Genomic DNA, 56430 nt, shown 5'->3' with positions numbered 1-56430 from the left:
GGCGAACAGGTTCTCCAGCTGGGCTCGGCGCTCGTCGTATGGGCGGGCGAGGAGCTCCTGGCCGTCCTGCTGCAGGAGGTCGAAGGCGACGAAGTAGGCCGGCCATCGGGCCGCCAGGGCCCGGGCTCCGCGGGCGCGGGCGGCCGCTCGGCGCTGCAACGCCTCGAAGGACAGTCGGCCCGCCTCGGTGTCCCAGACGACCAGTTCGCCGTCAAGGACCAGGCCGTGCGGCAACTGCGTCTCGGCGGCCGCCACCAGGTCCGGCCACCGGTCCTGGACCAGGGCCCCGCGGCGCGTCTGAATCAACACCGGGCCGCCCGGGCCGGCCGGGGTGAAGAGGATCGCCCGGTGACCGTCCAGCTTCTGCTCGTACGCCACCCCGGCGCGTGGTGCGGCTGAGCGGGGCAGGGCTTCCGCGGCCTGCGCCAGCATTGGCTCGACCGGTGGTCTGAGCGTCACAGCTTCTCTCCCTTGTGGCTTGCCCGACCCTGGTGAGGGCTGCCCGGGGTCGCCTGGGACGTTAGGCGCCGTCTCAGTCGGCCGAAGGGGTACATGTACCGGTGTGACTCGACTCCAGTGGCCGCGCACGCGGCTCGCGCCGCCGGCATCGTCACCGGCTACGACCAGGTGGGCGGCTGCACCCTTCGGCAGGCGTATTACCGTCTCGTGGTCGAGGGGCTGATCCCGCACACCGCGCCGACTTACCGGCGCCTGTCCGCCCGCCTGGCCCAGGCCCGCCGGGAGGAGCGGTTCCCCGACCTCATCGACCCGCTCCGCGAGGTTCACGGCCAGCTTGGCCGAACGCCGGGGGCGTTCATCCGGGACGCCCCAGACTGGTTCGCTCTGGACCGCACCGCCGGCCAGGAGATAGCCCTTTACGTCGCTTGTGAGAAGGACACCTTGCGGGCCCAGCTCACGGACTGGTTGGAGCGTTCGGGCATTCCCGTGCTCGTCGTCCGCGGCTTCGGCAGCCAGAGTTACGTCCAGGTCGTGCGCGAGCGTACGGCCCGGGACCAGCGGCCGGCCGTGCTGCTCTACGTCGGGGACTTCGACGCCTCGGGGGCCGACATCGTGCGGGACTGGGTTGCCCGCACGGCCTGCTGGAGCCGTGTGGAGCGCGTCCTGCTCACGCACGATCAGGTCCGCGCGTACGACCTGCCCGCCGCTGCGGGAGGCCTGGGACCCGCGCTGGGCCGGGTTCGCCCACCGGTACGGACTCGACCCCTCCCAGCCGGTGCAGTGGGAGGTTGAGGCGCTCGACCCCGCCGAGCTCCAGCGCCTGGTCCTCGCCGCCGCCGCTCCCCACGTCGATCAGGCCGTGCTCAACGACATCATCAAGGAGGAGCAGCGCCAGCGGGACCGTCTCAGGGAGTTCACCGGGCAGTGGCCGTTCGGGCGGCCGCGCAGCGGCTGACCCACGGATGCCGAGGGCGGTCACTCGGCACCCCCAGCATGAAGCAGGATGGATCGGGATCCAGAGGCCGGGGGCTTTCCTGAAGGATGGCGTCCATGAGGAACACCAGAGCGTTCAAGGAAGCCGTCGCCGACACGCTGGCCGAGCTGGCCCGTCGGGGTGTGACCGTTCGCCCGGGTACGGTCGCCGACACCATCGAGCAGAACATCCGCGCCGTCGCGACCCAGCTCGGGATCCAGGAGCGCTCCGCCTGGCGGTACTTCGACCCGGCCGGCCTCGCGGCCGGCATCGCCCAGCAACGGCAGGCGGCCGAGACCAGCAGCACGCCCGGCCAGGTGGGGCGCGCGCCGATGCCGCCCATCGACAACCCGGAGCTGGCGCTCATCCTCGGGGGTGTCCCTGACGCCCTGGAGGAGAGCGGCGGCGACCTCTACAGTGTCATCGTCAACGTCGCCGTCAACGCCTGGATGGCCGGCCACATCCACGGCGAGGACGGGTGCACCGGCTGCCAGGACAAGCGGCCCACCGGCACCGACTGGCAGGCCCGGATGGACACCATCACCGCCATGCAGCCCGACATCACGAAGTGGTTCAACCGGGAGGTCTGGACGGCCGCCCTCAACGACACCGGCTACGGCGTCACCCGCCGCTGACCCTCGCCGTGCTCATCCAGCAGCCGTAGAGCAGGCCCCGCTTCGAAGGCTCGGCGGTAGCGCCGCTCCGGTCTCAGCCCCGAGCCCGGTTCGGGCGGTGCGGACGATGGGGCCGGCGCCGGCCCGGTGAGGGGTCGGGGGCGGCCTCCGGTGAGGAGAACCCGCCCGGTACCGCGGTGCGCGGCGCCGACTGCTCCACGGAAGCGGCCGCCGGAGCGGGGACGACAGGCTTGGCCGCCGTGGCCAGGATGGTGATGTGCGGGATGCTCCGGGCACAGGTCTGGCAGACCTCGGCCAGGGTCCAGACCTGGCCGACGGCCGGGTTGTGGACGAGGACCAGCAGGCTGCTGCCGGAGCAGCGGACGCGGGCTTCGTGGAGGGCGCAGTGGGCGCTGCCGCAGCTGCAGGCCGCGTTGGGGCGGGCGCCGGCGAGGCGTCCGTGGGCCTTGATGTGCTCGGCGGCGAAGCGGCGCATGCTCGCGGCGTCCTTCGAGCGGGGCGGCATCCGACACGCTTCGGTGCTGCAGGTGACGGACACGGTGTGATCGGGGTGGCCGGTGAGGCGGACCGTCCAGGTCCGTCCCGGCACGCGTGCTCCAGGCATCAGGGTCAAGTCGGGATCCCGTCGTTGGGCTGGTCCGTGCCGGCGTTGTACCGGGCTGGTGCAGGAGGGGCGCCGTGCCGAGGGGACGTCCCCATGGGTGGCGCGGGGCGCTCTGGTTCAGAGCGCGCGCAGGACGGCGACCACCTTGCCCAGGATAACGGCGTCGTCACCGGGGATCGGCTGATGGGCTGCATTGTGGGGCATGAGCCAGACCCGGCCGTTCTCGCGGCGCAGGCGCTTGACGGTGGCTTCGCCATCCAGCATGGCGGCGACGATGTCGCCGTGGTCCGCACTGTCGGCCTTCCTCACGGTGACGATGTCGCCGTCGCAGATGGCAGCGTCGATCATGCTGTCGCCGACCACCGTCAACGCGAACAGCTGGCCCTCGCCGACCAGGTGCCGCGGCATCGACAGGACGTCCTCGACGAGCTCCTCGGCGAGGATCGGCGTGCCGGCAGCGATGCGGCCGACGAGCGGGACCTGGACGGCCTCCGGCTCCATCAATCCGGCCGGGGCGTCGGGGAGGCCGGCGTGCTGATCGCTGCGGACGCGATAGGCGCGGGGACGGTGCGGGTCCCGGTAGAGGAAGCCCTTGCGCTCCAGAGCCATCAGCTGGTGCGCGACAGAGGACGTACTGCGCAGGGGGACGCCCTCGCCGATCTCCCTCATCGAGGGCGGGTAGCCCTTGCGGGCGACGGTCTGCTCGATGAACGCGATGATGGCGGCCTGGCGGGTGGTGAGTCCGTCCGGGCCCGCGCGGGTGACACCGGGCGGACGACCGGGGCGGGCTTCGGATTCGATGACGTGCATGTGGTGCTCCCCCCTGAAGGGATCTTGCGTGCAGGGACAGTAACCCGCATACCACCCGCGACGGAACATCTTTTCGATAACGGGGCGTGCCGGTGTCGCAGCGGGTGGTGAGGGAGCCGGGCGACAACGGCCGTCCCTGGTCTCGCGCAGCTTGCAGCAGGGACGCGGACCGCTCATGATCCGCATGTGCCGTTCCACGTCAGGCTGCACTTCGGGCCGCCCTCCTCCCCCGCCGTCACCGGCACCTGGGACAGCGAAGCGACCGCCGAGAGGAAGTTCCGGGGGTTCATCGGCCGCTACGGCAGCCAAGCCGAGGTCCGCATCGAGCTGGTCGAGGACGGGCCCCAGGGCGAGCACACCGTGCGCTCCTGGACACGGGAGCGCGGCGAGGTGGAAGGGGCCTGACGACCCCGGTGAGGGCTTCCCTGTCCCGCCGGCGGAGGGTCGGCGTCTCGGGGGCGGGCCGGCGTTGCCGGTGGGGGTGAGGGGGCGCAGGGTGGATAGACGCCCTGGTGTCTCTCGTGAAGGGTGGTGCGGGCGATGGCCAGACCGGTGTGGACGGGGGTCTTGGGGTTCGGGCTGGTCAGCCTGCCGGTGGGCCTCTACACGGCCACGGACAGCCATACGATCCGCTTCCACCAGCTCCAGCGTGGGACCGCGGACCGGATCCGCAACCGTCGCGTGAACGAGCGCACCGGCGACGAGGTGGACCTGGCGGACATCGTGAAGGGCTACGACACCGGAGCCGAGTACGTGATCGTCGAGCCGCAGGAGCTCGACGAGATCGCTCCCGGCCGGTCCCGGTCGATCGACGTCTCCGGCTTCGTCGACCTGGACACCGTGGACCCCGTTTTCTTCGACAAGACGTACTTCCTCGGGCCCCGGGGAGCCCAGTACGGGAAGGTCTACGCCCTCCTGGAGCGCGCCCTGGCCGAGTCGAACAAGGCCGGCATCGCCACCTTCGTGATGCGCGGGCGGGAGTACCTGGTCGCCCTGAAGGCGGAGGAGGCGGAGGGCCTGCTGACGCTCCACACGCTGCACTGGGCCGATGAGCTGCGCGATCCGCACGCCGAGGTGCCTGACCTGCCGGGGAAGGTCCGGGCGACGGCGGCGGAGGTGAAGATGGCCATGCAGCTGATCGACGCCCTGGCCATGGAGTGGGAGCCGGAGGCCTTCCACGACTCCTTCCGCGAGAAGGTGGAGGCCCTGGTGAAGGCGAAGGCTTCCGGCGAGACGGTGGAGAAGGCCGAACCGGCGGCGGAGCCGACCGGTGCCGTCGACCTCATGGAGGCCCTGCGCGCCAGCGTCGAGCGGGCCAGAAGCCCCAAGGACACCGGCGACAAGGCCGCCTCGCCCGGTTCCCGGGCGGCGGGCGGGAAGAAGGCGCCGGCCGCGAAGAAGCGGGCGCGCTCCGGGCCGGCGGCCAAGGGCCGGGGACTGATGGCGCTGACGAAGGGGGAGCTGTACGAGAAGGCGGCCGCGGCTGGCATTCCGGGCCGCTCGTCCATGAACCACGACCAGCTCGCGCAGGCGCTCTCCCACCCGGGCCGCAGGAAGTGACCGACGGGATTCGATTCGAGGCTCGTCCTGAGGTAGCCGACGGCTCCGTCACCGGCTCTACACGCGCGTCACCCGCGCCAGCACACTTCTTTCCCGGCATCGCCTCGTTGTCCTGGGCATTCGACCCTCGGAGGCGCACCCATGCCCAGGACACTCCCCGCCGTGCGGCTCGCGGCGGTGTTGGTGGCGGCCACCATCACGGCGGCCACTGCCGGGGGCGGCCCCGCGTACGCGGTGGAGCGCTGCAAGGTGTCGTCCAAGACCATCGACAACCCCGCATACACCGGCCCCTTGCCCGACAACTGGGACTTCACCGTGAAGGCGTGCGTCACCACGTCCGGAGCGAATATCCGGCACTGGGCAACGATCTCCTGGGATCTGCCCGAATCCTCCAGCCGCGCGGGTTCCCTCTTCAACGCCACCGGCACGAACGCCGAGGTGACCGCGATGATCGAGGGCGGCGGTATGGCCGTGACGAGGCGCACCGACCTGGCCCAGCGCCTGAACAAGGCGAGGGACGGGTCCTTCACTCCTGCGTCCTACTCCTCGCACTGGCCGAGCCGCGAGCGCCTCTTCACCGACGTGATCTTGTTCCTTGACTGGAAGGGCGACGGGAAGGGACCCCAGAAGCTGCACTTCGCGCCCTCCCCCTCCCTCCCCGGATCGGCCCGCTGAGGCCTGCTGGCCCGGCGGTCATGCCCAGGACCTGGCAGACGACTCCCGGCTGACCTCCTCCCAGCGGGCTGGCCGGGTCTGCCACGCCGTGTCGGCGACTGCAGCAGCGGGGGCAGATGCGTTCCCGTGGCCAGCCGACGTGTCCTGGGGTCAGGCCACCGTCACGCGCAGGACGTACGGCTCGCCTGCGCTGATGGCCTGCGCCTGCTCACGCAGGTCCGCGTCCGTGAAGCCGAGCAGCGCCTCGTCGGCGGCGCGGCGCAACAGCGTAAGGATCTCGGCGACGCACCGGCCGCGATGCGTTTCGGCGAGTTCGGCGAAGGCCTGCTGGTAGGGGGCGCCGTAGGTGCTCGCGCTGTCGGCCAGCAGGTGGTCAAGGTGCTCCCGCTCGATGCTGATCTCTCCCACGGCCCGCTCCTTCGGTCTCCTCCGGGGGCCCGTCCGGTCCGGACCCTCGTCATCGACGCTACGAGGCTGGTCTGACATCGACCCCCGCCCCCGCCCCGGCACCGGGTGCGTCCCGCCTGATGAGGTCCTGGAGCAGCTCGCGGATGGGTGGTGGCATCAGCCCCTCGACACCGAGGAGGTGCCACTGCATACCTGGAGTGAGCCGGTCGCGCCGCCGAACCTCCCGGAGCTGGGAAAGCAGCAACAAGGCGTCGAGGGCGCGCTTGGCAAGTGGCCAGTCACGGTCCTTCAGCGTGGTGAGCACGGCCAGGCCGGCCGTCGCGTAGCGGCAGTTCATCCACTCCACGGCCGCCTCGCCCAGATGCCCGGTGGCGAGTTCCTCCTCGACGCGGCCGCACAGGTCCAGGGCCCACTGCCGTATGCCCTCGGCAGCTTCCCAGGTCTGCGCCAGTTCCTGGAGCGAAGCCGTGGCGGCCAGGTCGCGCAGATGATCGCGGGCATCACTCACGGGGCCGAGCGCCAGCTGGTTGTCGTTGGTGAGGAGCGCGTCGGCGAACTCGGGAACGTCTTCGCGGGTGGTCTCGACGAGGGACGCGATCGGGTTGGCCGTGGCAGTGGGGTTCATCGCGCGGAGCAGGTCACCGATTTCCTGCAGGGACATCGCCCCCGTGATGGCGACGGAGCCCGCGGCCAGCGCGGCGTCCTGCGGTGTGATGGTGCGCGGGCCGGGGTTCGCGTCGATGGCAGCGAGCTGGGCCGGGGGCCAAATGTGTCCGGCGGTGCGGACGAGGCGGGCGATGCCTTCGTCGATCCGCCGGGCCCGGGCGGGGACCAAGGTGGCGGTCAGGCCGGTCTCCGCGATGTGGTCCGAGAGGGCGTCGAGCCGATCCTCAATGTCGGCGTCTGGTTCGTCGTCGCCGGGGACGGTGAGGGTGTCCACGGGAGCGGTGAAGGCGGCCCGTACGGTCTGCTCCGGTACCGGGAGACCCTCGCCGAACAGGAGCAGGGCCACGTCGTGGGGCCGCTTGCCCCGGCCGCCGTGACGGGCGAGGCCGAGGACGAGGTCGAAGCTCTCCGGCGCCGGCCGGGAGGTGCTGCCCTTTCCGCGGCCCAGGCCTCCGCCAGAGATGTTGCCCGGCAGCAGCCGACGGCTCCTCCAGACCTCCAGCATCTTCGCGGTCACAGTGAAGCCGTGCCGGAACGCGTGGCCGATCAGCAGCTGATCCGCCGGGCTCGGGGTGTCAGTGGACATGCCCGGGAAGGTACCGGCGCCGCGCACCGCCGCGACCGGGCTGTCACCTCATCCGGTGACTGCCCGTGGAACGGCAGCCGGATGCCAACGCCATGACGTAGTGGTGGCGCCTCTCGTTAGAGCCCCCCTACCTCCGCCAGGTATCCGCGCGGTCCTTCCGCTCAAATGGCGTCACGGGGACCGCACGGCACCTCTTCGCAGTTGATCTTTAGCAGCTTTAGCAGGGTTCGCATGCTTCAGGGGATACCGGCCTCACGCCTGTCGGCGGGAGGCTCAACAAGGACTCGTCCGGCAGGGGTTGCGGGGCTAACACCCCGCTCCCGCACTGTGCCGCCCAGGACGCGACGTCAGCGGCGCGGCATCTTCACGCTCCGCCCGTCATCACGCAGAGAAGGACACCGACATGCTCACCGACGTGCTCACCGGCTGGACCGCGGAGACCCTGGGCGGCCTCACCCTGCTGGCGGGGGCCGCAACATGGGGCTGGCTCCGCCGGCGCCGGACCCCGGCCACCCCCGGACCGGCCCCGGCCACCGGGATCGTGCGGCAGGTCCGCACCTACACGCTGCTCGGGGCCCGGGCCGCCGACGGCCAGCCGGTCCACTGGCCCAGCAGCCGCCCCGCCGGCGTCCGGATCACCTGGACCGGCCCGATGGGGAAGCGGGACCAATTCGAACTGACCGACGCGGTACTGCCGGACGGCACCTACGCGGCGGAGCGCGTATCGGTGTACCCGAATCGCGGGGTCCTGTGACCGGAGCGCACCCGATCGGCAGCCGGACCGACCGCCCCCAGGTGATGGTCGGAGCGCCGGGCCCTTGTGTAGGGATTCCTACGGGTGTAGGTTTTCCTACATCGAAGTATCTTATGGAGGATTCATGACCACGCGCATCACCTTCGACGTGCCCGGCGCCTCGGGCGAGTCCCACACCGTTGCGGTGCCCGACGATGTCGCGATCGCCCTGTATGGCGGCCTCACGAACAGCCCCGTCGTCATCGACCCTGCGGACGAGGACTTCGACGAGCTCCTCGCCTCCACTAGCCTGCTGAGTCGGCTCATCACCCACCTGACGCTGTCCCGCGAGCGTCACATCGCGGCGGCCGACGCCACCAGCCCGCACGCCAACCGCCGGGCCATCGGCATCGCCGCCGCGATGCAGCCCTCGCAGCTCGGTGTCGTCCTGGAGCGCAACGGCCGCCCCCGCAACCGCAAGGCCTGACCAGCAGGATTCCCGCCCAGCCCCCTCGAAGTCCTCACAGCCCGGAAGGAAATCCCGTGGAACTCCACGTCATCGAGCGGACCGCCAACGCCTTTCAGCAGGGCCTGACCGGCCGCCAGATCCAGGCGGTCGCCGAGCGCGCCTTCGGGCCCGGCGCCGAGGTACGTTCCGCGACGGAGCTGGGCGGCGGCATGTACAACACCACCTACCGTATCGACCTGGCCGGCCGCGCGGAGCCGGTCGTCCTGCGGGTGGCGCCCGAACCGGCCCGCCAGTTCCACTCCGAGCGGGAGCTGATGCGCGCGGAGTACGCGTCGGTGCCGTGGCTCGCTCCGATCGCCGACCTGATGCCGCACGTCCTGGCGGCCGACTTCACCCAGTCCGTCATCGGCCGGGACTGGATGATCCAGTCCTTCCTGCCCGGCACCCCGGCACCGGAGCTCCTCGGCTCGTACCCGAAGGAGACCCACCCGGCATTCTTCCGGCAGATGGGGGAGATCACCGCATCGGTGCACGCGGTCGCAGGACCCTGGTTCGGCCCGGTGGGCGGCCCCGGCCACGCGCGGTGGAGCGAGGCCGTCGTCGCGTCGCTGCACCTGATCGCCGAGGACGTCGAGAGCTGCGGCCTCGACGCGGCCGACCTACGCAAGGCCGCCGACGCCGCCCAGGCCGGCGCGCAGGTCCTGGACGAGGTGACGGTGCCGCGGCTGCTGACCGGTGACCTGTGGACGGTGAACACGATGCTCGCAGCCGCCCCCGTTCCGACGATCTGCGGTGTCCTGGACATGGACCGCACCTGGTGGGGGGACCCGGAGGCGGACTGGACGATGCGGATGGCCCGCGCGAAGCAGGACGCCCGCACCGCGTTCTTCGACTCCTACGGCCACGCGGAGGAGACCGAGAGCAGCAGGTGGCGGCGGCATGTGTACGAGGTGCGCCACCTCGGCGCGCTGCGCCTGGAGCGTCACCGGCTCGGGAACCAGGCCGGCGTCCAGGACTCCTACCAGGCGGTGGCCGAGGAGCTCGCCGCGTTGTCCTGACCACGGGCACAGCGAAGGGGGCGCCACCCACGGACCTGGGTGGCGTCCCCCTTCGCTGTGTTCAGGCGGGATGGGGTTCGACCTCGATGCGGATGTCGTCGAGGAGTTGGGCGGCGCGGGCCGCCGTGGTGCGGGCGTCGGGGCTGACGACGATGAGGCTGCCGAGCCGACCGGCGTTGGTGTGGGCGGGGCCGACCGGGTCGCCGGGGCGGGCGCGGAGCCGGACGAGGGGTGTGTCGGGGCCGGGTCGGGGCAGGCCGGTGACGGCGGTGAGGCGGCCGGCGGCCGGGCTGGTGAGGAAGCGGACGGTGGCGTGGTGGCGGCAGGTGGGTGTGAGTCGGGCGGGACGGCCCAGGGCGATGTCGAGGAGGGCGGTCCAGGGGTTGATGCCGAGGGCGTGGTGGAGGAGTTCGCCGATGTGGCTGGCGCCGATGCGGGCCGCGGTCTCGATGACGTACGGGCGGCCGGTGGGGGTGACGATCACCTCGGTGTGGGAGGCCCCGTTGCGGATCCCGACGGCGCGCACCGCCTTCGCCGTCTCCTGGTGGATGGCCTGTTCCACCGCGGGCGGGAGCTGGGCCGGCAGGGTGTGGGCGAGTTCGACCCGGTGGGTGCCGCGGCTGGTGGTCTTCGCGGTGATGGCTAGGAAGGTGGTGCGTCCGTGCTGCGTGAACGACTCCACGCTGTACTCCCGCCCGGGGATGTACTGCTGGAGCAGCACCGTCCGGCCCGCCGGACCCGCGTACAGGCCGGGCGCGGTGTGGGCGTGCTGCCAGGCGGTGTCCGCGTCCTGGAGGCGGGCCAGGACGGTGACGCCCTGGGAGCCGGCGGCGTCGGCCGGCTTGACGACGACGGGAAGCCGCATGCCGGGCCGCAGGAAGCGGGTCCGCAGGGCGGCCGGGGTGGCGAGGGTGTGGGTGCGGGGCGCGGTGACGCCTGCGGCAGTGAAGGCGGCGGCCATGGCGGCCTTGTCGCGGGCCGCGAGCGCGGCGGTGGGGTCGTTGCCGGGCAGGTCCAGCAGGGCGCAGGTGTGGGCGGCCAGCGGGGTGAGGTACTCGTTCGTGGTGAGGACGGCGGCGGCGTTGATGCGGCGGGCGTAGGCGACGGTGTCGGCAAGGGCCTGCTGCGGGTTGGCCAGGTCGGTGGTGAGTGTGCCGGCCAGCAGTTTGTGGAGCGCCGGGCTGTAGACGGGGAGGTCTTCGGGGCTGGTGACGGCGTGGACGGGGTGGCCGGAGGCGGCCTCGGTGCGGGCCAGGTGCCCGGACTCGGGGCCGGCCGCCTCCAGGAGCAGGACGGGACGCTTCACGTGAGGTAGTCCTCGCAGGCGCCGTCTCGGCGAGTGTCGAGGGTGAAGCAGTGGAAGCCGCCGCCGAACAGGCGTCGGTGGCGGTGCCGTACGGGGACGACGGTGAAGTGCTCGGCTTCGAGGGTCTTGATCAGGCCGGTGCAGTCCTGGTTGACCAGGACGGTGTCCTCGTCGACGGACAGGACGTTGAGGTCGATGTAGGGGCTGGTCAGGACGAGGTCGGCGTCCCCGTACGCGGGGAAGGCGCCGGTGTCCGGCTGGGGCGGGACGATGAACTTCCAGCGCTGCAGCGGTTCGGGGAGCAGCTCGCGGATGCCGTCGTGCCGGGCGAGGAACACCCCGGGGCGTAGGGCGAGGAGCATGGAGTCGATGTGGTTGTCGGCCATGCGGTAGACGCGGTGGATGCGGTAGCGGCCGGCGAGGTGGCGCTCCAGCCAGTCGAGGCCGCGGGCGTGGTTGGCCTGGGCGATGTTGACGACCAGGTCGCGGCCGAGGCGCAGGACCTGGGCGCCGTCGAGCATCATCTCGTAGCCGACGTCGTACGGGCCCGGCTGCGGGTCGTGGATCGGTTCGGTGGGGCCGCCGAGGGTGGTGGTGGTGTCGCGGGCGTAGGAGAGGTCGAAGCTGGCGTCGGTGAGGGTGGGCCGCGGCATCGTGGTCCAGCGGGCGCCGGCCTGCCAGTAGCCGGTGAACACGCCCGCGAGGAGCCGGGTCTCCAGGTAGCGGGCGCGGATGGCGGGCGGGGTCTCGATGATCTCGTCGCCGAGGATCAGGGTGTTGTCGCGGATGTTCAGGGCGGGGACCGGCGGGGCGCTCCAGCCCAGGCCGGCGATCGGGGCCGGGTCGGCGGGCAGGGGGATCGGCCGGTGGACGGTGATGCCAAGGCCAGCCAGGACCTGGGCGAGGTCCTCGACGTCCTCGGCAAGCTCGGCGGCGTAGCGGCGGTTGATCGCCCACTGCTCCGGTGCCGCTCCGCTCCCTGCAGTGGCTCGGTCGACGAGTCGGGGGTAGGCCCAGTCGGAGCGGAAGCCGGTGAGGTTCTCGTGGTGGAACAGCTCGAAGCTGACGTCGCGGTCGTGGCCGGTGTAGTTGACAGCGGACCCGACGATGATCTCGCGCAGTCGGGTGAAGTCGTCGTGGCTGTTCAGCGGCATGGGTGAGGTTCCTTCGTCTCGCGGGTCAGGCGGCGGTGAGCGTGCGGTGCGTGTGGGCGCGGCCGTGGCGGGCGTGCAGGACGGTCCCGCCGTCCGGGGTGGGGGCCAGGGTGCGGGCCTCGCTCCAGGCGCTGAAGCGCCACTCCCCCGGCCCGGCGGGCAGCAGCGCGAAGGTCCGCTCGGCGGTGGTGAGCGTGAGGTGGCCGTCGGTGTGGTCGAGGCGGGCGGGCACGAGGTCGCCCTCCAGCGGCGCATCGTGCCCGAAGTCGGTGAACCCGGCAGGCAGGTGCAGGGCTTGGGGAAGTCCCTCGGGGAGGTCCCGCTCCAGCGGGGTGAGGTGGTTGATCAGGGCGTCGGCGTCGTCCAGCTGCTCCTGCCAGGCAGGCGGGAACAGCGTGGCGAGCTCGCTGGTGAACAGGACGTCGATGACGGCGTGGACGCGGGTGGTGGTGCCGAGGTTGCGGACGGCGTGCTCGCGGGAGAAGTCCCCGTACCAGAACTCGCCGGGCTGCCAGGTGTGCTCGGTGCCGTCCAGGTAGAGGACGGCGTCGGGGTTGGTGGTCAGGGGGATGTGGAGGCGGGCGCAGCCGCGGGTGAGGCTGTATTTGGGGTCGCAGTGCCGCTCGCCGACCGCGTTCGGTCCCAGCGCCATGAGGCGGGCCGCGTTCAGCGGGGCCGGGATGCCAGCGAGGACCTGGGCGAGGTAGGGCATGCGGTCCAGCCACCCGGTGGGGGCGTAGGTGTCGGGGCCCGGGCCGCCGGGGTCGGTGCGGGCGGGGTCGCCGTTCGGGGCGATCAGCGGCAGGACCCGCCAGTCGATGTCGGTGACGGCGCCGAGCAGGCCGCCCGGGGCGCGGCCCTGCTGGAGGTCCCAGGTGTGGCTTGTGACCCGGTTGAGGTCGGCGGCCAGCCGTTCGGCGTCCAGGGTCTGGTTCAGGCGGGCGGCCGCGGGCGGCAGGGGTGTGCCGGGCATGGGCGGGCTCCGTTCAGGAGGAGAAGGAGGTGACGAGACCGACGTGCTGGGCAGGGTCGAAGGCGTCCTTGGGGCGGGTGGCGAAGCGGGCGTCGAGGCGGGCGAACGGCTCCTCGTGGCCGGTGGCGGGGTCGTAGGCGAGGCAGAAGACGAACTGCGCGCCGGCCGGGCCCGGGGCGACGGGCATCGAGACGATCACCCCGGTGCGGGTGGCGGGGTTCCAGACCAGGTCGAGGTCGGCCAGGGCCTGGTGGAAGGCGCCGGAGTCGGGGACGTGCCAGGTCGGGGGGACGTGGTACTCGACGACCGCGCGGGCCGGGCAGGCGGAGGTGTCGACGATCCGGTGCGCGATGACCTGGTAGATGTGCAGGCTCCCGGAGACCTGGGCGTTGACCTCGGTGAAGTAGATGCGGCCGTCGGGGGTGGTGATGGCGTCGGCGGAGAGGTGGCCGCGGTATCCGAGCGCCCGGTAGGCCTCGGCGAGGCGCGTGCCGCCGTCGACCAGCCGGGCGTGCAGCAGCGGGTCCAGGCCCTGGATCGGGACGGTCTGGTGGGACAGGCGGCGGCCGACGTAGTGCAGGCGGCCCTGCTCGGTCGGGCAGGTCCCGGAGTCGTCCGCGTAGTGCTCGGAGTAGATCGCCTCGGCGTTCGGGGCGAACGCGGCGACGACCACGGGGTGGCGGCCGTCGGCCGACGCCCAGTCCCAGCGCTCCTGCCAGTACGCCGCGACTCCGGCCCGGCCGGGGGCGAGGTGGTGCAGGTGCCGGGCACCGACGTGGTCGGTGGCCAGCCGGCTGTCGGGGGCGAGAAGGATCTGGTTGCCGACGCCGGCGCCGTTGTGGGCCTGCTGCACCACCACCGCCTCCGCCTGGTCGAGAAGCCGACTGGTGGCGGCGACCGCCTCCGTACGGGAGCGGCAGACCTCCCCGGGAACGGTGGGCACGCCGGCCGCCGCGGCGATGGCCCGGAAGTTGGCCTTGTTGTTGCCGATCTCGGCGCCGCCCTGCGCAAAGTACGCCGCGCCCGGCATCCGGTCGGCCAGGCCCAGAGCGGTGGCGAAGCGGGCGACGGAGGCCGAGGGCCACAGGGCGTGGATCTCCCCGACGGCCTGCGGGCCGCCGGCGGGGCGCAGGGCGGCACGGACCTGGTCGAGGAAGACGGGGTCGGAGAGGGATTCGGGGTCCAGGAGCATCCCGCCGTGGCGGCCGGGCGGGGTGGTCAGGACGGTGACCTCGCCGGGGCCGGTGCCGGTGAGGGTGAGGGCATAGTCGAGGAACGCGGGGTCGGGTTCGGCGCACAGGATCAGGACGTCGCCGGGGCGGGCGAACCAGGCCAGGCGCTGGGTCCAGGCCCGCATGTCCGTACGGGCGCGGATCGCGGGGTCGATGTGGTTGCCGATCAGGATGCGCAAGGGGGTCTCCGAGCAGTGAGGAGCGGGGGGCGGGGCAGGGGCGGCCTGGGTCAGGGCTGGAGGGAGGCGGGGAGGGAGGCGAAGGTCCGCATCGTGGCGGAGGGCTGTCGGCGGGCCCGTCCGGTCAGGCGCAGCGGGGTGCGGTGGGTGCGCAGGGCGTCGAGCACGGCGCGTACGCAGGCTTGGGCAGCGCGGGTGCCGATGCAGGAGTGGGTGCCCCAGCCGTAGCCGAGGTGCCGGTTGTCGCGGCGGTCCAGGAGCAGCTGGTCGGGGTGGGGGAAGCGGGCGGGGTCGCGGTTGGCGGCGGCGAAGAGCAGCACCACCGGGTCCCCGGCCGGGATCGTGATGCCGGCGATCGTGGTCGTGCGGGTGGCGGTGCGGCTGGTGCCCTGGACGGGCCCGTCGTACCGGACCAGCTCCTCGGCCGCCTTCGGCACCAGCCGCGGGTTCACGCGCAGCTGTTCCTGTGCCTCGGGGTGGGCGGTCAGGGTGTGCAGGGCGTTGCCGAGGGCGGCGGTCATCGTGCTGTAGCCGCCCTGGAACATCACCCGCGCCGTGTTGCGGATGAACAGCTCCTCGGCCTCGTCGACTCCGGGCGGGGTGTGGGCGCGGACGTGTGCCAGCAGGCCGCTCGCGCGGCCGGTCTCGGTGAACCAGGAGTCGACGAGGGTGGTGAGCTCCTCGCGTGCCTGGCGGCCGGGCTCGACCAGGGCGGGGTCGAGTCCGCCGTCCATGCTGCGCATGATCGCGTCTGAGGCGGCGGCGAACTCGGCGAGGGGCGGCTCGTCCACGCCGAGAAGGTCGCAGACCACCGACAGGGAGAGCGGGGCGGCCAGCTCGGCCATCACCTCGAACGACGGCCGGTCTGCTGCCTCGCGCAGCAGCACGGAGGCCCGATCGCGGGCGCGAGCCTCCAGGGCGGGCAGGTCCTGGGCGCGCAGGGCGTTCATGAAGAGGGAGCGGACGCCGGCCTGGTCGGGCGGGTCCAGGGACTGCACGCTCAGGCTCGCCGCGGGCACCGTCTGGCCGGTGCGGCGCCGGTCGCGGGCAAAGGTGTGGTGGTCGCGCAGGACGGTCGTGCAGTCGGCGTAGCGGGTGACCAGCCAGGAGGACATCCCGTCGTGCCAGGAGACAGGGGCCTGCTCGCGCAGGGCGGCCAGAACCGGGTAGGGGTTGTTGACGGTGGCGGGGTCGAGGGGTTCGTAGGTCAGCACCGGCAGCACGGCGTCTCCAGGTGGTCGCGGGCGGGCGGCACAGGGGCCCGGGCCCGGCGCCAACGGCCGGACCCGGGCCCCCGCCACGGGGGACACAGCAGGCGATCAGTGGTCGTAGGACATGACGGGGTCACCCCCCTTCGTCCTCGGGATCCGCGGCCCGGTCGGGCTCGCCTCACCAGATTCCGCCCGCACCTGACCCGCCGTCATTGCCACCCGAGCGCCGCGACATTGAGAGGCACCCTCAATACGGGGCAGGCAGTGACCGAGTGCTGTCGCCCTGTCACAGGGGTGGGCTACCGTTGCTGGTTCCGATATCCCGCTCCCGCCGGGGGTGCCCATGGCCGCCGCCATCACCCGCACACGCCGCGCCACCATCGTCAAAGAGGCAGCCGACATCCGGATTCGCTGCCAGCGCGAACGCCTCGACACCGAACAGACCGCAGCCGAGATCCGCCGCGCCCTGCCCGAGGTGCAGCAGCTGGAGGCATGGAGGCTCGCCCTGGGCTGGTCCCGTTCCGTGACCATCACCCAGGTCAAGGCCCAGTACGTCGCGGACGGGCTGTTACCGCGCAGCCTGTCCGACCCGATGCTGTGCCGGTGGGAACACGACCCCGGCGAGCGCCCCGACCGCGAGTACACCGTCATGCTGTGCCGCGCGTACGGCGCCACCCCCGGCCAGCTGGGCTTGGACTTCGCCGAACAAGTCTTTCCGGAACGCGAGTTGTCCAGTGTGATCCGGTACGGTCGGCCCGAGACCGACACGTGCAGCGCTGGCGCACGGGAAATGGTGGTGCACATGACCACAGCCGCCGGCCTTCCGGCCGTCCGCGAATCCCTCCAGCTCGCCCTCCTCGCCGACCCCCACGGCAGCATGGAGGTCGCCGAGCTCGCGGACGCCGCCGTCGAGCACTACGCCCTGACCTACCCCAAGCACCCGGCCTACCTGCTGTTCGAGGAAGTACGGGCCGCCCGCGGTCTGCTCACGGACTGCCTGATCACTGGCCACGTCCCCGAGCTGGTCGCTGGCGGCCTGCACCGCAACGTCGGCTGGCTGTCCGCCCTCATGGGCAACCTGGCCTTCCACCTGGACGACCACACTGGTGCCCGTGCTCACCTCGCCACCGCAACCGCTTACGGCACCCGCACCGACGACGCCCGGCTGACTGCCTGGGCCCTGGGCGCGCAGAGCATGGTTGCCCGCGCCGAGACCCGCTACGAGAACGCCCTCTCCTACGCCGAGCGCGCCGTCGCCCACGCCCCCGCCGGCCTGCCGAAGGCCCAGGCGCACGCCTGGGCGCAGCTGACCTCCCTCGCGGGCCTCGGCCGGGAGCAGGAAGCCGACACGGCGCTCGCCGCGGCCACGCGTGAACTCGAAGCCGACCCCGTGGGGTTTGCTCCGGGCCGGTTCGGGTTCGACGTCGCCGAGTACACCCTGCACCAGGCCGAGTCAGCCATCGCCCTCGGCCATCACAACCGCGCGCGCACTGCTGCCGAAACGTCCATCGCCTCCACCACCGTGGCCACCCCCGGCTGGGCCGCGGCCACGCTGGTGCTCGCCCAGGCGGAGGCGCCCACCCAGCCCACGGACGCCGCCCAGCGGGCCCTGGACGTCCTGGCCCGGGTCCCCGCTGCCCGGCTCCGCTCGACCTCCCGCGCCCGCCTCGCCCGCCTCGGCCAGGTCCTGACCGGGGTTTCAGCCACGGCAGTCGGCGACCTGCACGACCGTGTCCGTGTACTCGTTCCCCTGATCGACAACCACGGCAACGCCAGCACCTGACACCAGCCGCGCCCGCCACTTCCGCGCACGGCGTTTCGCGATCTGATCAGGACCCAGAACGGCCAAAGGCCCGGATTCCCCCGCGGAGGGATCCGGGCCTCTCGTGTGGAGCGACCGGCTACCGGCCGTCAGCGCCGGATGACCGGCTTCGGCAACAGCGTGCTCAGAAGCTGCGCCGTCTCGGCCTCCATATCCACTCCCCCGCCGAGGCCCTCGTTGATCCGGGCCAGGCGCGCGGCGGCTTCGCGGAGGGCGGCCACGTCTCCGGCGGCGTGGTGGGCCAGGAACACCTGCCGGTGCAGGAGTTCGTTCTCCTCGGCCGCGAGGAGACCTTGGTGCGCGGCCCAGAGGGCGCCGGAGTAGTCGGCGGCTTCCCGGCGGCGGGTGGACAGCTCGTAGGCGACGTCGGCGATGGCCGAGACCATCTCCTGGATGGCCGGCTCGGCCCAGGCGTAGCGCTGGGGGTCGATCGCGGCGAAGGGACGGCCGCGGACGAGCGCGAGGGCCCGGCGCAGGGCGAGCTCACCGTCCTCGTCGTGGCGGGCCAGGCCGGTGCGGGCGAAGTTCTGGAAGGCCTTCCAGTCGCACGCGACGGTCTGGGCGAGTCGGTAGCGGCTGTCGCCGGTGTCCTGGACCCGCGGGAAGTACGCCTCGCCGTCGGCGTCCTTGCCGAGCCAGGAGCGGGTGCGTGAGATGACGGCGTTGCGCATCTGCTTGTTGACCAGGCGGCCCGGCCAAAGGGCGTCGTCGATCGCGTGGTGGTCGGCGCCGGGGTTGAGAGCGAGGTAGGAGACGAGCTCAACGGCCGCACTCTGCCGGTTGGAGTCGATCCGGCCCGCCGCGCCCTCGATGACCACCCGGCCGAGCAAGAGCACCATCGGCGCGCCGCCCTCGGGACCGTCGGCATCGTCCGCGGCGCGAGTCGGGGCGGGCACTGGTGTGGGGGCCGGGACCGAGGACGGGAGAGGGGCCGGGTTGTCCGCCTCGGGACGGGTCTCGGTCGGGTCGCCTCCTTGCTTCGTCAGCAGGAGTACGGGTTCAGGCGCCGGTTCCGGCCCAGCAGGTGCCGGGGCCGGGGCTGGGGCGGGAACGGCGGGCGGGTCGAAGAGGTCAGCGAGGGTCGGGCCGCTGGCGCCGTGCTCGGTTTGGCCCTCGGGTCCCTCAGCCGGGAGGCCTGCGGGGTGCGCGGGCCCCTCGTCCGTCTCGCCGGCCTCAGTGTCGGTGTCGGCCTGATGCTCGGTCTCCAGCTCTTCGAGCTCGATGTCGGCGTATTCGTCCGGCATTCCATCCTCGTCGGCACCAGCCTCCGGCTGGGGTGCTTCCTCCGCGCCGGTCTCGTCCGTCGGATCTTCCTGGTCCCTGTCCTCCTGGTCCTCCTGCACGTCCGGGTGCTCGTCGGTGTCGAGGAGCCCGTCCAGCCACTCGTCGCGGGCGGGTACGTCGGTCTCGGAGGCAGAGAGGGTGAGCAGTTCGATCGCGTCGGCGAAGTGCGAGTCGGTCAGGCCCTGGAGCTTGACGGGCAGACCGGAGCCGGGCAGGACGATGGTCTCGTCCGGTCCCGCGCAGGTCAGTGTCCAGCCCTCCTCCGGGTCCAGGTCCGCGTTCTCGCTGGCGGTGACGACCGCGCCGGCGACCCGCGGCTGGGCCGTGATCAGGTCGAGCAGTGCCTCGGTCTGGTCTCCGTCGGGGAGTTCGGCGGCGAGGAGGATGTGGGGTGTCCAGGACCCGCCGGCGTCTTCCTGGAGGCGGGCTGCGCGGAGGGTGGGTGCGCCGAGAGCGGCCAGGGCGCGGCGCTGGTCGGCGGTGTGGCTGGTGAGTTCGGCGACCGCGTTGGTGAGGGTGTCGGTGCGGGCGACGCGTTCGGGTGCTGCCTCGTCGAGGCCGGCGGCCGTGTCTGCCAGGGCGGTGATCTCCAGGTGGCCGGGCAGGGGGGTGCTGGCGAGCTCGACGGCGATGGCTTGCAGGACGTGGCGGGCGTGGTCGGCATCGCCGTCCAGGTGGAGGACGCCGACGTGCTCCAGGTCGACGAGAACGAGGCGGCCTGCACCATCCCAGCCCAGGGAGACCAGGGCCGGGTAGGGTGCGTCGGCGCCCTGGAGGGCTTCGCGGTCGGCGAGGTCGGGGCTGGAGGCCGTGCACGTCCACAGGTCCGTGCGGCCCACGGTGCCGGAGAAGGGCTTCATCGGCGGAGTGTCCTGGTCGAGGTGCAGTTCGACCTTCTGCTCGTGCAGGACGACCGCGGTGACCACCGGCAGTTCGCGTTCGGCCGCGGCCAGGTTGAGGGCGAGGGTGCGCAGGGCGGCGTCGAGGAGGTCGAAGCCGGTGGGGTGCTGGGCGGAGCGCAGGCCTTGTTCGGTGGCGGCCGCGCTGCCGGTGGGCATGGGGATGCGGCGTCCGGGCCGGCGGCGGCGCTGCTGGAGGATGCGGCGGGTGGCGAGCGTGCCGATGAGGGCGGCGGCCAAGGCCCCGGCGCCCATCCAGACGGCAGCAGGCGCCAGGGCCTCGTCAGAGTCCTGCGCCTGCTGGGTGGTGTCCGCCTGCTGTCCGTCCTGCGCGGGCGCGGGAGCGGCAGTGGTGGGCGTAGAGCCGGGGGTTGAGGCCGCGGGGGCGGGGGTGGCGGGCTTCTCGGGGGCGGGTGCCGCAGGTGTGGGGGTGTCCTTCGCCGTGTCCGGCGTCGGAGGCGTCTTGGCGTCCGGGGCGGGCCGGCTGTCAGGGGCGGGGGCCGGGGTGGCTGCGGCGGGGAGTGTGAGCTCCTGGCCGGGGACGATCAGGTCCGGGTTGTCGAAGGTTCCGCCGCCGGGCAGGGGCTTGCCCTTGTTGGCTTCGAAGATCTTCGGCCAGTCCTCGGGATCACCGTGCTGGCCGGCGATGCCCCACAGGTTCTCGTCGGTCGTGACGACGTGCTTCTCCTCGGCCGCCGCGGGCTTCGCATCTGCGGGAGCGGCCTGTGCGGGAGCGGCCTGTGCGGGAGCGGCCTGTGCGGGAGCGGCCTGTGCGGGAGCGGCCTGTGCGGGCTGCGCGGGCGTGGCCGCATCGGGCGCTGCCTGGGCGGGGGCCGCCGGGGCGGCCGGCTTGGCGATGTTGGCGTCGGCGGGGAGCCGGATCACGGTGCCCTTGGGGAGGAACTGGTCGCCGGCCGCGAGCTGCGGGACGCTCGGGTTGAGGGCGGCGATGTCCTTCCAGCGCGGCCCGCTGCCCAGGTACTGCTCCGCCAGGTCCCAGGGAAGTTCGGAATCCCCGGTCACGGTGTGGGTGGGCCAGGCGTCCTGCTGCGCCGCGGCCGCCGTTTCGGCGGTCGTCACCGCGCTGCTGGTGCCTGCGGCCTGTACGGCGGTCGCCGCGACGGCCGGGCCGGTGGTCGCGGCCGAGGCGGCGGTGGGGGCGATCAGGACGAGGCCGCCGATGAGGAGGCCGGCGAAGGACTGCAGCCCCCCGAGGCCCCTGATCCGCTTTGCCTTCCGGCCGCGGAACAGGGCGACGATTTCGACGAGGGCGGAGAGGGTGAACAGCGCCCAGCCGATCCAGCCGATGGTTGTGAGCACCGTGAAAAACAGCCGTCCGTCGTCCTGCTGGGTCAGCAGGTCCCAGCCGCCGGCGAAGTCGGTGGGCTGGTACCCGACGGCCAGCAGGACAAGGGGGATCCCGGCGATTAGTGCGGCCAGGACGGCGAGGCCGAGCAGGGCACGGAGCAGACGTACGGGGGTGCTCATGGGGCGGTCAGCCTCCGGCTTGGGTGTGCAGTCGGGCGTGTGCCTTGCCGGACACGCTGATCGTCGACCTACCCACGAACTGCGCGAACAACGTGGTGTAGGTGTCGTGGACGGTGACTTCGAGGCGCTGACCGCCGTCGGTGACGGTCACGGAGCCCGAGACGTTCTGGGCGGCGAGGTAGTCCTGGGCGGCTGCGACGGCGGCGTCCGGGTCCACCGTGATCTCGGTGCCCTGGACTGCGGCGGGGACGTTGAGCTGCTGGCCGGCCGCGCGGGCCGCTTCCTGCGCGAGGCCGGTGGCCTTGTTCGTCGCGTTGAGGGCACCTCCGCCGTCGACCAGCAGCCCCATGATCATGATGATGCCGATGGCGCTCAGCGCGTAGAACGGCGACAGCGACCCGCGGTCCCCGTTGTGGCGCATCCGGTCCCGCACAGCGGCGAGGCGGCGGGTGAGGGCGGTGATCACTGGCGGCCCCTGTAGGAATCAATCGGACTGGTCCACGAAGCCCGGAGCGTGCGGGATCCCGGGAGGCCGGGCAGTCCGATTTCGCCGAGCGGAGCCGTACAGGCCACGGTGACGCGGACGGTGGCGTCCTGGCCGAGGTCGAGGCCGTAGCCGGAGGTGTCGACCGAGACGCTGGAAGAGGCGCAGTGGATGCCCTCGCCGCCCAGGCTGCGAGTCGCGGCCGCCGCTCCTGAGGCCTGCGCGGCGCCGGCTTCCCGTTCCAGAGAGGCAGCGCGGGCGGCCGCCCGGGCGGCGCCTTCCACGGCGCCGGAGGCATCGGTGACCCGCCCGAAAGCGATCATGAGCAGCATGAGGGCGATGATGGCCGGGGCGAGAATGGCGGTCTCGACGCTGTAGCTGCCCCGGTCCTCGCGCCAGTTGATGCGCCGTACCCACTTCATGGCGCCTCCACCCAGCGCTCGACCGGAGCCTCGGCACTCTGGACGACATCCAGCTCGAAGCCGGGGACCAGGGTGGCGACGGTGCCGCGCACGGTGATGCGGATCTGCTCGGGGCCGCTGCCGTCGGCGGACACGGACGCGCCGCGGACGCTGCCGTACTTGGCGAGGAGTTCCTGGGCCTGGGCGACGCCGTCGCCGGGGCCGGCGCCGAGCTGGCGGCCGGCCTCCACCCCCTGGGTGGCGGCGGAGCGGGCGACGGATCGGGCGTGGTAGTACATGCCGGTCTGGATCGCGGCGAAGACCAGGAACAGCACCACGACGGCGAGCACGGCCAGCTCTACGCTGCCCGAGCCCCGGTCGTCTTCCTCCCGCAGACGTGCGCGTAGGCGCCGCCACCGGTTGCCGGCCTGGTCTTTCACGCCGCTTCCTTCCTCCTGGTGGGTGGTTCAGCCGCTGATGAGCGGGATCTTGGCGTCGGTGAAGGTCTTGATCGCGGCGACGACCGCGATGGCGATGGCGATGACGACGCCGGCGATGACGGCGAGCTCGGCCGAGGTCTGGCCGGCGTCCTTCGGGGCGTTCTTCAGGCGCTCGACACGGGCGGCGAGGAAGGTGGTGAGGAAGCGGATGTGCATGGTTTCTCCCTTGGGGTTCAGCCGTTGAACATGGAGACAACGGGCGGCAGGACGACGAAGACGAGCATCAGCAGGACCGCGAAGGTCACCGGCAGCACCATGCTGGTGCTCGCTTCGTTGGCTTGGGCCTTGGCGTCGGAGAGGATCGCGACGCGCAGCTGGCGGGCTTGGGCCTGGAGGGTCGTGTAGACGGCGGCGCCGTCGCCCGCGAGGGCGAGGGTGTCGGCCGGGCGGGTCAGCTCGGGGATGTCGAGTTCCTCGCCGAGCTGCTTGAGGGCGTCCCAGACGGTGACGCCGGCGAGGTCGGCCTCGTAGAACGCCTGGCGCATCCGCTCGAAAATCCAGCCATCGCCGACATCGGCGGTGTCGGTCAGGGCCTGGGCGGCGCCGGAGTTGGCGATGCGGGCCAGGGCGACGCGGTCGAGGTAGGAGGCGGCGGCGTGCCGGACCACCAGGCGCGCGGCCGCGGCTTCCTTCTTGACCTCCTGGCCGGGCCACAGCCAGAACAGCGCGCCGAGTCCGAGGCCTGCGGCGGCCGGCATCACGAAGGGCAGGCCCACCCCGAGCATGGCCAGGAGCGCCCCGGCCAGCTGCGGCAGGACCAGGCCGTAGAGCGCGAAGAGGAACCTCTTGCCCAGGTGTTCGGCCGGGCTGATGCGGAGCAGGTTGAGGTCGCGGACGGGCAGGGTAATCCGCTCGCCAAACGCGCTGAGAAGCCGCGTGCCGACCTTCTCGGGCAGGGACCCGGTGCTGGTGGCGGTGATGCGGGGCTGGCGGGCGATGTGATCGGCGTCGAGCCGGTCCATGACCGAGACGACGTCGGGCCGGGCAGGCAGCAGGGCGCGGATGGCCACGCCGACGAGTGCTCCGGCGGCCGCGGCGGGCAGGACCGCTTCCATGGGGATCATCGGGCGGCTCCCGTCAGGGCCGGCTCGGCCTGGTCCAGGGGGTTGAGGAGGCGGGGGTCCGGCTTCGTCGCGGCGGCCCGGCGCAGCCAGGACAGCGTCCAGGCGAAGAGCCCACCCAGAATCGCGAGGGCGAGCTGCCCGGCCGGGGACTGGTACCAGGCGGACCAGGCCTCGTTGAGCATGCAGCCGACGAAGACGATGCAGATCACGATCGACACGATCCGCGAGGATTTGCGGATCTTGGCGCGGTCGGACTCGATGTCGCGGGCGTCGGCGGCCTGCTGGTGGATCGTCACCGCGAGTGCCTCCAGGGCGGTGGACAGGCCGGGTCCCATGTTCGCCGCGTGCGATTGGAAGAGCAGGGCGACGTGGTCCACGACGCCGTCGCCGAGCTCGTCCGCGAACAGGGCGAAGGCCTGCTTGGAGTCCATGCCGGAACGCAGCCGCTCGTCGAGCGCGCGGACGTTCGCGGCGATGGGGGCGGGGGCGTTGCGGGCGCTGGCGCGGATCGTCTGGACGAGGCTGATGCCCGCGGTGTGGATGCCGGCCAGGCCGTTGAGCCACTGACCGATCGCCTCCAGCCGCTCGATGCGCTGCTCGGCCGCCGTGCCCGGGTTGAGGAGGAACGGGAAGCCGAGGACCGCGGCTCCGGCGAGGACGCCGTGGACGGGCCACCCGGTGTACGCCCACACGGCGAGCACGGTGATACCGGCGGTGATGACCAGGGCGCGCCAGCGGCGCTGCCAGGCCTCGGGCAGGCCTGCCTTCGCCGCCCGGATCCGGCTGGCACGGCGGGAAGCGGGCTTCGCCTGGTCCACGACACGGCCGCGCCACTCGCGCACGGCCAGGATGCCGGCGAGGATCGTGACGAGGGCGCACAGCGCCGCGACAAGGGCGAGTTGGGCGGAGTTCACTTGGCCTCCCGAACGTCTACCGAGCCACGTACAGCACCACGGCGATCAAGGCGCCGACTGGTCTCCAACCTGTGTGCGTTCATCGGCTCACCGTCTGCAGAGCCGGGCCCCAGGCACCCTCGGGGTCCTTGGCCAGCCAATGCCGATGGAAAGAACCGGTGCGCTCCAGGACGTCTATGAAGCTCGGCATGTTGCGGTACACCGCGCGCGGTTCGTCCCCGTGGGGGGCGAAGAGGTCGCTGGTGGTGGGGCGGCCGCCCTCACCGACGACGTCGTGGACTTCGTAGATGTGGGAGACGAAGCGGTGCTTGCGGCCGCCGATCGCGGTCTCGTCGAGGTAGGTGAGGTAGACGACCACGTCGATCGCGGAAGCGATGAGGTGGTTGGCGGCTTCGGTCTGCATGCCGGCCTCGGTGCACAGCTGCACCAGGCGGGAGATGATCGCGTGCGGACGGCGCACGTGCAGGGTGCACATGGAGCCGGAGCCGCCCGCGGACATCGCCTGGAGCATGGGCAGGACTTCGGTGGAGCGGACCTCACCGACGATGACCCGGTGCACGTTGTAGCGCAGGGCGGTGGGGAACATGTCGCCGATGGTGACCTCGCCGGAGTTGGCGCCGCCGCGGACCTCGCCGTTGGACTGGCGGGCCTCGAAGGCGAACGTCAGCGGCCCCGGCTTGTCGGGCGGGCCTGGCTCGTCGAGGTAGAGCTCGCGGTCGGACTCCAGGGTCGCGATCCGCTCCCCCGGCGGGATCTCCCGGCCCAGGGCGCGGAGCAGCGAGGTCTTGCCCGCGCCCATGTCGCCGACGACCAGGATGTTCAGCTTCGCCTGGACGCAGGACTGCAGGAAGGATCGCAGGAGCGGGTTGATCGAGCCCCAGCGGACGAGTTCGTCGATGCCGTGCTGGCGGATGCGGTGCTTTCGGATGACTACTGACGGGCGGGTGGTGAGCAGGCTCGCGGTGACGCGGGAGCCGTCGGGCATGCGGAAACCGACGTTGGGGGTGGCCTGCGTCAGGGCGCGCTCGCCGTGCCCGGACAGGCCGGCCATCCGGTTCACCCAGGTGATCAGCTCCGCGTGGGAGTCGGCGACCCGCTCGATGGTGCGGCGGGGACGGTCGTAGTACTCGATGTGTGCGCGGACGCCGTCGACCATGACGTCCTCGACGCCTTGCTCGTCCAGGAGGCCCTGGAGGCGGCCGCCGCGGAACATGGCGTCGAATACCGCGCTCCCGATGGCGCGTTCCTCGTCCGCTGAGAGGGCGGGGGCTCCGTGCGAGTACTTGGTGGCCCAGCTCGCGACGGCTTTCGTCACCATGGAGCGGGCCTGGGCCCGGCGGTCGTCCTCCTCCAGCAGGCGGCCGGGGTCGTGCGCGGACAGCTCGGCGGACACCTCCGCCTGGAGCGCTTCGATCACCTCCCAGCCGACCGGAAGCTGGCCGGGAAGCCCAGCAAGTTTCGGTACGGCGCCCGGGCTGGCGGCCGTCGGCCGGGTGGGAGCCGGCAGCGCGGGCTCCGGTGCGGGGGCGGCGGCGGGCTGGGGGATGCGGGTGGTGCCGATGCGGCCGGTCAGCAGTCCGGCGATGTCGGCGGGGCCGCGCGCGGCCCCGCCGTCGGGGCGCTGTTGTGCGTCAGACACGGGGGTCCACCTTTCCCTGTCCCAGGCGCTGGAGCACCCCGGCGACCTTCGGAGCGGGTGCCTCCAAGGCGGGTGTCGGCGCGACTGCTGGTGCCGGCAACGCGGCCGGTGCTGGCGCCGGTGCGGTGGGCGCGTACTTCTGGTGCAGGGCTCGGCGTGAGGCGGCCGCCTGGAGGTGGCCGAGCGCGTTGCGGGCCGAGCTCAGGAGCGCGGACTTCTTCAGCCCGCGCGGAGCCCGGCCGGTTCCCGCCAGGTAGGCGGCGGTGTCCGGCTCCCACGGCAGTGCCGCCATCACGGGCAGGCGCAGGGCCTCGGAGACCTCGTGGGCGCGGCGGGGGCCGTCCTCGATGAGGAGGACGCCGAGGGCGTCCGGGCCGGTGCCGCGGTCGGTGAGTTCGTTGCGCAGCGGTTCGGTCATGTGGCGGGCCAGGGCGAGTGACTGGTCGGTGGCGCGTACGACGAGGAGGACCAGGTCGGCGCCGTGGAGGAGGGGTGCGGGGGTGAGGGTGTGGTGGAGGCGGCCGGACTCCAGGGCCAGGCGGCCGGCGTCGATGACGACGTCGTAGCCGCCGTCGTCGGAGAGCACTCGCATGACCTGGGCCAGGGCGGGCCAGGTCCGGGCGAGGGCAGGGGCCTGGGCGGGGTCGGTCAGGCCCGGCAGGACCTGGCGGTTGCCGGACTCGTCGAGGCTGACGAGGTGGCTGGCGAAGGCCTGCGCGAGGGCGTCCTCGCCGGCGCGTTCGGCGACGGCGAGGTGGTAGAGGCCGGTGCCAGCGGTGATCTGGGCCTGGAAGAGGCCTGCTCTTATGGTGCCGCCGGCCGGGTCGCACTCGGCCAGCAGCGACGGGCGGGTGGAGGACAGGGTCATCGCGAGGGCGCTGGTGGTGACCCCGCATGACTTGGCGCTGACCAGCGCGGTGACGGTCACGATCCGGTCCGGACGTCGCGGACCAGGGCGATCCGGCCGGAGGAGGCGCGGGTGGCCAGCAGCGGCCCGTCTGTGGAGGAGACCGCGAGGTTGACGACGACTGCTCCGGAGGCGTCGGGCCGGCTGACGGAGACCACGACGGCCTTGACCGAGGTGGGCGGGGCTTCGGCGCCGTCCTTGCCGGTGGGCTGCTCGCCCTGGCCGGGGACCGTGACCGCGAGGACCTTGTCCCCCGGGACGAGGGAGCCGGCGGGGGCCTGGCCGCGCTTGACCTGGACTCCGACCTGCTGCTTGTCGTCGCCCAGGCCGGTGCCGGGCTGCAGTTGCCCGGCGACGAGCAGGCTGCCCTTGCGCAGGTCTACCGCCGGGCGCTTGCCCACGACGCTGGCCCGGTCGGTGGCCGGCATCGGGGTGAGGGCCGAGTCGGCGGAGACCTCCGCGACGACAATGTCCGCGTCGGTGAGGGGCTGTCCGGCCGGGACGTCGTTGGCGATGGCCAGGACCTTCGTGCGGTCACCTACGGCGGACACGGCGGCGGCTGCGCCGAGGGCGGCCGCGACGGCGAGGACCGTGCTGAGGGCGGCCGCGGCGTACCGGCGCTGCTTCTTCACGGGTGCAGTGGTGGTGATGGGGAGTTCGGTGCGCGGGCCGGCCGGGCGCGGGATCGGCGGGGCGGCGGGGGTTTCCATTCGGATGATGCCTCTCGGGAAGTGCAGTCCGTGCGCGTGCTTAGTTGAGGACCTGGACCTCGGCGACGTTGATGTCCACGGCGCTCGTGCGGATCTCGGTCAGCTGCCCGCCCTGGGCGCCGCCGGTGACCTGCCAGTCGATGGACCAGGTGGACGTCGCGGTGACGTGGTAGGTGCCGGAGCCGGTGGTGGAGGACGGCTTGTCGTAGCGGTGGCCGCAGTCCGGAGACGACTGCTTTCCGTACTCCGGCTTGTAGGGCGTGCCGGCCGTGGTGCAGGTGACGGTCTTCCCGTCGCCCATGTTCCACACGATCTTCGACACCCTGGCCGTCGCCGTCACCGATACCGGTCCCACGGACGCCGAGGCCACGTTCGGGCCGTACGTCTCGGGGCCCGTCTCGGTCCACATGTAGACGGGCATCCCGACAACGCCCTTGCCACCCGGCTTCGGCGTGATGCCGATCGCCGGCGGACGCAGCCGCATCTTGTCCACGGCCTGCCGCGCAACTACCGCGGGGTCAATCACCGGGCCCCCGCCGCCAGGCGGGGCGTCGGTGAAGATGTTCTTGACGTCGTGCATGCCGGTCTCGTTGTCGAGGCAGTCCTCGATGTACATAGACACGCCGGGCTTCCGGCCGCCGGGCCCCCACAGCGCGTTGTCGTCCTCGGGCTGGGGGTCGGCCAGGGTGTAGGTGCAGGTGTAGCGGCTGTCGCCTCCGCCGGTATCTCCGCCCCCGCCGCCTCCCCCTCCCCCTCCGCCTCCAGTTCCTCCGCCAGTGCTTCCGCCGGGACCACCAGGGACCACGACGATCGGACAGACGAAGCCGGTCTCGCACTTCCCCTTCTCGTCTGCTTCGGCCGTGGCGGGGAGAACCAGTGACACCGCGAGGGGGAGCGCAAGAACGACGTGCCGGCGGGTCAGCACGGCTGGTCCGCGTGGAGTTCGTACTTGAGGACCATCCAGGAGCCGTTCCAGCGCTCCATCATGCTCGTGATGACGTACTTGGGAACGGGGCTGGACGCAACGGGTGCCGGCTGGCCAGTCTTCTTGTCCGTGATCTTCCACTTGGAGACGTCCAGGCATGCCGAAACCGAGACGCTGGGGCTCTTCTTCTCCAGATCCGCCCCAGTCACGATGGGGTTCAAGAGGACCGGCTCCCCCGTCATGACCCGGCCGTTGGTCTTGAGGTTGGCGGTCTCCTCAATGGCCTTGTTGAGGGCGTCGGCAGTGGCGTACTTCTTAAGGTCGGTGCCCGCGATCTCGGTCACCGCGTAGGCCTTGGGCAGTTCCGTCCAGTACGCCTTGTACGCGGTGAGGGCCTCGGCCTTCGCGGCCTCTTCCGGGTCGAGCGTCGCCGACTTGGTCGGACCAGCCGTGGCCGCGGGGGACGGGGACTTGTCCTTCTCGTTGTCCGAACCGCCCGATGAGGTACACGCCGCGGTGAGGGCGACGCAGACAGTCAAAAGAAATGCAGGAACTGCCCGGCTGCTGTTCCAGCCAAGCTGAGCGAGTCGTGCCATCGGTACCGCTGCCTCCCCGTAGAAAGCCATCGCGCCCGGTGCAGGCCTTTGAGGCCTGATTTCGCGCGGCGTGAACCACAACCGTCACAAGCGACCGGACTGTTCCCATACGTTACGCAGCGGCGGCCAATACCGAAAGCCATTAGTGCAGTTCACGGCCACGCGGACGGCGCAAACCGGACTTTTCTACACCCGCGCGGTAGGTTCTCTGAATTCAGTCCGAGGAGCGAGACGCCGGCAACTGGAGCCCTGCGACCCACGCCGTCCTCAAAACTCAGAATGTCGATTCATCTGCACTTCGGATTCGGAGAGCGAATTGGCTCAATACGTAATCAGAATGGCTTGAAACAAGCGCAACTGTCCAGCTTGGAGCGGACCAACTACAGGCACCGCTCCCGGAGCCAACTACTCAAGGGGGGGCGCATCTTCTGCAGCCACCAGCCGAGCTGGGCTGGCTCGCCGAAAAGCGGCCCGCTGAAGGTACTCGGCGTCGAGACCTTCCCGTTGGCCGAGCTGGTGGCGCCTTCGAGCTGGGCCAGAGTGGCTACACCGCAGGATCATCATCGAGGTCTGACTCCGCGGGCCTCGCTGCTCTGGCTTGCCCGTGGTCCAGCCGCCCAGGCCCGGTACCTCACCCCCAGTTGCCCAGAACACCTCGATACCGCCCGGCCAGTCCCAGATGGCTCGCCGGGCGGTATCCGGAGTTCCGCCCCTGGCCGTTCCCGTATGGGCAGGCCGGGCGCGGACTCGAAGAGCCGAGGCAAGCATGCCCGTCGCAGCCACCGGCCTCCTCCAGCACGCCGAACAGCACCAATCGCCCGCTGACCCGGCCCTGTACCTCTTCCAATCTCCATTCGGCCGCCGGTACGGTCCCCACAGCCCAGGTGGCGCGCCACTGGTGCGGCACCTGGTCGGCCTCGGGCCCCACCAGCAGATCCGGCAGGCCTGCTATCACCTGGGTGCTGCAACTGTGCCAGCCCGACGGCGTGAGCAGCGCGCCCAGCTCCGGTTTCACCCACGATCCAGGCACTGCCCGCCTAGCGCGGCGCTCCGGCGACGTGCTGCTGCTGTCGGGTTTGACCAATTCCGCAGGTATACCGAGGTATTCGTGCCACCTGTGGGTTGGATCGCAGCCGGTCACCTGCTTGAACATTCATGCGGAACTGACGCTTGCGCCCTGGCTCGACCTCAGCCCATCACAGGAACCCTGGAGCAGTCGTCAGCCCACCGACAAAGCCTGGCCAACTCCTTCGCAGTGGACGGCGCGAGCCACCAGGGTCAGAGGCAACTGCCCAGTGGAGGGCCCCCTGGGCCCGGAGCGGTGCGTGGGCGACCGTCAGGGAGCCCGCGCAGGGCAGGCGGCAGTGGCTGGTCCAGCGCAGCCGAAAGGCGCTGGCGGGGGGTCCGGGGGCGAGGAGCCCCCGGTGAGGGGTGCAGGGGCAAAGCCCCTGCCAGGGGGTCCGGGGGCTGGCCCCCGCGCCACGGCCGGTCCAGCGCGGCCTTTGCGCTGGCGGGGGGTCCGGGGGGCTGGTCCCCCGGCTATCGGGCCGAAGGTCCGATGCCAACCGGAAAGCTTCCACCATCCCTCGCTGCATAGGTCCCGAGGTGACGAGTCGTAGTTGCCTTACGAGCAAGCCAGGGCGGTGCCGGTCAGCCTCCAGCTTGGGTTCCCTCCCGATACATATAGAGGGCGCAGCCACCGCATCTCTCTGACCTGCGAAAATGCGCCGACTGATGGAACCCTGGGATGCCGATATCGGCATCCCAGGGTTCCATATCGGCATCCCAGGATGCCGATACATGTCGCCTGGCGTCATGTCGTGGAGCGACATCGAACGAACTGGAGGGTTCCTTCGGTTCCGCTCGGCGTCAGGAAGACATGCCGCATCAGGCCCGCAGAGCGGCCCATAGATCCCTTGGTTCGCTGCCTGACCCAGGACGACATGTCGCCAGCCGTCAGGGAGCGAATCGCTGGGTTCGCTCAGTTACCGTTGCCGACATGTCGTCTGCCGTAAGATCGGCGCGTTCATACAGCACAGGTCAGGGGTCGGTAGTGCCTAGAGAAGTGCGCGGGGCCCGCGATGTGTTCAACCCGGCCACCGGTCAGGTGTACGAGTTGCTAGAGCCGGTAGACCCACCACCGCCTCGTCGCATCTCGTACAACATGGGCGGCCGACATGGGCAGTTCTCCATCCCGCGGGTCATGGAGATGCTGAGCAAGGAGTCCGGTCTCACCGGCGATGCCATCCGTGTGTTCCTCTTCTGCGGTATCAAGGCCTTCGAGAAGGGCGGAGCCACTGCGAACGAGGCTGCGGACCACCTGGGACTGACCCCACAAGCCACGCGGCGAATCGCGAAGATGCTGGCAGAGCACAAGTGCCTGCTGGTAGCCGAGCGGGTTGGGCGGACCATCAAGTACCGCGCGAGCCCACACATCATCTCCAGCCTCTCTGGGGAGGAACAGGCGCAGGAGGCCGCCGCCTACCACCTGCCGACCGTGCCGGGGCGACCCGCTACCAAAAAGGAAAAGACCAATGCCTCGCCATCTGTACCCGGAGCTCGAAGCGCTCGCGCAGCGCATAAGCGAACTGCCGCACCTGAAGCAGAACGTGCTGATGAGGTACGCAATCCTGGGGGGCCTGGAGACTTCCGTCGAGAAGACTGCGGCTGAGCTGGCGGAGATGGCCGGTGTGCCCGCGCCGCACTTCTCGAAGGCGCGCCGGGAGCTCGAAGCCGACGGGTGGCTGGAGTTCACTCACAAGGAGGGACAGGTGAAGTTCTTCCGGCTCGGCGAAAGGGCAACCGGCCGGGAGGTTGTGGTTCCCCTCCACAGAATCACGGGATAGTTCCGCCAGTCGCCTGCCAAGGGGGCGGGAAGCTTAGGCCTCCCGCCCCAGCTTGTATTCAGGCTGCTGCGGCGAGGGGGCCACGGAGCCAAGCGTCCACTGGCTCGGCCGGGCCGAGGACCGGTGTGAAGACCGGCTCGAAGGGGCCGTGGGCGCGGAGCTGGTCGAGGGTGGTGACACCTGCCCGCAGTGGGGTGGATGCGAGCGCGGGGTCACTGGCGGCAAGGCTGCGCAGATCGGCGATCCGACGGGCGAGACGCTCCTGGGAGGCGCCGGTCAGCACCAGCAGGAGCCGAGGGAACGCCGGGTACCGGTAGCGCCACACCTGCATCGTGGCCTGACGCCTGGCGCGGGTGCCCTTGGCGGCCTGGGCCTGGGGCGAGTACTCGTGGTAGGCGGCGTAAGCGTGCAGTTTCTGGGCGAGGCGGGCGATGGTCATCTGGGTGCGGTCGACCTCGACGAAGAAGGTCAGCAAGGTCCGCTGCTTGCCATGGGTGTGGACATAGTTGAGGACGGCGTCCGGGACGAGGCACAGCTCCTCCCCGGGCCGGGCCTCGTCACGGTAGTAGTGGGCGATCTCCGGTGACCAGTCCAGGGGGCCGCACTCGTGCCCTAGGCGGCGGGCGTGCTCGACGAACGCGGCTCCGGTTTCGACGACCGCGAGGGTGTGCTCCTGGAGCGGGCCGAGCGCGGCCTCCTGGCTCATCCGGTACGCGCGGGGCTGGAGCAGGCCCACGGCTTCGACGGACTGGGCCCCCTTCTCCGTCAGCCACCACAGCAGCTGGGTCTGGCCGGCGCTGCGCCGTCCTACGGCCTCGGCGAAGCCGGCCTGTCGCAGGGTGTGGAGCTGGCGGCGCAGGAACTCGGACCGGGTGTGGTGCGGGGTGATGAGCCTGTGGAGCTGCATGGTGGAGACCAGGCGGTGCTGGTAGAGGACCTGGGCGGCCTGCTGGGCGACCTGGCCCAGCCCGGTGGGGGCGGAGTGCGGGTAGGGCATGGAGTGCTCCCCTTCTTCTAGGCGATGACGCTGGTGGGGTCGCCGGCGCTCGGGCCGCCGGGGCGCCGGCCGGTGTGGTGGGCGAGGACGACGGCGTCGAGCTCTTCCAGGTCGGCGAGGATGTCGCCGAGGGGGCGGCGGTTGAGGTTGCTGTCGATCGCCTGGTCGAGGGCGGGGACGCCGGCCGGGTTGTCGTAGTGCGCGAAGACCTCGTCCACGGGCAGGCCGCGGACCCGGAAGGGAGTGGTCCGGGCGCCGTTGAGGTTCACGGACATCAGGTAGTGGTACTTCGGCAGCTCGGTGATCGTCTCGGGGGACACGTGGCCGTTCCACCGCTTGGCGACGAAGGCCGCCTCGTCGTAGTCCGCGGCGCAGGTCGACAGCCATGACTGGTTTTGCAGGAGGGCCTGGCGGGTGATGGCGGAGAGCCGGAGCACCATCTGGGTCATGCCGATGAAGCGGACCTCGTACTTGCGGAGCTGTTCGGCGATGGCGGCGAGGAAGCCCTTGCTGCTGTTGTCGAGCGCGGTGAGCTCGTCACCCCATGCCCAGAAGGTCTTGCGCTGCTCGCGCGGGGTGTCCTGCCGGGAGAGGCCAGCGCGGTGCAGGTCGTGGATGAGCAGGCAGCTGACGAGGGCGTCGCTCTCGCTGCCGGACGGGCAGAGGAAGACGATTTTGCCGGTGTCCATCGCGTGGCGGACGTCATACGCGGAGCGTGGGCTGCCGAAGAAGCCCTGGAGGCTCTGGCTGGTGTCGAGGCGGTCGATGGCGTAGGTGACGGTGGGCACCGCGTCGGGGCCGAGCTTGGGGAAGGTGCTCTCCCAGTACGCGCGGACGCGGGCCGGGAGGTTGGGCAGGAGCTGCTCGCGCCAGTCCTCGTCGGTGAGCCACGTTCGCAGCTGGAAGAGGGTGCACTGCGCCTCGGGGTGGCCTGCCTGGACGGCTTTCAGGTTGAGCAGGGCCAGCGCCTGGGAGGCCCGGGCCAGGATCGTACGGGCGCGCGGTGCGTTGTCGCCCCAGTCCTGGGCCGCGGCGATGCCCTCGGTGACGGAGCGGACGATGTCCTGGACGTCGGTGAGGGTGCGGCTCTCCATCGACAGGGGGTTCCAGGAGACGACGGGCTGGTCAGGGTCGGCCTTGGCGAGGTTGATTTCCCAGAGCCGGTCGAGAATGTCCGGGTGTGCGAGGTAGGGCTTGGCGCGGGCCCAGCCCTCTCCGTGCGGGTCGAGGAACCAGCAGCCGTAGCCCGAGTGCGCCATCGCGATGCACTGCACGAGGGCTTCCTCGGTCTTGCCGTGGCCCGCCTTGCCGAGCTGCAGGCCAAACAGAAGGTCCTGCACCCGGGCGGCGGCGATCCGCTCGCGTCCGTCGGGGTAGACCACGGCGCCGAGCGGGATGAGGTCGCGCTGCCCGGTGTAGACGGGCAGGTCGGCCGGGGCCGGCGGGACCAGGCCGCCGGAGCGCACCACGCTGGAGGCGGTGCACTTCACCGTCGGCGGCTTGAGCCAGCCGGCCAGCTCGGGCACGGTCAGCCACTGCCGGCGGATCGGGGCGAACTCGCCGGTCGCGAAGCGGCGCTCGAAGCGGCCAATGGACCAGCGGCGGGGCCGGTGGGCTTTGAGGTAGTTCTCCCCCGAGGTCATCGACAGGGCGGCGATCAGCTGGTGCATCCGGGCCAGGGCCAGCTGCGGGTGCGCGGCCTCGGTACGCAGAAGGATCTGCACCGCGAACACCGCCCCGGCGGAGGGTTCGAGCTTCCCGACGCCGTCGCGCAGGTCGGTCTGCCGCGGGATCCGCTCCGCACGGTTGGAGGACCCGGCGCCGCCGGACCAGGCAGAGGTCATCGAACCCCAGAGGCCGCCTCCGCCGAGGCCGCCGGTGAGGCGCTCGCCGTACGCGGACGGGCCCCGTCGGGCGGCCCGGGCCATCAGGCGCCGACGCCGGCGGGCCAGGCGCTGCTCGGAGACCGGGACCAGGTCGAAGACCGCCTCGGCCTTCTCCCCGTCCTCGGTGCGCACCGAGGCCATGGCCGCCGCCAGCTGCTGGAGCGGGTCGGGGCTCAGGCCGAGGGAGGCGAGTGCCTTGTAGTCGGGCAGACCCAGGGCGAGTTCAGCGCGCTGCACGTACCGGCGCGCGGCCGCCGGGACGGCGGCCGCCTGCGCGGGCTTGGCGAGGGAGATGACAGCGGTCACGGAGTTCCTCCCGGGCCGGTGAAGCGGACAGGGCGGATGTCGGCCTGGCCGTGCTGCGTGCGGACCTCGACCTCGGCGAAGCCGGGCATGTTCAGGACCGCGGCCGCGGCCGCCGGGCCCTCGATGTAGCAGCGCATCTTCCCTGCCTCCGCGGTGTACCGCAGGCGCACCGCTGAACCGCGGGCCGGGACCCGGTCGGCCGCGTGGTGGACCCGGCCGAGCTGGCGGGCCCAGCGCCCGACCTCCCCTTCACTCGGGTCGAAGGTGGCGGTCGGGATGACCTCGACCCGGACACGGTCGGCGAGCGCCTCCCGGACGAGCGCCGCGCGGCGGATCGTCCACCACACCCACACCGCCGCCCCGAGCACGCCGAGGGCGACCAGGTACGGCGCGGCCGCGCTCAGGACGGCCTGAAGCTGGGCGAGGAGCTCGTCGACCGGGAAGTCCGGGAGGTTCATGTCGGCCAACCGGGGGTCGACTGGGACGGGGCGGTGTGGCGCACGGTTCCTCCAGGTTGTGCGAAGAAGCCCTTCACCTGGACCAAGTAAGAATTCGAGACCGATCCAGACACCACGCCCGAATGCTTTGCCATCCCTTGACCGTTGAGGGCTGTCAGCGCGTGCCCGCCCCGCAGATGCGCGCAGCGGGCACAGCTGGATTCAGCCGACGATGCGCCGGACGACAAGAACGGGGCCGCCGAGTTCTCCTTCCTTCGACACCATCACCGGCTTGCCGGTCCGGGGGGCGTGTACCGCGTAGCCGTATCCGATGGACATGGCTACGTGTTCGGGAGCGGAGGCCGTTCCGCGGACGAAGATGAGATCGCCTGGAGCGATGGCGGTCGCGGGGACCCCTCTCCCGTCGTGTATCTGGGTGTAGGTGGTGCGGGTGATCTCCTTGCCGGCCACCCCGTACGCGCGCTGGGTCAGGGAGGAGCAGTCGCACCTCTCGGAGGCGTTGGGGCCGTGGGGGTTGGTGCAGCTGCCGCCCCACTGGTACATGGTGCCGAGCTGGCCGAGCGCCCACCGGATCGCGGTCTGCACCTGCTGCGGCGCGCTGGCCGGAATCTGGTAGCCCTCGGGCAGAGAGCCGGGCGGGATGTTCCCGAAGTCGACGTTGCCGCCGCCCTGTCCGGCGCACCGTCCCGGGCCGAAGCCGCCGAGGCCTGGCTGTCCCGGCATCGGACCGGCGGGGGCGGCGCCGAGGGTGGGGGCGATGGCCTGCTGGAGGGCGGTTGCGAGCGGCTCGTGCTTGGCGTACGCGTCGGGGAAGCCGGAGCGCTGGACTTTCTGCGCGGCCACGGTGACGGGCATCTGCTCCCAGTCCTTTATCTTCACCAGCCCGTCGTAGAACTTCCCGGAGGAGTAGACGGGGTCCATGATCTGCTCGCGCGTTCCCCAGCCCTGTGAGGGCCGCTGCTGGAACAGGCCGAGGGAGTCGCGGTCGCCGTGGTCGAGGTTGATCAGGGTGGACTCCTGGAGGGCGGTGGCGAGGGCGACGACCTGGCCGCGGGCCGGCACCCGCTTCTGGATGCCGGTCGCGACGATGACCTTGGCGTTGGGGATCTGCTTCTTGGGCTCGGACAGGCCTGGAACGTTCACGTCGCCGCTTCCGGCGAGCATCTCCTTGACCTTGCGGGCTATCTCGGCTGTGTCCGGGTCGAGGCCGGGCTGGCCACCGGCGGGGCAGCTGGCCGCTGCGGCCTCGGCCTCGCTCTGGCCGAGGCCAGCAACGTGGGCGCCGACGGCGGCGAGCAGGACGAGCGCCAGGCCAACAACGGCCGCGAGGCCGGCCAGCCACCCCTTGAACTTCTTCTTCATGACCGGCGCTGCCGGCGGCGGCGCAGGTTCAGCTCCCGCTCCTCGTTACGGCTCAGGGTCGCGTCGCTGGGCCGCCGCGGGGTCGCGGTCGGGATGCGGCGCGGGCCGGGCTGGCGGGGGGTGCCGCGGTCGAGGCGCTGCCGGAGCTGCTGCTGGCGCGGCGAGCTCGCTGGCTGGGTCGGGACCTGGTGACGCGGCTGGTGGCGCCTGGTGGTCTGCGCGTTGGGCTGGTTCGGCGTGGTGGGCGCCTGACTGTTGCCGCTGGTCGGTTGGGTTGCCGGTCCTCCCGGAGTTTGATTGGGGACGGTGACCGCCTGGCTGCTGGTGGCGAGGTTGTGCGCGGGGCCTCCGGGGAGCTGGTTGGCCGGGGAACCGGGCGGCTGCGCGGGCGGGTTCTGCGGCGGGACGGGGGGTGTCTGGCCCGGGGTGCCGGCGTTGCCCGGCTGGGGCTGGGGCTGGGGCTGGGGCTGGGGCTGGGGCTGGGGCTGGGGCTGGGGCTGGGGCTGGCCCGCCGGCCGGGCCGGACGGCGGCCGCCGCTGTTGCCGCCGGACTGAATGCGGTTCATCAGCGCGACGGTGCTTACGCTGGAGCTCGTGGCGTAGCCGAGGGCGGCGATCGGGTTGCCCGAGGCCACGGCCACACCGACCATCGCGGTGCGGACCGCGCCGCGGGTGACCTTGCGTGCGATCGACTGGTTCTTCGCCACCGGGGTGGAAGACGGGGCGAGAGCGCTGCCGTTGGTCCCGCCGATGCGGCCGGACGACATCTTGTCGCGCCACTTGGCCGCTGCCTGCTTCGACTTGACCGTGAGGGCCTTGCGCTTCTTGATCGCGCCGATGCACACGATGTCCACGGCCAGGAAGCGCAGGGTGAGTTCGTTGCCCCAGTCCTGCTGCACGGGGTCGAGGACGGCCTGGACGATGAGGATGAGGACGGCGAGGCCGATGATGGAGGCGAGGAGCTGCCCGAGGGAGTGCAGGACGGAGGCCGCCCAGTCCCACAGGTAGCCGCGCCCGGCGCCGGGCAGCAGGCCGGCCACGAGGGCCGGTTCGGCGCGTACGGCGTCCCAGGCGATGCGGCACTGCGCGACGAGGAAGCTGCCGGTGAGGCCGACGATCAGGACGCTGACGATCAGCGCGGCGACGAGGAGGAAGATGGCGCCGCCGACCTTGTCCATCGAGGCCCGCTTCGCGGCCTGGACGTCGCCCTTGACGCAGTCTTTCTCGAACTTCTCCATCGGCGGGTTGCCGAAGTGGTCGATCGCCCACCGCTGCGCGATCGGCAGAGTCCATTCGGTGGTCTGCGCTCCGGTGGGGTCGATCCAGGCCCGGTAGGAGTTGAGCTTCTTCAGCTTCTCCATCTGCTGGTTCACCGCGCGTTCGTAGGCGAGCTGCGTGATTTTGGTGTCGGAGTACTTCTTCGCGCACTCGCCTTCGAAGACCCGGCCGTACTGCAGGAGCATGGCGGGCTTGACGATGAAGGCGTCGGTGAGTGCGTTGGTCAGCGGGCGGGAGAGTGCCCGGCTGCTGGCGGAGTCCTCGTCGTCGGGGGCCTTCTCCTTCGGGCCCGGGTTGGCGTCGAGGATGATGTCGGCGACTTCGAGGGCCAGGCCACGGGCGGCGGCGATCGCGCCGTCCTGCTCGCCGAGGAGGAGCTGCGGGGGCGAGGAGAGCAGGGTGGCCGTGAGCGCCGCGATCAGGAGGGACAGGGCCGCGTCGCCCCACCCCTTCGCCCGGTCCCCGAAGAAGATGCGGACGACCGCGATCAGCGCGCACACCGACAGGAACAGGGACGGCAGCCCCATCTGCAGGATGACCTGGGTGTGCAGGGAGTTGGCGACGGACAGGACCGGCGCCAGGAGCAGCTTGGCGAGGCCGAAGCCGAGGGCCCAGACGATGAGCCAGCAGCAGAACGCGATGACCCACTTGGTGATCATGAAGCAGAGTTCGGTGATCAGGTTCTGGATCCCGAGGTCCCAGTCCGTCAGCCCCCCGGTGTCGCTCTTGACCGTGTAGGCGGAGATGGGGAGGTTCCGTTCGTCGGTCACGTTGAACACGGCCAGGACGCCGCCCTCGTTGGGCAGGAGCTTGCGCAGGCGCTCCTCCTCCGCTTTGAGGTACGCCTCCTGCAAGTTGTCGGAGAGCCTCTTGTTGAGGTCGGCGATGATCTTCTCGATTTCGGCGAGCTCCTCGGGGGTGGGCGTACGGGCCCCGGGCGGATTCGGGGTGAGCGGATTGCTCGGCGGGGGGCTGGTGGGTGTCGGGGTCGGGCTCGGCTCGGCGAGGGCCGGCAGCGAGGTGAGCATGGTGAAGGCGGTCGCGGCGAGCGCCGCCACGAGCAGGGCGAAGCGCAGGCGGGCGGCGCCGAGCAGGCGCAGCCGCTTGAACGGAGCTCGCGGGGTCCTCATGCCGCCGCCTGCTCGCTCGTCGGCGTGGTGTGGATGACCCGCTCGATCGCCCGGTCGCGGGGGATGAGGACGCGCATGAGGCCGATGCGGCCGGCGAGGTCGCGGTAGAGGCACTCCCCCGCGCGGGCCCGGCGCTGGTCCTCGGGCAGGCCGAGCGGGGAGAGCCCGCCGGTGACCAGGTCCAGCAGCTCGGTGTCGGTGGCGTCCACGCCGAGGAATTCCAGGGAGCGGGCTGCCAGGGTCCGGCTGGTCTGGCGGAAGACGAAGCGGTGTGGGATGAGGCCGCGGACGATGACGCCCTTCTCGCTGTCGGACGGGCCGATGTCGTTGGCGTCGTGGCTGCCGACGTACGCCGCCGCATTGCGCTTGCGGCCGTCACGCAAGAGCTCCAGGAGCAGCTCCAGGCCCTCGTCGCTGGAGGTGAGCCACCAGCACTCGTCGAAGACGGTGACCGCGAACTCCTCCCGGGAGCGCATCGCGGTCTCCCGGGAGACGGCGGCGATCAGGTACATCAGGGCCCGGCCCAACACCTTCTCGAACTCCAGCCGCTGGATGCGGTGCTCGGAGGCGAGCTCGGACTTCTTGGGCAGCTGCAGCGCGCTGACGAGGAAGACGACGCTGTCGGCGCGCTGGGTGTCGACGACCGGCAGCGTCTCGTCGAACACCACCCGGGCGAGGTCCTTGCGGGCGACCGAGGCGAGCTTGCGGGCCAGGCCGTGGGCCGCTGGGTCGCCGGCGCCGCGTGTGGTGAGCTCGTCCGTGAGGGCGCGCATGGACGGCTCGGGCCGGGACAGGACGGCCTGGACGGCTTCGGAGAGGGCGACGCCTTCGAGGTCCATCGGGCGGACGCCGAGCAGGAGGGTGAGGAAGGACTCGGTGAAGCGGGCCGCGACCTGAGGGCTGTTCTTCACGTACAGGCGCAGGGGGTCGAGGGATACCTCGGCGGTGTGGTCGATGCGGATGAGCTGGGTGGTGCCGGCGCAGGCCTTGGCGAAGCGGGCCCATTCCTGGTCGGTGGTGCGGTCGACGATGACGGCGCGGCCGCGGGAGCCCGGCCGGCCGAGCTGGTGGCCGCGCGCCAGGACGTTGTAGACCGCGGCCTTCATGCCGACGGACTTTCCGGCGCCGAGCTCGCCGAGCCAGGCCATGGAGGCGGATGCGTTCTCGCGGGGGCCGCGGGCGGGGTCGATGAGGACGGGGCGGGCCCCGCCGGAGGCGACCTGTAGGCCGTAGAGGCCGCCGCGTTCGTCGCCGAGTTGGGATCCGCACCAGGGCATGGCCATCGCGAAGTCCCGCGCAAGGAGGATCCTCGCGTAGCCGGCCATGACGCGGGGGGTGCGGCAGCCGGGCAGCATGGCCTGCCACAGGTTGGTCTGCTCGCCGACGGGGCGAGAGAAGGTGTAGTCGGTGGAGCCGAAGTCGCTCTCGAGGGCCGCGGCGCGGTCCATGGCGTCATTGGGGCTGTTGCCCCACACAGCGAGGGTGACCATGGCGCGGATCTCCACCTCGCGCCGGTTCGCGGTCAGCCGCTCGTGGTACTCCTCGTTGTCCTGCTGGTTGCGGGCCACGGCCGCAGGCGGGCCGGCCGGGTCGCCCTCGTACTCGGCGGCCTGCGCCTTGAGGTGACGGGCGCGCTTGCGGACCTTCGGCTCGGCCTTCGAGCCGGGGACGATAACCAGGCGAGCGGTCCAGTCGACGGGGTAGGCCAGGTCGTCGAGCTGCTGCAGGTAGGCCGCTCCCGGGAGGGCGAAGGCCTCAGGCATCTCGGAGAGGGCCAGGAGGGCCTGGTAGGAGTCGCCCCACTCGGAGGAGACCTGCAGGAACCGCCGGTTGAACGGGTTGGCCGGAAGCGCGGGCCCGCTGCTGAAGTCGATACCGCCCTCGCCGACGAGGATCTCCCCCAAGGCAGCGACGCTGCGGCCACGGCCGCGCACCGGGGTATCGGTGCCGTCCGGAAGGAACGGCTCGGCGAGCCCGCGGCGCGCGCTGTGTCCGTAGATCCACAGGATCTCCGCCTCGGACGCAGGCCGCATCGAGACCCCGGTGGGCCACTGGGCCTGGATCCGCTGGGCCTGCTCCAGGCGCCGGCGCACCTCCGAGTCGGTGACGACTGCGGGCATCAGCCCGAGCTGCAGGGAGATTTCCGCCTTCGCTGCCCGAAACGCGGAGAGCACCGCGTCCTTCTTCGACAGCGGGGGCAGCGGGAGAGCGAGCCAGTCGGTGCGCCCGGTCAGCTCCATGTCCTCCAGCTGGTCCAGGACCGCGTGCCCGAGGCTCTCGTAGCGCGGCGCGCGCTCCAGGTCGATGTCGTCGACCATGGCGCGCACCACGGCGGTCGGGTCGATCTGCGGGCAAAGGCTCATGAGCATCGGCTCGCCGGTCATCGCCTTGAACAGGCCCTCCAAGGCCTTGAGGCGGCGGCGCTTCACGACGGCGGGAGCGTGGGAGTAGTTGGTCGCGGCGACGCGCCAGACGGCCCAGACGGTGCCGTGGGTGGTGAAGATCAAGTTGCTCTGGACGTGCCGGATCGGCAGGCGCATCGTCATCTCTCCAATCAGGTGCGAGTCGTGGGGGCGCGGCGGGCCAGCAGGGCCTGCACCGCCGAGGCCACCGGCGCGGCAGGTGCGGCGGCCGTGGAAGGCCCGGCAGGTGTCGGCGGCTGGGCGGCGGGCGCCGACGGCCGGCGGCGGGCGGGTCTGGGGCGGGGCTCGGGCGCGGTGGCGGCATCGCTCGCGAGGGCGCCGGCGGACGGTTCATCGGCGGGGAGGTGGATTCGGGTATCGCCGCGGGTGGGCCGGGCTGGCCGATAGGCGCGGCCGCGGAGCTGGCCGCGCCGGGGCGCGGCTAGCATCAGGGCGATGCTCAGCAGGGCGGCCGCCGGGTTGCGGCCGTCGATGTGGAGGTGACGCAGTACGAACGCCACCGCCGCGGGCAGGACCAGGAGGACGGCGACGTCGAGCCAGCCGTTGCCGCCCCAGAGGGGGCGGGTCAGGATCAGGGCGGCGACGGTGGCGACGATCCCGGCGAGCTGGGTGAGGGTGTAGGGGCCGCCGGGCAGCCGGATCCCGCGGCCGCCGTTGACGTCGCGGATCACCCCGTGGACCAGCGGCGCGCGCCGGGCCTTGGTGTAGCAGCGGCCGATGAGCTCGAAGTCCAGGTCTCCCCCGCCGTTGGCGGTGGCCTCGTTCACTGGTCGGTCCGGGCGGCGTTCGGGCCGGACTGGTACTGGACGATGTCCTCGGTGGTCTTGTTCTTGAGGGCGCCCATGTTCGCGGACAGGCCCCAGACGATCGCCGCGAAGATGACGGCCATGATCGTCGGGCCGGGTGCCTTCGTCTTCCAGCCGACGACCACGACGAAGATCCCGCACAGGGCCGGGATGGCCACGTCGAAGATCAGGGCCTTGATGTCGGTGCCGATGCCGGTTCCGGTCTGGATCCAGCCCGCGGCCAGCGTGACGGTCTCGTGCATGACGGGTGCTCCTTCTTCTATGCGGTGGGGGTGGGTGCCGGACCGGGGGCGCCGGAGGCGGCCGGGGCCGGAGTCGGTGAGGTGAGGGCCGGGGCGCCGTCGAGGCTGGCGATCTCCCAGCGGCCGGCACGGGCCTTGAGGGTGAGTGCGTAGGTGAGCGGGAGGCGCACCCCGTCCTGACCGGTCGCCCGGAGGGTGACCAGGAGCCGCAGGGCGGTGCCGTCGCCGGGGACGGAGACGACCGGTTCGCCGCCGGTCTCGCCCTCGACCGCAAGCTGGTCCACCGCGACGCCCGAGTACGGGGCCGGGGACGGCGCGGCCAGGCGGGTGCCGGGGGCGAGGTAGCGGTCGAGCTCGGCACCGCCCTTGGTGAGGTAGGCGGTCAGGAAGCTGGTGACGGCCTGGGTGCGCGGGTCGGTCGGCAGGGCCGGACGCATCGCGCCGTAGACCAGCTCCGGCGTCTTGGCCCGCTCGGGGGCGGCGACCTCCGCCGGCAGCGCGAGCGCGGTGTACGCGGTCGCTCCCCCGGCGCCGGGCGCGGTGGCCACGGGCACCTGGAAGTAGCGCACCGCATCGCCCGCGGCGGCCGGGCTCGGCGAGGCGCCCGGCTGCGTAGACGGTGTGGCCGTGGGCTGTGCGCCGGTGACGCGGGCCGCGACCGTGACCGACCAGACCGCGTTGTCGGTCTGGCGGAGCCGTACGACTGTCAGCTGCTCGCCCTGGTGCTGGCCGGAGACGCCGTCGAGCTGCATGCTGGCGGCCGGCGGGAAGTAGGCGGCGAGCTTGGGCTCGTCGCCGCGGCCGGCGGACAGGTAGGCGGCGACGAAGAGGGTCGCGAACCCGGATGCGCCCTGCCCGCCGGCCGCGGCCGGTGCGGACGGCGCGGTCTTCGGCGCCGGGGCTGCGGACGTCGCGGGGACCGACAGGTAGGCGAGCGCGCCCAGGAGCGGGCCGAGTGCGATCAGGCCCCAGACGAGCCAGCGCATCAGGACAGCCGAGTTGGCCTGCGCTCCGGTCGACCAGCCGGCGACCGAGCCGGCTGCTAGCTCGGGCCCGGTCTCCCCGGCAGTCGGCGGCTGCGGGTCGGCCGGCGCGGCCTGCTTCCGGCGGCCGGTGAGGATGGGGCTCATGCCGTGCCTCCGGCCGAGCGCAGGGTGTTGCCGGCCAGCTCCGCGATCCGGCGCCGGAGTTCCGCTTCGGGCCGACGGCTCAGCGCGGCGAGCGAGGCGAGGACGGGCTCGGCGTCCTCGTCGAGGAAGGCGCGGAGCTTCTCGTGGGTGGTCGTGTCGAAGGGGTGGGCGACGAGGGCGGCGCCGAGGTGGATGAGCAGACGCTGGGCGCGGGTGACGCGCTCTTCGTCGGCGTCCAGCGACGTCGCGGCGGCGGATGTGGTCAAGGCGCATCTCCAAAGGGGGGAGCGGACGGTGGCAGGGGCACAGGTCCGGTTCATGCCGCGGCCTCGGGCTGGAGGGATGCTGTGAGGCGGGCCAGGGCCCGCGAACGCCGACGCTGCCAGGCGCCGGCCGTGGTCCCGGCGCGGGCCGCGGCCTCGGCGTCCGGGAGTCCGGCCGTGATGTGGTGCCAGGCCAGCGCCTGCGCGTCCGCGGTCGACAGGGCGCCGTCGGCCACCGCGTCCAGGAGGAGCTCCAGGAGCTCCAGCCGGGCCGGGGCACTCGCGGCGTCGTCGGCCGGGCCCGCGTGGAGGCGTGCTTCGGCGGCGGCCGCACGGACGGTGCGGGCGCGGGCGATCTCGTACGGTCCCGGAGCCGGGTCGGCGATCTGCTCTGCGGCCGTGAGGTCCTCCCCCGCCGGCTCCTGCTCGGCGGCGAGTTCGGCCAGGACCTGGCGCAGGGTGTCGAGGGTGAGGTTGGCGGCCGGACGGCCGGGCCGGTGGTGGATGCGGCCGGAGCGGGCGACTTCGTAGAGGGCGGTCACGGTCACGTGACCGACGGCGTCGCGAGTGCGGCCGCCGGTCGTACGGACCTGTCCGCGGGTGATGCGGAGGACGGCGGGGAGCATCGCCTGGACGATGACGCGGCCGGCGAGCACGGCCGATCGGTCACGGCCGGCGGCCCGCTCCAGGAGGACGCGCAGGACGGCATCGGTCAGCTCATCGGTCACGCCGTCGGCCGCCGGGCGGAGCGCGGCGAGGAGCTGCTCCGGGGTCAGGGAGCCGGCCCAGGAATCGGTCACGGCCGCGAGCTCGTCGGTCAGCTGGCCATCGGTCACCCAGTCGGTCACGGCCTGGCGCAGGGCGGGATCCGCGCACAGCGCGGCCCAGTCGGCGTCCAGCCGGTCGAAGTACCCGCCGCCGGCGGCGGGGTGCGAAGCGTCGTGCACGGCACGTCTCCTTTCGGATCTCGTGCCGTACACACTCCTCAGACCGGCTTGCCCGAAGGCTTGCCCGCAGCCCTAAAAGCGCAGATGGGAGGCTTGCCCTCTAGCTGGGCAAGCCTCCCGTGACCGATTGGGCAAGCCTGGTGGGGGGTTGGGCAAGCCTCCTCGTGACCGGTCCATGCAACTCTGGGCAAGCCTCCCTGGGTGGTGGGCAAGCCCCCCAATTTGCGGGCCGGGGCTTGCCCAGGAGGCGGGCGCGGAGAGGGTGTGCGTCGGTGACCGATGGCCGCGGACCGGTCGTGACCGGTGACCGATGGAGCCCGGATCGGTCACCGGTCACCGGGCCCGGCATCGGTCACGGGCTGGGCCGGTGACCGGTCACGGGCATCGGTCACGGGCAGGGTTGGGTGACCGGTCACAGCGCCGGCAGCAGGATCGGTCACGGGGGGATCGGTCACGGCGGAGGACGGCCTGGGCAGGCCGGTGGCGGTGACCGACGACCGGTCACCGAGCTCTAACCGGAACGTCGGTCAGCTGCGGCCGACGGAGCGAAGGTGTGCCCGGCCCTGCTGCCGGCGCTGCTCCTCCAGGTGCTTCTGCGCTTCGAGTACGCGGCGCTGACCGGTCTTCGGGGAGACCCCCAGTCGGCGGGCGACCTCGGCACCCGAGAGCTTCGTCCCGGTGCTCTCGGCCTCGGCGAGCCAGTCCGCAACCTGCTCGATCTCGCTGCGGATCGGGTCTGCCTCGGCCGGCTTCTCGGCGTCCTGCTGCCGCGGAACTCGCGCGGTTGCCTCACCCGAGGCGGTCACCTCGGCGACCCAGTCCTGCCCGTCCGGGCCTGCCGCCGCGAGGATGGGCTGCTCGAAGGAACGGCCCGAGGCGGCGGCCGGACCGGGGTCGGTCACCGAGGCCGTCGGCGCGGGCACCGCTGCGGGGGGAAGCGGCGCGGCCTCGACCGGGGCCTCGGCCACGCCGCCCAGGGCCGTCTGCTTCCCGAAGAACGGGTGCGGCTCCCCCACGCTGTGGGGCTGCTCCTCGTGCGCCGGCCGCGGGGCAGGCAGCTCGTCGGCCACCGGCGCCTCGGCGAACGGAACGGCCGCCTCGGGCGCGGGTGCTGCGGGCTGGGCTGCCTGGAGCTCGGCGAGCACCGGCTCCAGTAGGACGTCGGGAAGGAGGCCGCCGGTGTCGTCGGTCAGGCCGTAGTCTCGCGCGAGGAACGCCGCGAACTGCTCCGCGGAGGGGACCGTGTCGTACCGCGCGACGAAGTCTTCTCCGGCCTGGGCCAGGTCGACGAGGACCGGCTCCGGTGCTTCCTCCCGGGCCTCGGGAGTCGCGTCCGCGAGCCCGGCCAGAGATTCCGCTTTCGGGGAGGAGGTGTCCTCGGCGAGGGTCGGGCCGGCCGGAGGAAGTTCGGGTACCTCGACCGCTGCGGTCAATGCCGACTCGGCTGCGGGCTCGGGTGAAGGTTCGGGGGCGGGGCGCGTGAGCAGGACCGGGCTCAGGCCGGCCGCTGTCAGTCCCGCCGAGGCGGTCTGCGCGAGAGGTACGCCGATCCGGGCCAGCCGGAGCGGCATCAGCGCCTCCACCGGCGCCTTGCGGCGCCAGCCGCGCCCGTACCGGGCCTGGAGGCGCGCCTGGTAGACCAGCCGGTCCTGCTCCATGCCGACCGCCTGCTCGTAGCTGCGCAGCTCCCACAGCTTCATACGGCGCCACAGCTTGAACGTTGGGATCGGCGAGAGCAGCCACCGCGTGATGCGGACGCCTTCCATGTGCCGGTCGGCCGTGATGTCCGCGATCCGGCCCACCGCGTGCCGGGCCGCCTCGACGGTGACCACGAAGAGCACCGGGATGACGGCGTGCATGCCGACGCCGAGAGGGTCCGGCCATGCGGCCGCACCGTTGAACGCGATCGTCGCCGCCGTAAGGAGCCACGCGGTCTGACGCAGCAGCGGGAAAGGGATACGGATCCAGGTCAGCAGGAGATCGAGCGCCAGGAGCACGCAGATTCCCGCGTCGATGCCGATCGGGAACACCAGGGAGAAACTGCCGAAGCCCTTCTGCAGCGCGAGCTCGCGCACGGCGGCGTACGAGCCGGCGAAGCCAATGCCGGCGATAATGACGGCTCCGGCGACCACGACCGCGATGAGTATCCGGTGCGTACGAGTCAGCTGGATCGCCACTGGGATTGCCTCGTTCCTCGCGTTGTTGTTGTAGTCACCCTCGCATCAGGAGTCTGTGCGCTCAGGGCAATTTCCTCGAATGATTGTTTGACGCGCCCGGCTGGCTGGGGCGCGGGCCCCGTATTACGCCGTAATACGGGGTGCTGGGATACGCACGGCCGACCTGGCCCGTCCGTCGCTCTCATTACGTCGTAATGAGAGCGACGGACGGGCACGCTGTCGGGCACAGCCGGAGGGAGACACAGTCAATGCCCGCCGTCGTCCCCCGGCAGGCCACGGATGCGCTGGGCAAGCTGCTCTCGGTACTCAGGGGTGCAGCACTTCAGCAGGTCCGCAACGAACGTCTCCGCGTCGCCGACGAGCTGCAGATAGCGGCGGAGCGCCTCGTGGCGCTCGTCCTGAGGGGACGGCTTGCTACCCGGCGGCTCTGTAGAGGTATTGGGTGAGGTCTGCTGCTCGACGGGCGGCTTGGGCGCTTCTGGCGAGGCCTTCGTACGCCGCACCTGCCGATTGACCTTCTGCTCGGCCCTCTGCTTCTTCAGCAGCTCAAGCTTCTTCGCCTGGTCGGCAGGCTCTGCGTTGCCCACCATGCGTAGAAGATCGACCGGCTCTTGGCCTGCCTGGAGCTTCCCCTGCAACTCGGGAGTGAGCTTGAGGAGGGCGAGTCGCTGGGACACCCACCCCTGCGAGCGGTGGAGGCGCTCAGCCAGCGCCTCTTGGGTCCCGTGGACGGCGAGTAGCTGCTGAAGCGCGCGGGCCTCGTCCAGGTGGTCGAAGTCCTTTCGGTGGACATTGGCGACCAGTGCGGACTCCAGGATCTCGTCCGGGTTGCTGCCGAGGTCCTCGTCCAGGACCACTTTGACTTCTTCCAGCCCAGCTTCCCGGGCCGCCGCGAGGCGGGAGTTGCCGTCGATGGCGACGTACTTGGTTCCCTTCTCCAGCTCCTCCTCCATCTCTGGGTGGGCCTCAAGGTAGGCGAGCCGGGACATGATGCTGATGGCGTTCTTCTGCTTGTGGTCACGCAGGCTGTTTGCGAGATCCGTCAAGTCTCCCAATGAGGACCTGGGGTTGAGGGGATTCAAGCTGATCAAGGAAACGGGCAGCTTGACCGTCGGTAGGGCTCCAACGGTCGGAGCCGACGTCGCAGCGTCGATCGCAGCCCGACGGGGGCTGATCGACTGTGCCTGCCTGAAGCTGCTGCCCATACCGAGTGCTGATGCCTTGCTCATGAGATCTCCCTCGCCAGGGCCCGCAGGGCTACCGCCTGGACGCAGTTCGGCGCGTACGCGAGCAGCGCTTGCTTGACGCGTACGGCCTCCTTCTGTTCCTTCAGGTCACCGATCACGCCGACGACCCGCGGGTCCTTCAGGTCCATCCAGCTCTGGAGTGAAGAGGTGGCGATGAACCCTCGCCGGGCGTCGTAGTGGTTCACCACCAGGCCGAGGTACTCCAGCTCCAGAGACATGTCGCTGCGCAGGTCCTCGATCTGCGAGGTAAGAAGGTCGTAGGCGTCTGCGGAGCTGTCCTCGGCCTGGACGACGACCAGGATTCCGGAGTTGCCAGGGTCCTCCCCCTGACGCCGACGACCGTAGTAGGCGGCGGCGTCCATGCTGAGACCGAGACTAGGCGGGCAGTCGACCAGGATCGCGTCGTAGTCGCCTTCAAGAGGGAGGAGGGCCCTCTCCAGGGCGGCCTCGCGAGCACGCACGCCTGACAGCTTCACGTCAAGCAGGAACGCGTCGGTGCACGAGGGGAGTACATGCAGTCTCCCGCCGAAGCGATCGTCGGGAACACCAACGATGAGCTCGCTGAGTGCACCCTTCGCCTCCCCCGCCATGTGTTTGGTGAGGCTGTCGCCGTCGAGGGGCAGGGGGCTCAGGCCAAGCTGCTTGGTCAGGTGACCCTGCGGGTCGAAGTCGACGAGCAGCACGCGTAGCCCGAGGCCAGGCAGGTCCTCGTACTCCAGCCCGGAGATTTCCTCGTCCTCCCGAAGCAGTGCTGCGAGGGCCTTTGAGATGCGGGAGCGATGTAGTTGGTCGGAGTCCTCGGCAAGCGCCTGGCCGACACCGGAGGCGATTGCCGTCTTCCCCACGCCCCCCTTCTGGTTGCACACGATGAGGCGTCGGACGACCACCGGGCGCTGAACGTTGGGCGCGGGGTTCTTGTCCAGCCACACCTGGACGGACTGGGTGAGGCCCTGGACGAGCGACACACCTCGTGCCGTGCAGTCCGAGCGGAATCCCTCCCACTGGCCAGTCGGGAGCCAGGTGGAGAACGACCTGGCGCCGGCCGTCTCGATGGAGGCCAGGTTCGCGCCGAGCCCCCGCCAGGCCGAGATACCTGCCTCGACTGCGTGTTGGATGTCGATGCCGTGCTGTGCAGCCCGTACCCGAAGGTCTCGCTGCAGCGAGGGAGTGAGTCGGGAGACGACCTTCTCGCGAGTGTCTCCATCAGAGGGCGTTGTCATAGTCGACACCTTACTAACACTCAAGATCGATCATGGATGCGACATGTTAGTAAATGGCGAACTGGCTCTGAGGTGTCACCCTGTCAGGCCAGCGGGCCCGTATTACGCCGTAATGACCTCCGCGAGGACGCAGGCCTCCGCAGACGACTGCGCCGTCCCACGTTGGCGGAGATCCAGCCGGTGGTGACGAGGAACGACGAAATCCGACGCCCGTGATGCTTCTACTGCCTTGGCGTCGACGCCGGTGTTGCCAGGGCCACCACGAAGCAGCACCCACGGTGGCCCCTCACGGGCTGTCGTGCAGGGTCGGCTACCTGGGCCTGGGCCGGTTACGGACGAAGCCGACCGAGTCCTTGGGATGTACGCCGAGGCGACGGCAGATGGGGAAGTAGGTCCCAGAGCGGAGACGATCCGCTGGCCCACTGATCCAAGAGGCCGCGGTCTACCAGGTGCAGCCGCTGACTTCGAGCGAACTTGAGTGCTGGACCGGTGAACCGTCCATTGGTTACGAGAACGACGACGTCGCCGCCGTGAACGGGACGGCCGGTGCCGTTGAGTACGTGAAGGTCCGGCGTGCCGACTGCCGCCCCGGAGGCCCCATCGCGGCGGTGCTTGCACTGGATGACCCAGCGACGGCCTTCCGGATCGGTCCCCTTGACGTCGGCGCCGTTATCGCCGGCGCCGCCCACCCGGACGGCATCGTGCGCCCCGTCGCGGCGCATCAGGTCTCGGACTGCTTCCTCGAACTGGCTATGGTGCAGGCCGTCCAGGAAGCGGATGTTCCAGCCTTCCGGCCTACGGCGCCGTCCGGCCCAGGCCGAGAAGCAGCGCCGTCCGGCCTTGACGAGGAGCAGGAACAGCACCCCGACAACGAGGGCCCGGGCGGTAACCACGGCAATGCCGGAGCCGTGGAGCTCCAGCCACTGTCGCGCCTGCGGAACGAAAACGGACGCGAGCGCGGCCGCCGCCAGAAGGGCGCCCGCGTCCGCGCCCCGTCCTCCCCTCCCTCGGCGCGCGGTTCGACGCCCTCGTCCTGGTCGTCGTGGAGCAGCGGAACGCGTCGGGTACCGACGTGCGGTCATGGCCGGCCTTCCTGGAGCGGGGCACGGCGCGCAGCCCCCGGAAGCGCCGGCGAGCAAGCGGCCGCCTCCCACCGGACGGTGGGAGTCTGCGACCAGCCTCCTCAGAGTGGCTTGCCCAAAGGCTTGCCCTCCTCCCGAAAGGACGCAGGGGAGGCTTGCCCAACGAGAAGCACCGCGAGGGGTCTAGCCGGGCGTCCGAGCGTCTATTGCGCTATGGGGACGCGGATCTCGTTGCGGATGGTCGCCGTCTTCGCGGCGAAGGCCTCAAGGTCGAACGCGGCTGGCGGCTTCTTGAAGTCCACGGTCTGGGACACATGCACCACGGCCGATCCGTCGGCCCAGGAGCAGTCGGGTTCCCAGGTCGTGCCGAACTGGTCGACCTCTTGGACGATCCGGCAGGACACGGGCTCTGAGGAACCCTGAGGGGTAATCGTGCGAGGACCGATGATCACGGTGGAGCGCCTGTCTGGGACGCTGGTCCGGCGGTCGAGAATTCTCAGGAACTCGTCGCGGGCTGTGACTGGGTTCAGCACGGTTCCGTACACCCCGGTCACCGCGAGCACAGGCCCCGACGTTGCCGTGGTTCGGTCGGCCGGCTGGTAGGCGGCGAAGGCGGAGACGCCGTGCTCGATCTGGCCCGAGAGCATCGTCGGAATGTTCTGATCGGGCGCCGAATGGTCGGACTCCGTGAAGACGCCCTTGAGTACTGCTTTGGGCATCTCCAACCGGTAGGGGCCCGCTGGCACCGAGCTCTGTCCCAGGCCGCTCGTCGGAGGGATCACACTTTCCCCACCCCCACCACAGCCAGCCAGCGCCGCCGTGAGCATGACTGCTGCGCCCGTCTTGAGATGTCGCCTCACGTGTCTCCCCCACCTCTGTCAGTCCGACATGATCACTTTGCCATGAGGCGGCTTGTCCGGCGATGCGCCTCACGGCCGGGCGGGTGGCGTCGGGCGTGACCAGCAGCGGTGCGCGGTCCGAAGGGGCGCGCTCAGTCGGACTGCGGCCCCAGGACACTCATTTGCCGTAATCGGCGGCCCCTCCAGGGGTCGGAAACGCCACGAGGGGCCGCCTACAGGCCTCTCGGGTGATCAGAGGTCGATCCATACCAGGCATGCCGAGTTCGTCGACTGTAGGGCCCATTCTGGGCGTCGCTTTTCGGGACTGATTGCCTAATTTGCCGGGTTGGCTCCCTGGGTAGATCGTCTTGCCCTGTGAGCTCCCTGATTGGGGAGCCGTCGTCGTGGTCCGCTACGCCCAGCGCATGTCGAGGGCCGACAGCTCCTCGACCCGCTGCACCGACAGCTTTCCAGCCTTGACGCGCTGCTGGCTGATCCAGGCACCGAGCCGCACCGCTTCACCATCGACCTCTTCAGTGTGGCTGCGCGGTACGTCAAGGTGCCCGACGCGGGCCCGGTACTGAGCTGCCGCCCGGAGGTTGTGCGCCCACAGCTCCTCGCGGGTCCGCTTGGCGGACGCGGGAGCCGGCGTGACGCCCAGCGCGGCCAGCAGCTCCTGCTGCTCCCCCGCCAGCTTCCCGAAACCGTGGCGCTGCGTGGCAGCCCAGCGGCCGAGGTCCTCGCCGTCCTCGACAAGGAGGCCGGCCCCTTCCGGGAGTACACCGCCGGCGCGGACGTGGTGCTGGGCGAGACGGAAGGCCCGCTGCCAGTCGATGCTCCAGGCCGGGCACCAGCCCGGGTCGATCTCCGCAAGCGCGGCGCGGCGCTCGGGGGATAGCGGTGTCTTCGCCCGGCGGGCGGCGGCGCGCTGGTTCTTCAGCCACCGGCCGACGGGGTAGCCGTCGAGGGCCGCGTCCACGGGGGCGGCCAGGCCGACGCCGGACTCTGCGGCCCAGGCGGCGGCCGCGACCAGGCCCTCGTCGAAACGGGCGTCGAAAAGGCTCCAGCGCATTCCGAGTTTCTCCAGCTGCACGATCCGGCTGCCGTCGAGAGCGCCGGCCTTGTAGTGGCGGCGGCAGTCGGCGATCCAGACGCCGAGCGGGAAGCCGGCGGGGGACCAGTCGGCGGGGGTGCGGAAGCCGTACGGGACGCGGAGGTCGTCGTGTTCGGCGCGGTAGCGCTGGGCGGCCTGGAGGCTGCGGCGCCACTGGACTCGCTCCGGGTTGAGGACCCGCAGCTGGACGAAGCTGGCCAGCTGGCGTGCGTCGCGGGGCTTCGAGAACCGCAGGAGCTCGCGGGCGGGTGCGCTCACTGCGGCCTGCTCGTCGTCCGGTGCACCCTCGTGGTCGGCGGGCACGGAGCCGGGGGTGTCGGTGCGTGCGGGGGTCGGGGTGCCCGGGTTGGTGAGATGCTCGATGCGGCTGTCGTGGGCGCGCAGCGCGGCGAGGAGCTTGGCCAGGCCCGCGTACGCGGGGGAAGTGAGCATCGACTCCGCGCTCTCGCCGGTGGCGAGGAAGGCCGGCACGAGGAGGGTGGCCATCTTGCCTTCGCCGGGGTGCATCCGCAGGGCGCGGCCGACAGCCTGGACCAGGTCCGGCATCGAGCCGCGGACGTCGCAGAAGATGACGCCCTCGCATTCCCGGGTGTCGACGCCCTCGCCGAGGACCTTCACGCTGGCGATGAGGGAGAGACGCGCGTCCTGTCCGCTGTCGGTCAAGCCGGCCGCGAACTGGGCCAGTACGTTGCGCCGGTGGGCCGGCTTGTGCTCGCCGTGCAGCCACTGCGCCCACACGCCGGTGTCCTCCTCCGATTCCTGCTCGCCGTCCTGACGGCGGAGGTCGCGAGCCTTGTCGGGCAGCCCGACGGCGAAGGCCTCGGCCTCGGACACCCGCTGATGGAAGGAGAGCACCCGGCGCAGACCCTCTTGCTCGGCAGCCTTCAGGGTGGCCGTCTGGAGGGCGCCCAGGCGCAGGCCGCGGACCGCTTCGGAGTCCTGGCCGGCGGCCAGCAGGGCGGCGTTGAGCTGGTGGTCCTGCACGTCCACGACCACCACCTGATACGGCGCGACGATCCCGGCCTCGATCGCGGCGTCCAGCGGCAGGCGGTACGCGACGCGGCCGAACAGGCCGTCGGGGTCATCGGTCATGGAGGCGACGAGCTCGCCGTCCTCGTCGTCGCCGTCGCCAGCGGACCAGACCCGCGGGGTGGCGGTCATGTAGAGGCGCGCGGCGGCCGGGATGCGGGCGTTGTCGTGGACGACGGCCCAGGGCTTGCCCGCCCGGCCGCTGGTGCGGTGTGCCTCGTCCACCACGATCAGGCCCCAGGCGGGCAGGCCGGCTTCGTGGGCTGCTTCCAGGATTCCGTTGCCGAGGGAGGCGTACGTCGCGAAGACGGTGACGCTCTCGTGCCCGGCCGCGGTCTGCCGCACCAGGGTGTGCGGGTCGGTGGTGTGCGGGAAGCCGGCCTCGTGGGAGTCGAGGGAGGACACCCCGACGAAGGCGCCGGTGCGGCCGCCGTCCCGCCAGGCGCGGGCCGTCTGGTCGAGGAGGTCCAGGGAAGGGACCAGGACCAGGACGTGCCCGCCGCCGAGCTGTTCGGCGGCGCGTACGGCGACGAGGGTCTTGCCGCTGCCCGTGGCCATGATGACCTGCGTCCGCAGGCCGGCAGCGGGGAGCTCGGCGGGGGAGCGCGGGGTGAGTTCCTCGACGGCGCGGGCCAGGGCCTCGCTCTGGTGGGGGCGCAGCGGGGGAGGGGTGCGGGTGTCAGCGTGGGTCATGTGCTCGCCTTGCTCTCGGGGCCGTGGGGCCGGGCGGCGCTCGGGACGGAGGAGGGTGGGTGGTCGGGGCAGAGGTCGCGGCCGTCGCGTAGCCTGCGCCACCCGCGGGCGCGCAGCCAGGCGCGCAGCGCCCGGTGGTGGGGCATCGTGACGGGAGCGAACCACTCCTGATCACAGTCGTCGTTGCTGTTACTCGGGCCGGTCCAGTCGCACTTGATGGTCGGAATGATTCCGGCGGTCACGACCGCGCGTTCCCGGCCCAGATCGCGTACTCCTGCCGGACGTAGCCGCGGGGGTCGGCCTTCCATGCAGGGTGGTCGATGGCGAGGGGCCCTATGGTCGTGCCGTTCGCGGCGTCGAAGGCGAGGAGCTTGTCGAAGGTCTCCTGGACCGACGTCTGGACCTTGCCGTCGGCGGGGTCCGCGCCCAGGGTCTGCCGGTCGGTGAGGGCCGCGCGGCGCAGCAGCCAGTCGCGGTCGCTGATCCGGCCGGCGCGGCGCAGCCGCATGATCTCCTCGGTTTCCTCCTGGGTGTTGGGAGCGTCGGGGTAGGCCGTGTCGGCGGAAGGTGGGACGTCGGTCATCTTCGACTCCGTTCCTTGAACTCGCAGTCGGTGACGCGTCTTGGCCGCGAGCGGTGTGGTCTTGCGTGAGAGCTTGACACCCCCAGTATGCATCCATTTCAAATGCATTTCAAGAGAATGCTTTTAGGGGTCCCTGGGGTCCGTTGAGGTACTCCCCAGGCCCCACCCAGAGGGTCGGTGCCTGCGTACGCGGGCCCACACGGCACCGCGCCACGACGACTGGTTCAGTCCAGGTCGTCCCAGGTCCATGGCGCCGCAGCAGTGCCGTCTGGCTCACGTCCGAAACGGAACCGCTTCGAGTTTCCACCGCTCATGAGGAACTCGTCGAAGTGTCCTGCGGCTGGAAGCCTCTCGGTCAGCGTGGCCAGCTGCTTCTCTGCTCCCATCTTTCCCAGCTCGTTCATGAGCTGGCTGGCGGATGGCTGGCCGGTGATGGCAACGCCAGTGGCGGCTCGCTCGGCCAGCACGGCAGCCTGTTCGTCCGCCCCGGCCTTCCGCAGCGCCTTCAGCAGTGCTGCGACCTCGTCTGGGTGGTCGAGGACCACGTGGATGGCGGGCTCGCGGGCCAGCAGAGTGGTGACCTGTCCATTCGCTCCGGCCTTCCGCAGCACCCTCAACAGTGCGGCGATCCCGTGCGGATCGTCCAGGAGGACGTCGGCGGCGGCTCGCTCGGCCATCGCGGTGACCTGCTCAATCACACCCGTCTTCCACAGTACCGCCAGCACCTGGGCGACCCGAAACGCCTGGACGGCGGAGTCACGGGCCAGCAATGCGGTGACCTGCTCACTCAGCCCGGCCGTCTGTAGCACCTCCAGCAGTGCCGCGTGATGGTGGTGCGGGTGGTCGAGGGCCGCGCCGGTGGCGGCTCGCTCGGCCAGAACGGTGAGTTGCGCACCTGCCCCAACCTTGTGTAGCGCCTTCAGCAACTCGGCGACGCTGTCCGGGTCGTCGAGGGCCGCGCCGGTGGCGGCTCGCTCGGCCAGAACGGTGAGTTGCGCACCTGCCCCAACCTTGTGTAGCGCCTTCAGCAACTCGGCGACGCTGTACG

Annotated in this window: 53 protein-coding genes (1 of these 53 running past the window's edge); 11 read left to right on the top strand and 42 right to left on the bottom strand. The window is 71.5% G+C overall.

The window, feature by feature from the left end; genetic code table 11:
- Positions 1-432, bottom strand: the beginning of a protein-coding gene (locus AB0O53_RS14425) for an ATP-dependent DNA ligase (protein ID WP_365195649.1). The gene continues 567 nt to the left of window position 1, outside the view; only the first 432 of its 999 coding nucleotides appear in the window; it begins with the start codon at positions 430-432; the stop codon falls past the left edge of the window.
- A 144-nt stretch (positions 433-576) separates the two neighbouring features.
- On the opposite strand from AB0O53_RS14425, the gene AB0O53_RS14420 reads away from it, so the two are divergent.
- The 3 genes from AB0O53_RS14420 to AB0O53_RS14410 all read left to right on the top strand — a co-directional run bounded on the left by AB0O53_RS14420 (position 577) and on the right by AB0O53_RS14410 (position 2067).
- Positions 577-1251 carry a hypothetical protein gene (locus tag AB0O53_RS14420; protein WP_365195647.1) on the top strand — a complete coding sequence of 225 codons (675 nt, stop codon included), beginning with the start codon at positions 577-579 and terminating at the stop codon, positions 1249-1251.
- A complete protein-coding gene (locus tag AB0O53_RS14415; protein ID WP_365195644.1) occupies positions 1235-1414 on the top strand; it encodes a hypothetical protein in 180 nt (59 codons plus the stop codon). The genes AB0O53_RS14420 and AB0O53_RS14415 overlap by 17 nt, the downstream gene beginning before the upstream one ends.
- 95 nt (positions 1415-1509) lie before the next feature.
- Positions 1510-2067, top strand: coding sequence for a hypothetical protein (locus AB0O53_RS14410; RefSeq protein WP_365195641.1), 558 nt, complete (start codon positions 1510-1512; stop codon positions 2065-2067).
- A gap of 73 nt (positions 2068-2140) precedes the next feature.
- On the opposite strand, the gene AB0O53_RS14405 is transcribed toward AB0O53_RS14410, so the two are convergent.
- Together AB0O53_RS14405 and lexA are read right to left on the bottom strand one after the other, a co-directional pair.
- The gene (locus AB0O53_RS14405; RefSeq protein WP_365195638.1) at positions 2141-2542 is read right to left on the bottom strand and encodes a hypothetical protein; all 402 of its coding nucleotides are present in this window, start codon (positions 2540-2542) and stop codon (positions 2141-2143) included.
- Between the two features lie 246 nt (positions 2543-2788).
- Positions 2789-3481: a transcriptional repressor LexA gene (gene lexA, locus AB0O53_RS14400; RefSeq protein WP_365195635.1), complete on the bottom strand. Its 693-nt coding sequence runs from the start codon at positions 3479-3481 to the stop codon at positions 2789-2791.
- A 186-nt stretch (positions 3482-3667) separates the two neighbouring features.
- Between lexA and AB0O53_RS14395 the strand changes: the two genes are divergently transcribed.
- The 3 genes from AB0O53_RS14395 to AB0O53_RS14385 all read left to right on the top strand — a co-directional run bounded on the left by AB0O53_RS14395 (position 3668) and on the right by AB0O53_RS14385 (position 5716).
- Complete coding sequence (locus tag AB0O53_RS14395) at positions 3668-3886, top strand: hypothetical protein (RefSeq protein ID WP_365195632.1); 219 nt, start codon at positions 3668-3670, stop codon at positions 3884-3886.
- 135 nt (positions 3887-4021) lie between these two features.
- Positions 4022-5041: a non-homologous end joining protein Ku gene (ku, locus tag AB0O53_RS14390; protein WP_365195629.1), complete on the top strand. Its 1020-nt coding sequence runs from the start codon at positions 4022-4024 to the stop codon at positions 5039-5041.
- A gap of 141 nt (positions 5042-5182) precedes the next feature.
- Entirely contained in the window at positions 5183-5716 is a 534-nt protein-coding gene (locus AB0O53_RS14385) for a hypothetical protein (protein WP_365195626.1), read from the top strand.
- A gap of 150 nt (positions 5717-5866) precedes the next feature.
- Here the strand turns inward: AB0O53_RS14385 and AB0O53_RS14380 are convergent, their stop codons facing one another.
- Positions 5867-6124 carry a hypothetical protein gene (locus AB0O53_RS14380; RefSeq protein WP_365195623.1) on the bottom strand — a complete coding sequence of 86 codons (258 nt, stop codon included), beginning with the start codon at positions 6122-6124 and terminating at the stop codon, positions 5867-5869.
- A gap of 58 nt (positions 6125-6182) precedes the next feature.
- Complete coding sequence (locus tag AB0O53_RS14375) at positions 6183-7376, bottom strand: hypothetical protein (protein WP_365195620.1); 1194 nt, start codon at positions 7374-7376, stop codon at positions 6183-6185.
- A 403-nt stretch (positions 7377-7779) separates the two neighbouring features.
- Between AB0O53_RS14375 and AB0O53_RS14370 the strand changes: the two genes are divergently transcribed.
- The 3 genes from AB0O53_RS14370 to AB0O53_RS14360 all read left to right on the top strand — a co-directional run bounded on the left by AB0O53_RS14370 (position 7780) and on the right by AB0O53_RS14360 (position 9636).
- Positions 7780-8130, top strand: a complete 351-nt coding sequence (locus AB0O53_RS14370; RefSeq protein WP_365195617.1) for a hypothetical protein — start codon at positions 7780-7782, stop codon at positions 8128-8130.
- A gap of 124 nt (positions 8131-8254) precedes the next feature.
- A complete protein-coding gene (locus AB0O53_RS14365) occupies positions 8255-8596 on the top strand; it encodes a hypothetical protein (protein WP_365195615.1) in 342 nt (113 codons plus the stop codon).
- A gap of 56 nt (positions 8597-8652) precedes the next feature.
- Positions 8653-9636 carry a phosphotransferase family protein gene (locus AB0O53_RS14360; protein WP_365195612.1) on the top strand — a complete coding sequence of 328 codons (984 nt, stop codon included), beginning with the start codon at positions 8653-8655 and terminating at the stop codon, positions 9634-9636.
- 61 nt (positions 9637-9697) lie between these two features.
- Here the strand turns inward: AB0O53_RS14360 and AB0O53_RS14355 are convergent, their stop codons facing one another.
- The 5 genes from AB0O53_RS14355 to AB0O53_RS14335 are packed head-to-tail and all read right to left on the bottom strand — an operon-like array spanning position 9698 to position 15703.
- Positions 9698-10942 carry an ATP-grasp domain-containing protein gene (locus tag AB0O53_RS14355; protein WP_365195610.1) on the bottom strand — a complete coding sequence of 415 codons (1245 nt, stop codon included), beginning with the start codon at positions 10940-10942 and terminating at the stop codon, positions 9698-9700.
- Positions 10939-12096 carry a glycine amidinotransferase gene (locus AB0O53_RS14350; RefSeq protein ID WP_365195608.1) on the bottom strand — a complete coding sequence of 386 codons (1158 nt, stop codon included), beginning with the start codon at positions 12094-12096 and terminating at the stop codon, positions 10939-10941. The genes AB0O53_RS14355 and AB0O53_RS14350 overlap by 4 nt, the downstream gene beginning before the upstream one ends.
- A gap of 25 nt (positions 12097-12121) precedes the next feature.
- Entirely contained in the window at positions 12122-13069 is a 948-nt protein-coding gene (locus AB0O53_RS14345) for an aspartyl/asparaginyl beta-hydroxylase domain-containing protein (protein ID WP_365195605.1), read from the bottom strand.
- Positions 13070-13082: 13 nt separating this feature from the next.
- Entirely contained in the window at positions 13083-14480 is a 1398-nt protein-coding gene (locus AB0O53_RS14340; protein WP_365195603.1) for a preATP grasp domain-containing protein, read from the bottom strand.
- A gap of 50 nt (positions 14481-14530) precedes the next feature.
- On the bottom strand, positions 14531-15703 hold the full coding sequence (locus AB0O53_RS14335; RefSeq protein ID WP_365195600.1) for a cytochrome P450: 1173 nt from the start codon (positions 15701-15703) through the stop codon (positions 14531-14533).
- Between the two features lie 331 nt (positions 15704-16034).
- Here AB0O53_RS14335 and AB0O53_RS14330 point away from each other — a divergent pair, with 331 nt between their 5' ends.
- Positions 16035-17474 (top strand): NsdA family TPR-like regulatory protein, encoded by a 1440-nt coding sequence (locus tag AB0O53_RS14330; RefSeq protein WP_365195598.1) that lies wholly within the window; start codon positions 16035-16037, stop codon positions 17472-17474.
- 128 nt (positions 17475-17602) lie between these two features.
- On the opposite strand, the gene AB0O53_RS14325 is transcribed toward AB0O53_RS14330, so the two are convergent.
- The 12 genes from AB0O53_RS14325 to AB0O53_RS14270 all read right to left on the bottom strand — a co-directional run bounded on the left by AB0O53_RS14325 (position 17603) and on the right by AB0O53_RS14270 (position 29267).
- A complete protein-coding gene (locus AB0O53_RS14325; RefSeq protein ID WP_365195595.1) occupies positions 17603-21184 on the bottom strand; it encodes a hypothetical protein in 3582 nt (1193 codons plus the stop codon).
- Between the two features lie 7 nt (positions 21185-21191).
- Positions 21192-21650, bottom strand: a complete 459-nt coding sequence (locus AB0O53_RS14320; protein ID WP_365195592.1) for a pilus assembly protein TadG-related protein — start codon at positions 21648-21650, stop codon at positions 21192-21194.
- Positions 21647-22090: a TadE family protein gene (locus AB0O53_RS14315; protein ID WP_365195589.1), complete on the bottom strand. Its 444-nt coding sequence runs from the start codon at positions 22088-22090 to the stop codon at positions 21647-21649. The genes AB0O53_RS14320 and AB0O53_RS14315 overlap by 4 nt, the downstream gene beginning before the upstream one ends.
- Entirely contained in the window at positions 22087-22509 is a 423-nt protein-coding gene (locus AB0O53_RS14310) for a TadE/TadG family type IV pilus assembly protein (protein ID WP_365195586.1), read from the bottom strand. Before AB0O53_RS14310 ends, AB0O53_RS14315 begins: the two co-directional genes overlap by 4 nt.
- Before the next feature lie 27 nt (positions 22510-22536).
- Positions 22537-22725: a hypothetical protein gene (locus AB0O53_RS14305; RefSeq protein ID WP_365195584.1), complete on the bottom strand. Its 189-nt coding sequence runs from the start codon at positions 22723-22725 to the stop codon at positions 22537-22539.
- Between the two features lie 17 nt (positions 22726-22742).
- Entirely contained in the window at positions 22743-23633 is an 891-nt protein-coding gene (locus tag AB0O53_RS14300) for a type II secretion system F family protein (RefSeq protein WP_365195581.1), read from the bottom strand.
- Entirely contained in the window at positions 23630-24547 is a 918-nt protein-coding gene (locus AB0O53_RS14295; RefSeq protein WP_365195579.1) for a type II secretion system F family protein, read from the bottom strand. Before AB0O53_RS14295 ends, AB0O53_RS14300 begins: the two co-directional genes overlap by 4 nt.
- A gap of 79 nt (positions 24548-24626) precedes the next feature.
- The gene (locus AB0O53_RS14290; RefSeq protein WP_365195576.1) at positions 24627-26186 is read right to left on the bottom strand and encodes a TadA family conjugal transfer-associated ATPase; all 1560 of its coding nucleotides are present in this window, start codon (positions 26184-26186) and stop codon (positions 24627-24629) included.
- The gene (locus AB0O53_RS14285; protein WP_365195575.1) at positions 26179-27114 is read right to left on the bottom strand and encodes a hypothetical protein; all 936 of its coding nucleotides are present in this window, start codon (positions 27112-27114) and stop codon (positions 26179-26181) included. The genes AB0O53_RS14290 and AB0O53_RS14285 overlap by 8 nt, the downstream gene beginning before the upstream one ends.
- Complete coding sequence (locus tag AB0O53_RS14280; RefSeq protein WP_365195572.1) at positions 27111-27803, bottom strand: SAF domain-containing protein; 693 nt, start codon at positions 27801-27803, stop codon at positions 27111-27113. The genes AB0O53_RS14285 and AB0O53_RS14280 overlap by 4 nt, the downstream gene beginning before the upstream one ends.
- Before the next feature lie 40 nt (positions 27804-27843).
- Positions 27844-28419, bottom strand: a complete 576-nt coding sequence (locus AB0O53_RS14275; RefSeq protein ID WP_365195722.1) for an ATP/GTP-binding protein — start codon at positions 28417-28419, stop codon at positions 27844-27846.
- Positions 28420-28721: 302 nt separating this feature from the next.
- Positions 28722-29267, bottom strand: a complete 546-nt coding sequence (locus tag AB0O53_RS14270) for a hypothetical protein (protein WP_365195569.1) — start codon at positions 29265-29267, stop codon at positions 28722-28724.
- Between the two features lie 2591 nt (positions 29268-31858).
- Here AB0O53_RS14270 and AB0O53_RS14265 point away from each other — a divergent pair.
- Positions 31859-32170, top strand: coding sequence for a hypothetical protein (locus AB0O53_RS14265; protein WP_365195567.1), 312 nt, complete (start codon positions 31859-31861; stop codon positions 32168-32170).
- Positions 32171-32228: 58 nt separating this feature from the next.
- Here AB0O53_RS14265 and AB0O53_RS14260 read toward each other — a convergent pair whose 3' ends face one another.
- The 20 genes from AB0O53_RS14260 to AB0O53_RS14165 form a co-directional block, all read right to left on the bottom strand.
- Positions 32229-33167, bottom strand: a complete 939-nt coding sequence (locus AB0O53_RS14260) for a replication-relaxation family protein (RefSeq protein ID WP_365195565.1) — start codon at positions 33165-33167, stop codon at positions 32229-32231.
- Positions 33168-33184: 17 nt separating this feature from the next.
- Positions 33185-35359: a type IV secretory system conjugative DNA transfer family protein gene (locus AB0O53_RS14255; protein ID WP_365195562.1), complete on the bottom strand. Its 2175-nt coding sequence runs from the start codon at positions 35357-35359 to the stop codon at positions 33185-33187.
- Positions 35356-35817 (bottom strand): hypothetical protein, encoded by a 462-nt coding sequence (locus tag AB0O53_RS14250; protein ID WP_365195560.1) that lies wholly within the window; start codon positions 35815-35817, stop codon positions 35356-35358. The genes AB0O53_RS14255 and AB0O53_RS14250 overlap by 4 nt, the downstream gene beginning before the upstream one ends.
- 201 nt (positions 35818-36018) lie before the next feature.
- Positions 36019-37179: a C40 family peptidase gene (locus AB0O53_RS14245; protein ID WP_365195557.1), complete on the bottom strand. Its 1161-nt coding sequence runs from the start codon at positions 37177-37179 to the stop codon at positions 36019-36021.
- The gene (locus AB0O53_RS14240) at positions 37176-39587 is read right to left on the bottom strand and encodes a hypothetical protein (RefSeq protein ID WP_365195555.1); all 2412 of its coding nucleotides are present in this window, start codon (positions 39585-39587) and stop codon (positions 37176-37178) included. Before AB0O53_RS14240 ends, AB0O53_RS14245 begins: the two co-directional genes overlap by 4 nt.
- Positions 39584-42127 (bottom strand): ATP-binding protein, encoded by a 2544-nt coding sequence (locus AB0O53_RS14235; RefSeq protein WP_365195552.1) that lies wholly within the window; start codon positions 42125-42127, stop codon positions 39584-39586. The genes AB0O53_RS14240 and AB0O53_RS14235 overlap by 4 nt, the downstream gene beginning before the upstream one ends.
- Before the next feature lie 14 nt (positions 42128-42141).
- Positions 42142-42777 carry a hypothetical protein gene (locus tag AB0O53_RS14230; protein ID WP_365195549.1) on the bottom strand — a complete coding sequence of 212 codons (636 nt, stop codon included), beginning with the start codon at positions 42775-42777 and terminating at the stop codon, positions 42142-42144.
- Positions 42774-43058: a hypothetical protein gene (locus AB0O53_RS14225; RefSeq protein ID WP_365195546.1), complete on the bottom strand. Its 285-nt coding sequence runs from the start codon at positions 43056-43058 to the stop codon at positions 42774-42776. The genes AB0O53_RS14230 and AB0O53_RS14225 overlap by 4 nt, the downstream gene beginning before the upstream one ends.
- A 17-nt stretch (positions 43059-43075) precedes the next feature.
- Positions 43076-44188 (bottom strand): conjugal transfer protein, encoded by a 1113-nt coding sequence (locus tag AB0O53_RS14220; RefSeq protein WP_365195543.1) that lies wholly within the window; start codon positions 44186-44188, stop codon positions 43076-43078.
- Positions 44185-44454, bottom strand: coding sequence for a hypothetical protein (locus tag AB0O53_RS14215; protein ID WP_365195542.1), 270 nt, complete (start codon positions 44452-44454; stop codon positions 44185-44187). Before AB0O53_RS14215 ends, AB0O53_RS14220 begins: the two co-directional genes overlap by 4 nt.
- A 50-nt stretch (positions 44455-44504) precedes the next feature.
- Positions 44505-45398, bottom strand: coding sequence for a hypothetical protein (locus AB0O53_RS14210; protein ID WP_365195539.1), 894 nt, complete (start codon positions 45396-45398; stop codon positions 44505-44507).
- A 527-nt stretch (positions 45399-45925) separates the two neighbouring features.
- Positions 45926-47569, bottom strand: a complete 1644-nt coding sequence (locus tag AB0O53_RS14205) for a DUF2637 domain-containing protein (RefSeq protein WP_365195720.1) — start codon at positions 47567-47569, stop codon at positions 45926-45928.
- Between the two features lie 251 nt (positions 47570-47820).
- A complete protein-coding gene (locus tag AB0O53_RS14200; protein ID WP_365195536.1) occupies positions 47821-48804 on the bottom strand; it encodes a ParB/RepB/Spo0J family partition protein in 984 nt (327 codons plus the stop codon).
- Complete coding sequence (locus AB0O53_RS14195) at positions 48801-50042, bottom strand: ParA family protein (RefSeq protein WP_365195533.1); 1242 nt, start codon at positions 50040-50042, stop codon at positions 48801-48803. Before AB0O53_RS14195 ends, AB0O53_RS14200 begins: the two co-directional genes overlap by 4 nt.
- Before the next feature lie 329 nt (positions 50043-50371).
- Positions 50372-50905 carry a restriction endonuclease gene (locus tag AB0O53_RS14190; protein ID WP_435886650.1) on the bottom strand — a complete coding sequence of 178 codons (534 nt, stop codon included), beginning with the start codon at positions 50903-50905 and terminating at the stop codon, positions 50372-50374.
- 422 nt (positions 50906-51327) lie between these two features.
- A complete protein-coding gene (locus AB0O53_RS14185; protein ID WP_365195527.1) occupies positions 51328-51843 on the bottom strand; it encodes a hypothetical protein in 516 nt (171 codons plus the stop codon).
- Between the two features lie 532 nt (positions 51844-52375).
- A complete protein-coding gene (locus AB0O53_RS14180; protein ID WP_365195524.1) occupies positions 52376-54799 on the bottom strand; it encodes a DEAD/DEAH box helicase in 2424 nt (807 codons plus the stop codon).
- Positions 54796-55041, bottom strand: coding sequence for a hypothetical protein (locus AB0O53_RS14175; protein ID WP_365195521.1), 246 nt, complete (start codon positions 55039-55041; stop codon positions 54796-54798). Before AB0O53_RS14175 ends, AB0O53_RS14180 begins: the two co-directional genes overlap by 4 nt.
- The gene (locus AB0O53_RS14170; RefSeq protein ID WP_365195518.1) at positions 55038-55382 is read right to left on the bottom strand and encodes a hypothetical protein; all 345 of its coding nucleotides are present in this window, start codon (positions 55380-55382) and stop codon (positions 55038-55040) included. Before AB0O53_RS14170 ends, AB0O53_RS14175 begins: the two co-directional genes overlap by 4 nt.
- 224 nt (positions 55383-55606) lie before the next feature.
- Positions 55607-56430, bottom strand: an 824-nt coding sequence (locus tag AB0O53_RS14165; protein ID WP_365195515.1) for a hypothetical protein, incomplete at its 5' end; no start/stop codon positions are given.

The organism is Streptomyces erythrochromogenes (assembly GCF_040684695.1).
Classification (GTDB): Bacteria; Actinomycetota; Actinomycetes; order Streptomycetales; family Streptomycetaceae; genus Streptomyces; species Streptomyces erythrochromogenes_C.
The sequence above is the reverse complement of the archived record's forward strand: the minus strand, read 5'-3'. Positions and strand labels throughout refer to the sequence as shown.

What these genes read in the sequence shown, in the direction of transcription:
- AB0O53_RS14410 (WP_365195641.1), top strand. Translation starts at nt 1,510, where the DNA reads ATGAGGAACACCAGAGCGTTCAAGGAAGCCGTCGCCGACACGCTGGCC.
- AB0O53_RS14405 (WP_365195638.1), bottom strand. Translation starts at nt 2,542, where the DNA reads ATGCGCCGCTTCGCCGCCGAGCACATCAAGGCCCACGGACGCCTCGCC.
- lexA (WP_365195635.1), bottom strand. Translation starts at nt 3,481, where the DNA reads ATGCACGTCATCGAATCCGAAGCCCGCCCCGGTCGTCCGCCCGGTGTC.
- ku (WP_365195629.1), top strand. Translation starts at nt 4,022, where the DNA reads ATGGCCAGACCGGTGTGGACGGGGGTCTTGGGGTTCGGGCTGGTCAGC.
- AB0O53_RS14385 (WP_365195626.1), top strand. Translation starts at nt 5,183, where the DNA reads ATGCCCAGGACACTCCCCGCCGTGCGGCTCGCGGCGGTGTTGGTGGCG.
- AB0O53_RS14375 (WP_365195620.1), bottom strand. Translation starts at nt 7,376, where the DNA reads ATGTCCACTGACACCCCGAGCCCGGCGGATCAGCTGCTGATCGGCCAC.
- AB0O53_RS14370 (WP_365195617.1), top strand. Translation starts at nt 7,780, where the DNA reads ATGCTCACCGACGTGCTCACCGGCTGGACCGCGGAGACCCTGGGCGGC.
- AB0O53_RS14365 (WP_365195615.1), top strand. Translation starts at nt 8,255, where the DNA reads ATGACCACGCGCATCACCTTCGACGTGCCCGGCGCCTCGGGCGAGTCC.
- AB0O53_RS14350 (WP_365195608.1), bottom strand. Translation starts at nt 12,096, where the DNA reads ATGCCGCTGAACAGCCACGACGACTTCACCCGACTGCGCGAGATCATC.
- AB0O53_RS14345 (WP_365195605.1), bottom strand. Translation starts at nt 13,069, where the DNA reads ATGCCCGGCACACCCCTGCCGCCCGCGGCCGCCCGCCTGAACCAGACC.
- AB0O53_RS14330 (WP_365195598.1), top strand. Translation starts at nt 16,035, where the DNA reads ATGGCCGCCGCCATCACCCGCACACGCCGCGCCACCATCGTCAAAGAG.
- AB0O53_RS14325 (WP_365195595.1), bottom strand. Translation starts at nt 21,184, where the DNA reads ATGAGCACCCCCGTACGTCTGCTCCGTGCCCTGCTCGGCCTCGCCGTC.
- AB0O53_RS14315 (WP_365195589.1), bottom strand. Translation starts at nt 22,090, where the DNA reads ATGAAGTGGGTACGGCGCATCAACTGGCGCGAGGACCGGGGCAGCTAC.
- AB0O53_RS14305 (WP_365195584.1), bottom strand. Translation starts at nt 22,725, where the DNA reads ATGCACATCCGCTTCCTCACCACCTTCCTCGCCGCCCGTGTCGAGCGC.
- AB0O53_RS14300 (WP_365195581.1), bottom strand. Translation starts at nt 23,633, where the DNA reads ATGATCCCCATGGAAGCGGTCCTGCCCGCCGCGGCCGCCGGAGCACTC.
- AB0O53_RS14280 (WP_365195572.1), bottom strand. Translation starts at nt 27,803, where the DNA reads ATGGAAACCCCCGCCGCCCCGCCGATCCCGCGCCCGGCCGGCCCGCGC.
- AB0O53_RS14275 (WP_365195722.1), bottom strand. Translation starts at nt 28,419, where the DNA reads ATGTACATCGAGGACTGCCTCGACAACGAGACCGGCATGCACGACGTC.
- AB0O53_RS14265 (WP_365195567.1), top strand. Translation starts at nt 31,859, where the DNA reads ATGCCTCGCCATCTGTACCCGGAGCTCGAAGCGCTCGCGCAGCGCATA.
- AB0O53_RS14260 (WP_365195565.1), bottom strand. Translation starts at nt 33,167, where the DNA reads ATGCCCTACCCGCACTCCGCCCCCACCGGGCTGGGCCAGGTCGCCCAG.
- AB0O53_RS14250 (WP_365195560.1), bottom strand. Translation starts at nt 35,817, where the DNA reads ATGAACCTCCCGGACTTCCCGGTCGACGAGCTCCTCGCCCAGCTTCAG.
- AB0O53_RS14245 (WP_365195557.1), bottom strand. Translation starts at nt 37,179, where the DNA reads ATGAAGAAGAAGTTCAAGGGGTGGCTGGCCGGCCTCGCGGCCGTTGTT.
- AB0O53_RS14240 (WP_365195555.1), bottom strand. Translation starts at nt 39,587, where the DNA reads ATGAGGACCCCGCGAGCTCCGTTCAAGCGGCTGCGCCTGCTCGGCGCC.
- AB0O53_RS14235 (WP_365195552.1), bottom strand. Translation starts at nt 42,127, where the DNA reads ATGCGCCTGCCGATCCGGCACGTCCAGAGCAACTTGATCTTCACCACC.
- AB0O53_RS14225 (WP_365195546.1), bottom strand. Translation starts at nt 43,058, where the DNA reads ATGCACGAGACCGTCACGCTGGCCGCGGGCTGGATCCAGACCGGAACC.
- AB0O53_RS14220 (WP_365195543.1), bottom strand. Translation starts at nt 44,188, where the DNA reads ATGAGCCCCATCCTCACCGGCCGCCGGAAGCAGGCCGCGCCGGCCGAC.
- AB0O53_RS14200 (WP_365195536.1), bottom strand. Translation starts at nt 48,804, where the DNA reads ATGAGCAAGGCATCAGCACTCGGTATGGGCAGCAGCTTCAGGCAGGCA.
- AB0O53_RS14195 (WP_365195533.1), bottom strand. Translation starts at nt 50,042, where the DNA reads ATGACAACGCCCTCTGATGGAGACACTCGCGAGAAGGTCGTCTCCCGA.
- AB0O53_RS14185 (WP_365195527.1), bottom strand. Translation starts at nt 51,843, where the DNA reads ATGCCCAAAGCAGTACTCAAGGGCGTCTTCACGGAGTCCGACCATTCG.
- AB0O53_RS14180 (WP_365195524.1), bottom strand. Translation starts at nt 54,799, where the DNA reads ATGACCCACGCTGACACCCGCACCCCTCCCCCGCTGCGCCCCCACCAG.
- AB0O53_RS14170 (WP_365195518.1), bottom strand. Translation starts at nt 55,382, where the DNA reads ATGACCGACGTCCCACCTTCCGCCGACACGGCCTACCCCGACGCTCCC.